We start from the raw sequence: 57671 nt of genomic DNA on the forward strand, positions 1-57671 counted from the left end.
GTTTATATCGCGTACACGCGCTTCGTCAACACGATGAAGCAGGAAGCCGTGATCGAGCAACTGCTGCCGCTGTCGTCGGAACACTTCGAAGCGGATGACGGCACGCCGTCGACGTCGTGGGATTACATCTACGAGCCGGACGCACAGGCTGTCGTCGACGAACTGCTCGTGCGTTACGTCGAGGCGCTGGTGTACCAGGCCGTCGCGGAAAACATGGCGTCCGAGCAATCGGCGCGGATGGTCGCGATGAAGGCTGCGTCCGACAACGCGAAGACGGTGATCAGCGAACTGCAGCTCGTGTACAACAAGAGCCGTCAGGCCGCGATTACGAAAGAACTGTCGGAGATCGTCGGCGGCGCAGCCGCTGTTTAAGCGCGCGCCCCGGACGACAACTGCGCCCTTGCGCGAGTAAAGAATCAGGTATTTAAAGGAAAAGCGATGAGTACTGCTGCTTTGGTAGAAGGCAAGATCGTACAGTGCATCGGCGCCGTTATCGACGTGGAATTCCCGCGCGAAAGCATGCCGAAGATCTACGACGCGCTCATTCTCGATGGCTCGGAACTGACGCTCGAAGTCCAGCAGCAGCTGGGCGACGGCGTGGTCCGTACCATCTGTCTGGGTGCATCCGACGGCCTGCGCCGCGGTCTGACCGTGAAGAACACGGCAAAGCCGATTTCGGTGCCGGTCGGCAAGCCGACCCTCGGCCGTATCATGGACGTGCTCGGCCGTCCGATCGACGAAGCCGGCCCGATCGAGAGCGACGTGACGCGCTCGATCCACCAGAAGGCTCCGGCGTTCGACGAACTGTCGCCGTCGACCGAACTGCTCGAAACGGGTATCAAGGTTATCGACCTGATCTGCCCGTTCGCAAAGGGCGGCAAGGTGGGTCTGTTCGGCGGTGCCGGCGTGGGCAAGACCGTCAACATGATGGAGCTCATCAACAACATCGCGAAGGAACACGGCGGTTACTCCGTGTTCGCGGGCGTGGGCGAGCGTACCCGTGAAGGGAACGACTTCTACCACGAAATGAAGGACTCGAACGTTCTCGACAAGGTCGCGCTGGTGTACGGCCAGATGAACGAGCCGCCGGGCAACCGTCTGCGCGTCGCGCTGACCGGCCTGACGATGGCCGAGCACTTCCGTGACGAAGGCCTCGACGTGCTGTTCTTCGTCGACAACATCTACCGTTTCACGCTGGCCGGTACCGAAGTGTCGGCACTGCTCGGCCGTATGCCGTCGGCAGTGGGCTATCAGCCGACGCTGGCTGAAGAAATGGGCAAGCTGCAGGAACGCATCACGTCGACCAAGAAGGGCTCGATTACGTCGGTTCAGGCCGTGTACGTCCCTGCGGATGACTTGACCGACCCGTCGCCGGCTACGACCTTCGGCCACTTGGACGCAACCGTCGTTCTGTCGCGTGACATCGCTTCGCTGGGTATCTACCCGGCAGTCGACCCGCTCGACTCGACGTCGCGCCAGATCGACCCGAACGTGATCGGTGAAGAGCACTACTCGATCACGCGTGGTGTTCAGCAGACGCTGCAGCGCTACAAGGAACTGCGCGACATCATCGCGATTCTGGGCATGGACGAACTGTCGCCGGAAGACAAGCTGTCGGTCGCACGTGCGCGTAAGATCCAGCGTTTCCTGTCGCAGCCGTTCCACGTTGCTGAAGTGTTCACGGGCTCGCCGGGCAAGTACGTACCGCTGAAGGAAACGATCCGTGGCTTCAAGATGATCGTCGACGGCGAGTGCGACCACCTGCCGGAACAGGCGTTCTACATGGTCGGCACGATCGACGAAGCCTTCGAAAAGGCCAAGAAGATCCAGTAAGGGTCGGGTGTAACGCCGCGGGCGCCGTTGGCCGTTGATTCTCCTATAGCACTGGCGATAGGAGTCACGGCGCCCACGTAATACGCTCAACCCGCCGTGCATGGGACGAGGGTACGCGCCGCAGGCGCGGGCACTCGTCGACAGGAGTCGATATGGCAACCATCAAAGTAGACGTCGTCAGCGCGGAAGAGCAGATCTTCTCGGGCCAGGCGAAATTCGTCGCGCTGCCGGGCGAAACGGGTGAGCTGGGTATTCTGCCGGGTCACACGCCGCTGATCACGCGGATTCGTCCGGGTGCGGTGCGCATCGAAGTCGAGGGCGGCAACGACGAATTCGTGTTCGTCGCAGGCGGCATTCTCGAAGTGCAGCCGGGCGCCGTGACGGTGCTCGCCGATACCGCGATCCGCGGCAAGGACCTCGACGCGGCGAAAGCCGAGGAAGCGCGCAAGCGTGCCGAGGAAACGCTGCAGAACGCGAAGTCGGACCTCGACCTCGCAAAGGCGCAATCGGAGCTCGCGACCGCGATGGCGCAGCTCGAAGCGATCCAGCGTCTGGCGAAAGTTCGCAGCCGGCACTAAGCCGCGCGCGCGTACCTCGCGAAAGAAAGCAGCCTTCGGGCTGCTTTTTTTTCGCCCGCGGCCGGTGTGCCGCGTCGTTTCGTCCGGTCGTGCTATTTCATCCATCCGCCGCGATTTGATGTCAGAGTGTCGTCAGCGGAGCGCGGCATCATGCGCGGTGAGGCTGTCCGCCCCAATGGCGGCGGAGCGGGCGCATGCGTCAGTCGCGCGCCCGGGCCGATCAGACAAAAACGGATGGAGACATTGATGGCAGCAGACCTTGGCAAGGCGGCGCTGATCGCGCCCGAAAACGGACTGTCGTACGTGCGCGGCGAGGCCGGTGTACCACTCTCCGAAGCGACGATCGGCCGGTTCCTGCTCGACACGGCCGGCCGCTTTCCCGATCGTCCGGCCGTCGTGTTCCGCGAACAGCAGGTGCGCTGGACGTGGCGCGAGTTCGCGCACGAGATCGACGTGCTCGCGGCGGGCCTCGCCGCGCTCGGCATCGCGAAGGGCGATTGCGTCGGCATCTGGTCGCCGAACCGCAGCGAATGGCTGCTCACGCAGTTCGCGACCGCGCGCATCGGTGCGATCCTCGTCAACATCAATCCGGCCTACCGGCTCGCGGAGCTCGAATACGCGCTGAACAAGGTCGGCTGCAAGGCCGTGATCGCGGCCGAGCGCTTCAAGAGCTCGGCGTACGTCGAAATGCTGCAGACCATCGCGCCCGAACTCGCGAGCGCGACGCCTGGCGACCTGCATGCGGCGCGCGTGCCGAGCCTGCGCACGGTTGTGTCGATGGGCGAGGTGGCGCCGGCCGGGATGTTCTGCTTCGCGGACCTGATGGCGCGCGGCCGCGACACGCTCGACGTCGCGGCGCTCGATGCGATCGGCGCGACGCTCTCGGCGACCGACCCGATCAACATCCAGTTCACGAGCGGCACGACCGGCAGCCCGAAGGGCGCGACGCTCACGCACCGCAACGTCGTCAACAACGCACGGTCGATCGCGATGGCGATGCGCTTCACCGAGCAGGACTCGCTGTGCATTCCGGTGCCGCTGTATCACTGTTTCGGGATGGTGCTGGCGGTGCTCGCGTGCGTGTCGAAGGGCGCGGCGATGGTGTTCCCCGGTGAAGCGTTCGACCCGGTCGCCACGCTCGCGGCCGTGGCCGACGAACGCTGCACCGCGCTGCACGGCGTGCCGACGATGTTCATCGCGGAGCTCGATCATCCGGCGTTCCCGAAATTCGACCTGTCGACGCTGCGCACCGGCATCATGGCCGGCTCGCCGTGCCCGATCGAGACGATGAAGCGCGTGGTGTCGCAGATGCACCTGTCGGAAATCACGATCGCGTACGGGATGACGGAGACGAGCCCGGTGTCGTTCCAGAGCTCGACCGACGATCCGCTGGAGAAGCGCACGACGACGGTCGGGCGCATCCAGCCGCACCTGGAAGTGAAGATCGTCGATCCGAACGGCGATATCGTGCCGGTCGGTGCGACGGGCGAGCTGTGCACGAAGGGCTATTCGGTGATGCTCGGCTACTGGGACGACGACGCGAAGACGCGCGAAGTGCTGGTCGACGGCTGGATGCATACGGGCGATCTCGCGACGCTCGATGCGGACGGCTACTGCAACATCGTCGGCCGGCTGAAGGACATGGTGATTCGCGGCGGCGAGAACGTGTATCCGCGCGAGATCGAGGAATTCCTGTTCAGGCATCCGAAGATTCAGAGCGCGCAGGTGTTCGGTGTGCCGGACGCGAAGTACGGCGAGGAGCTGTGCGCGTGGATCGTGCTGCGCGCGGACGAGCACATGACCGAGGACGACGTGCGCGCGTTCTGCAGCGGCCAGATCGCGCACTACAAGATTCCGCGTTATATCCGTTTCGTCGACGAATTGCCGATGACGGTGACGGGCAAGGTGCAGAAGTTCGTGATGCGCGAGCGGATGATCGACGAGCTGAAACTCGGCGTGCAGAAGACCGCGTAAGGCGGTCTGGCGGCGGGAAAAACGCGGCGGCCTGCGGGCCGTTGCGTTTTCTATGGACGAAAAAAAGCGGGCTTATTAGCCCGCTAAAAACCACACGCTACGGGGTTAGCGCGAGGAGACCAAAGATGAAACCGTGTCCGGCGGGGGGCCGGAAACGACTCCAACAGGGATGCCCCTCGGAAGGGCTTCGGTACGTGACCGACTGGCTCGCAGCGCTTCGCGTCCGCTCACACTTGGCACACGAGACCGCATCCGTGTTGAAACCGTTGAAGCCATTGTGGGCGAATTAATGACCCCTCGCGGTAACAAAGTGTTTCAGGTTGTAACGCCCGCCAGATAAGGCTTTGCGGGATTTTTTGCTGTTTTCGGGGTGCTGAAAAAGGCAATATTTACCCGTCTTTTCGGCGGAGTTTTCATCGCATGCGCGCGACGCGTTTTTCGTGCGTTTTCGCGTCGGTGAATTGCCGATTTGCACGGCGAAAATGGCATCGCACGACAGATACCACGCATGACGATTGAATCGTCAGAAAGATTTTGAAACGTGATCGGCGCGCGCAATAGTCGGCCATTTGGCTAATTTTGCGGTTTTATGCGATGCGTGCGGCCGGTCGATGTGTAACGGCGGTGCGCGTGGTGCCGCCGCACACCGCCGTTCGCGGCGGGTTTGCGGGGCGCGACCGCGGGGTCGCGCCCGTTATCGAGCGCGCCCGCCTAGGCCGGATCGGCTTACTTCAGCCACTTGTCGGAGATCGCCTGGTATTCGCCGGTCGACAGCGCGAGGTGCAGCCACTGGTCGACGTACTGCTGGAACACGACGTCGCCGCGCGGCACCATGTACGCCTTCTCGCCGAACTGGAACGGCTTGTCCGGGTGCACCGAGCACAGGCCCGGATTCAGCTTTTGCTGCAGCAGCGTTTCGGATGCATCGGTCACCATCACGTCCGCCTTGCCCGCGAGGATCTGCTTGAAGATCGTCACGTTGTCCGGATAGACGGTCAGGTTCGCATGCGGGAAAAACTGCTTCGCAAAGCGCTCGTTGGTGCCGCCGGGATTCACGATCACGCGTGTCTCGGGCCGGTCGATCTGCGCGACCGTCTGGTACTTGCCGGCGTCGGCGCAGCGCGCGATCGGCGTCTTGCCGTCGACCACGTACGGCTGCGTGAAGAACGCGCGCTTCTGGCGCTCGAGCGTCGTCGAGACGCCGCCCACGGCGATATCGCACTTCGCGATGAAATCGTTGGTGAGGTTCGACCAGCTCGTCTTCACGAAGTCGGCCTTTACGCCGAGCGATTTCGCGAGCGATTCGGCCATGTCGATGTCGATGCCCTCGAAGCGGCCGTCGGTTCGGTAGTACGAATACGGCTTGTAGTCGCCGGTCGTGCACACGCGCAGCGTGCCGCGCGCGATCACGTCGTCGAGTCGCGAGCCGGCGGCGGGCGCGGCAGCGGCGGCCGAGCCGGCCTGCGCATGCGCGGTGGCGCAGCAGAGCATGGCAGCCGTCGTGAGCGCCAGCGTGGCGAACGTCTTCATCGGTCTCCTCCTTCATTCGGTTTGATATCAGCGTCCGATCATAACGGAGCCATCGCGCGCGTCATATGGCCGCCATCGCATCGGCATACGCAGCCGTGCGGCCCCGCTCCGGTAAAATGCTGCTTTGCCTTCGCATCGTCGCTCCTACCGTGGCCCATAACCTGCTCAACGACACCTTCCTGCGTGCGCTTCTGCGCGAGCCGACCGACTACACGCCGATCTGGCTGATGCGCCAGGCGGGCCGCTATCTGCCCGAATACAACGCGACCCGCGCGCGCGCGGGCAGCTTCCTCGGCCTGGCGAAAAATCCCGACTACGCGACCGAAGTGACGCTGCAGCCGCTCGATCGCTTTCCGCTCGACGCCGCGATCCTGTTCTCGGACATTCTGACGATTCCCGACGCGATGGGCCTCGGCCTCGACTTCCAGGTCGGCGAAGGGCCGAAGTTCGCGCATCCGGTGCGCACCGAGGCCGACGTCGCGAAGCTCGCGGTGCCGGACATCGAGGAGACGCTCGGCTACGTGACCGGCGCGGTGCGCGAGATCCGCCGCGCGCTGACCGACGCCCAGGGCCGCCAGCGCGTGCCGCTGATCGGCTTCTCGGGCAGCCCGTGGACGCTCGCGTGCTACATGGTCGAAGGCGGCGGGTCGGACGACTTCCGCACGGTGAAGTCGATGGCGTATTCGCGCCCCGACCTGATGCACCGGATCCTCGACGTGAATGCGCAGGCCGTGGCCGCGTACCTGAACGCGCAGATCGAAGCCGGCGCGCAGGCCGTGATGATCTTCGATACGTGGGGCGGCGCGCTGGCGGACGGCGCGTACCAGCGCTTCTCGCTGGACTACATCCGCCGGGTGGTCGCGCAGCTCAAGCGCGAGCACGACGGCGAGCGCGTGCCGGTGATCACGTTCACGAAGGGCGGCGGCCTGTGGCTCGAGGAAATCGCGGCGACCGGCGTCGACGCGGTCGGGCTCGACTGGACGGTCAACCTCGGCGCCGCACGCGAGCGCGTGGGCGGCCGCGTCGCGCTGCAGGGCAACCTGGATCCGACGATCCTGTTCGCGCCGCCGGCTGCGGTGCGCGAACAGGCGCGCGCGGTGCTCGACAGCTACGGCAACCATCCGGGCCACGTATTCAACCTCGGCCACGGGATTTCGCAGTTCACGTCGCCGGATCACGTCGCCGAACTCGTCGACGAAGTGCATCGCCACAGCCGCGCAATCCGTAGCGGAGCGGCAGGCTGAATGCAAGGGCAGTTATGTTGCACTGCGGGGTAGCGGCGTTTCGCTGTCTGCGCTAAACAGGGCGCAACCCCGCCCCAGTTGCCGATTCCTTGCTTGTCAAGACTTGACTTATGCACATTTTCCACGTTGCAGCGCGGTAGAGCCCTGTATCGGTCGAATTGTCTCGCTATGGTTGGGTAATTTGAATAGCAGCCTTATGGAATAAGGCTCCGCGGGGCGCGGCAATGGGCGGCCGAAAACGGCGGAAAGCACGGCCCCGCGTGCTTCGCGGCTGTTGAACGGCGAGTTCTCAACAAAGTTATCCACAGGCTGGCCAGGGTATACGGCGATTCCTAATGCGAATCCAAAACTTAGCGCCGAATCTGAAGTTTTACTTTAAGTTCGCCACCTTGACGCGGACACGGGTGCAAGTCGTCCGCACCGCCCGAGTCGCTGCCGGAGTGCAGTGATGGACGGCACGTACCTGCGGGTCGCGCTCGACCATCCGCTCGCCACCCTGTTCGACTACCGCTGCGACGTGCAGCCGGCGCCTGAGCCCGGCACGCTCGTGCAGGTGCCGTTCGGCAAGCGGCAGGCCGTCGGGCTCGTCTGCGAAGTAACGACTCACACCGATGTGCCGCCGTCCCGGCTGCGCGCGATCGACGCCATCTGCACCGAACTGCCGCCGCTGTCGCCGGACTGGCTCGCGCTCGTCTCGTTCGCGGCCGACTACTACCAGCGCGGGCGCGGCGAAGTCGCGCTGCCGGCGCTGCCGCAGGCGCTGCGCGACGCGCAGCGCTGGGGGCGGCTGCTTGCTCCCGAGGTTCGCTACCGGCTGACCGACGCCGGCCGTGCTGCGCTTCCCGACGCGCTGCCCGCGCGCGGGGCTGCCCTGCGCCGGCTCGCGCAGGCGCTTGCCGACACCGATTCGCTGACGCTGCCCGATGCGCGCGTGCTGCATCCGAAGGCGGTCGCGACGCTCGACGACTGGGCGGCGCGCGGCTGGGTCGCCGCCGAGGAAATCGGCTGGGCCGATGCACCTGTGCCCAAAGCTGTGGATAACCTGTCGACAACCAGTGGACGAACTGTGCCGCCGGCGCTCACCGACCAGCAGGCCGAGGCGCTGGACGCGATTCGCGCGGGCCAGGGCTTCGCGCCGTTCCTGCTGCACGGCGTGACGGGCAGCGGCAAGACCGAGGTCTATCTGCACGCGCTGGCGGCGCTGCTCGACGCGCGGCCGGACGCGCAGGCGCTCGTGCTCGTTCCCGAAATCAACCTGACGCCGCAGTTCGAGGCCGCGTTTCGCGCGCGCTTCGCGGGCACGCTGGCCGACGACGCGATCGTCACGCTGCACAGCGGACTCGCCGAAGGCGAGCGTGCGCGCAACTGGCTCGCCGCGCATACGGGCCGCGCGCGGATCGTGCTCGGCACGCGCCTCGCGGTGCTCGCGTCGCTGCCGACGCTTGCGCTGATCGTCGTCGACGAGGAACACGAGCCCGCGTACAAGCAGCAGGAAGGGTTGCGCTATTCGGCGCGCGATCTCGCCGTCTGGCGCGCGAAACACCTCGGCATTCCGGTCGTGCTCGGCTCGGCGACGCCGTCGCTCGAAAGCTGGTGGCAGGCCGAGCAAGGCCGCTACACGCGGCTCACGCTGTCGCGCCGCGCGGTGGCCGACGCGACGCTGCCCACCGTGCGGCTGATCGATCTCGAAGAGGAGCGGCGGCGCGGACGCGCGTCGATGGGCGGGCTGTCCGGGCCGCTCGTCGCGGCGCTGAAGGCGCGGCTCGAGCGCGGCGAACAGAGCCTCGTATTCCTGAACCGGCGCGGCTACGCGCCGCAGCTTGCATGCGACGCATGCGGCTGGGTCGCCGGCTGCCCGCGCTGCAGCGCGTACGTCGTGCTGCACAAGCCCGAGCACGCGCTGCGCTGCCACCACTGCGGCTGGGAAGCGCGCATTCCGCGCTCGTGTCCGGAGTGCGGGAACGTCGACATCGCGCCGCTCGGGCGCGGCACGCAGCGCATCGAGGAGGCGCTCGCCGAGGCCGTGCCGGGCGCGCGCGTGTTGCGGATCGACGCGGACAGCACCCGCCGCAAGGGCAGTGCGCAGGCGCTTTTCTCGGACGTGCATGCGGGGGAAGTCGACATTCTCGTCGGCACGCAGATGATCGCGAAGGGGCACGACTTCCAGCGCGTGTCGCTCGTCGGCGTGCTCAATGCCGATACGGCGCTGTTCTCGCACGACTTCCGCGCGAGCGAGCGGCTGTTCGCGCAACTGATGCAGGTGAGCGGCCGCGCGGGGCGCGCGGGCCTGCCGGGCGAGGTGCTCGTGCAGACGCGCTATCCGCGTCACGCGCTGTATCACGCGCTCGGGCGGCAGGATTATGTCGGCTTCGCGAATTCGACGCTCGGCGAGCGTCGCGATGCGCATCTGCCGCCGTTCGTCTACCAGGCGCTGCTGCGCGCCGAAGGGCGCACGCTGGATGCGGCGCTCGCGTTCCTGCAGCAGGCCGCGGCCGCGTTGCCGGGGCTGCCGGGCGCCGATCGCGTGACCGTGTACGACGCGGTGCCGATGACGATCGTGAAGGTTGCGAACGTCCATCGAGCGCAACTGTTGCTCGAAAGCGCGTCGCGGGCCGCGCTGCAGCATGCGCTGCGCGCATGGCAGCCGGAGCTGCGTGCGCTGAAGGGCGTGCTGCGGTGGAGCGTCGAGGTCGATCCGCTGGATATCTGAGTATCCGGGCGGCGCCGGCGCGGCTGTCGCGCTGCCCGTCACCGTCTTGCCGTCCGGTGCCCGGGCCGACCGCCGGGCCGCGCCATCTCCCGTCTCTCGCTCCCGCTCCGCCCGTTGCGCGGACTCGCCCGCACACCAGTGCAACCTGTTTCCTCTCGCCGTCGTACGCACCAAAGGTTGCGCATATGGGCCGAATCGGCCCCGATCAGGGAAAACACCGATCCGCCGACCACGGGCAACCCCTAGGTTGCAACCATCTAAGTGGCTGATTATATTGACTAACTTTAGGGTGCAACCTGTCTCGCAATTTGGTTGCACCTTTTTATTGCGTGCCGTAGGATTTCGCGCATCCTCTCACACCATATTGCCGGGCTCGCACCGGCGCACGAACCCACCATGGCAAGCACGACTCTCGGCGTCAAAGTCGACGACCTTCTCCGCTCGCGCCTGAAAGACGCGGCAGCGCGTCTCGAGCGCACTCCCCACTGGCTGATCAAGCAGGCGATCTTCGCGTATCTCGAGCGGATCGAGCACGGCCAGTTGCCGCCCGAGCTGTCGGGCAGCAGCGGTGTCACGGAGCTGGCCGACGCGCAGTCGACGGACGGCGACGACGACAACTCGCCGCATCCGTTCCTGGAGTTCGCGCAGAACGTGCAGCCGCAATCGGTGCTGCGCGCGGCGATCACGGCCGCGTACCGTCGCCCCGAGCCGGAGTGCGTGCCGTTCCTGCTGGGCCAGGCGCGCCTGCCGGCGAACCTGCAGGCCGACGCGCAGGCGCTCGCGACGACGCTCGTCGAGGCGCTGCGCGAGAAGAGCTCGGGCGGCGGCGTCGAAGGGCTGATCCACGAGTTCTCGCTGTCGAGCCAGGAAGGCGTGGCGCTGATGTGCCTGGCCGAAGCGCTGCTGCGCATTCCCGATCGCGCGACGCGCGATGCGCTGATCCGCGACAAGATCAGCAAGGGCGACTGGCGCTCGCACGTCGGCCACGCGCCGTCGCTGTTCGTGAACGCGGCGACCTGGGGGCTGATGATCACCGGCAAGCTCGTGACGACCAACAGCGAAGCGGGCCTGTCGTCGGCGCTCACGCGCCTGATCGGCCGCGGCGGCGAGCCGCTGATCCGCAAGGGCGTCGACATGGCGATGCGCCTGATGGGCGAGCAGTTCGTCACCGGCGAGACGATTTCCGAAGCGCTCGCGAACAGCCGCAAGTACGAAGCGCGCGGCTTCCGCTACTCGTACGACATGCTCGGCGAAGCGGCGACGACCGAAGAGGATGCGCAGCGCTACTACGCCTCGTACGAGCAGGCGATCCACGCGATCGGCAAGGCGGCCGGCGGCCGCGGCATCTACGAAGGCCCGGGCATCTCGATCAAGCTGTCGGCGCTGCACGCGCGCTACTCGCGCTCGCAGCAGGACCGCACGATGAGCGAACTGCTGCCGCGCGTGCGCGCGCTGGCGCTGCTCGCGCGCCGCTACGACATCGGCCTGAACATCGACGCGGAAGAAGCGGACCGTCTCGAACTGTCGCTCGACCTGCTCGAGGCGCTGTGCTTCGATCCGGATCTCGCGGGCTGGAACGGCATCGGCTTCGTCGTGCAGGGCTACCAGAAGCGCTGCCCGTTCGTGATCGACTACCTGATCGATCTCGCGCGCCGCAGCCGTCACCGCCTGATGATCCGTCTGGTGAAGGGCGCGTACTGGGACACCGAAATCAAGCGAGCGCAGGTCGACGGCCTCGAAGGCTATCCGGTCTATACGCGCAAGATCTACACGGACGTGTCGTACCTCGCGTGCGCGAAGAAGCTGCTCGCGGCGCCCGACGCCGTCTACCCGCAGTTCGCGACGCACAACGCCTACACGCTGGCCGCGATTTATCACCTGGCGGGCCAGAACTACTACCCGGGCCAGTACGAATTCCAGTGCCTGCACGGAATGGGCGAGCCGCTGTACGAGGAAGTCACCGGCCGCGACAAGATGAACCGTCCGTGCCGCGTGTACGCACCGGTCGGCACGCACGAAACGCTGCTTGCGTACCTGGTGCGCCGTCTGCTGGAGAACGGCGCGAACACGTCGTTCGTGAACCGCATCGCGGATAAAGCCGTGTCGGTGAAGGAACTGGTTGCCGACCCGGTCGACGAGGCATCGAAGGTTGTGCCGCTCGGCGCGCCGCACGCGAAGATCCCGCTGCCGCGCAACCTGTACGGCGACGAACGCCCCAACTCGATGGGCCTCGACCTGTCGAACGAACACCGTCTCGCGTCGCTGTCGTCCGCGCTGCTCGCGAGCGCGCACCATCCGTGGCGCGCGGCACCGATGCTGGCCGACGATGCGCTCGCCGACGCACCGGCGCGCGACGTGCGCAACCCGGCCGACCAGCGCGACATCGTCGGCACGGTCAGCGAAGCGACGGCCGAACACGTGAGCGCGGCGCTCGCGCATGCGGTGGCTGCCGCGCCGATCTGGCAGGCGACGCCGGTCGATGCGCGCGCCGACTGCCTGGTGCGCGCGGCCGACCTGCTCGAAGCGCAGATGCACACGCTGATGGGCCTGATCGTGCGCGAAGCCGGCAAGTCGCTGCCGAACGCGATCGCCGAAATCCGCGAAGCCGTCGACTTCCTGCGCTACTACGCGGCGCAGATCCGCGACGAATTCTCGAACGACACGCACCGTCCGCTCGGCCCCGTGGTCTGCATCAGCCCGTGGAACTTCCCGCTCGCGATCTTCATGGGCCAGGTAGCCGCGGCGCTCGCGGCCGGCAACACGGTGCTCGCGAAGCCGGCCGAACAGACGCCGCTGATCGCCGCGCAGGCCGTGCGTTTGCTGCGCGAAGCCGGCGTGCCGGCCGGCGCGGTGCAACTGCTGCCGGGCACGGGCGAAACCGTCGGTGCTGCGCTGGTCGCCGATCCGCGCACGCGTGCGGTGATGTTCACGGGTTCGACCGAAGTCGCGCGCCTGATCAACAAGACGCTGTCCGCGCGCCTCGACCCGGACGGCAAGCCGATTCCGCTGATCGCCGAAACGGGCGGCCAGAACGCGATGATCGTCGACTCGTCGGCGCTCGCGGAGCAGGTCGTCGCGGACGTGATGCAGTCGTCGTTCGACTCGGCCGGTCAACGGTGTTCGGCACTGCGCGTTCTGTGTCTGCAGGACGATGTCGCGGACCGCACGTTGACGATGCTCAAGGGCGCGATGCACGAGCTGGCGCTCGGCAATCCGGACCGGCTGTCGACGGACGTCGGCCCGGTGATCGACGCCGAAGCGAAGCAGACGATCGACACGCACGTTGCGTCGATGAAGGACAAGGGGCATGCGGTCACGCAACTGCCGTCGCCGGAGGCGTGCGCGCACGGCACGTTCGTGCCGCCGACGCTGATCGAGATCGGCAGCGTCGACGAATTGAAGCGTGAGGTGTTCGGCCCCGTACTGCACGTCGTGCGTTACCGCCGCAGCCAGCTCGACAAGCTGCTCGACGCGATTCGCGCGACCGGCTACGGCCTCACGCTCGGTATCCACACGCGGATCGACGAGACGATCGCGCACGTGATCTCGAATGCGCACGTCGGCAACATCTACGTGAACCGCAACGTGATCGGCGCGGTGGTCGGCGTGCAGCCGTTCGGCGGCGAAGGGCTGTCGGGCACGGGCCCGAAGGCCGGCGGCGCGCTGTATCTGCAGCGGCTGCTGGCGACGCGTCCGTCGGGCCTGCCGCGTTCGCTCGCGCAGATGCTGATCGCGGACGGCGCGGTCGCAGGCGAGCAGCGCGACAATCCGGCGGCGGCGCTCACCGCGCTGCGCGACTGGCTGATCGAGCAGCGCGAGCCGGCGCTCGCCGCACGCTGCGACGGTTATCTCGCGCAAGTGCCGGCCGGCGCAACCGCGGTGCTGAGCGGGCCGACGGGCGAGCGAAACACGTATACACTCGGCCCGCGCGGCACGGTGCTGTGTGTCGCGGCGACGCCGGGCGGCGCCCGCGCGCAGTTCGCGGCGGTGCTGGCGACGGGCAACCGCGCGCTGTTCGCCGGCGCGGCGGGCGAGGCGCTGGCGGCCGCGCTGCCGGCTGCGCTGAAGGCGCATGCGGCCGTGCGCAAGCAGGCCGACGCACCGTTCGACGCGGTGCTGTTCGAAGGCGACAGCGACGAACTGCAGAAGCTCGTGAAGGACGTCGCGCAGCGGCCGGGCCCGATCGTGTCGGTGCAGGGCGTGTCGGTGGGGGCGTTCGAGAACGGCGATGCGGAAGACTACGCGCTCGAGCGGCTGCTGACCGAGCGCTCGGTCAGCGTGAACACGGCCGCGGCGGGCGGCAATGCGAATTTGATGACGATCGGCTGATCATCCTTGCCGTTCGGATCAATCAAAGGAAGCGGCAAGGCGATCCCGAAGCCGCTCCATTTACCCTGGTACCAAGGAGATGCTATGCAACACACGATGAAAAAGCTGGCAGGCGCGACGTTTGTCGCAGTCATGTCGCTTGCGGGGACGGCCCATGCGGATGATGTGAAGATCGGTTACGCAGGGCCGATGACGGGTGCCCAGGCACACTACGGCAAGGATATGCAGAATGGGATCGTGCTCGCGGTGGAAGACTTCAACGCGACGAACCCGAAGATCGGCGGCAAGCCGGTGAAGTTCGTGGTCGAGACGCAGGACGACCAGGCTGACCCGCGCACCGGCACGACGGTTGCGCAGAAGCTGGTCGACGACGGTATCAAGGGCATGCTCGGCCACTTCAACTCGGGCACGACGATCCCGGCTTCGCGCATCTACGCGAACGCCGGCATTCCGGAAATCGCGATGGCGACGGCACCGGAATACACGCAGCAAGGTTACAAGACGACCTTCCGCATGATGACGTCCGACACGCAGCAGGGCTCGGTGGCGGGCACGTTCGCGTCGAAGGATCTCGGCCTGAAGAAGATCGCGATCGTCGACGACCGCACGGCCTACGGCCAGGGTCTTGCCGACCAGTTCGAGAAGGCCGCGAAGGCCGGCGGCGCGACGATCGTCGACCGTGAATTCACGAACGACAAGGCAGTCGACTTCAAGGCGATCCTGACCAAGATCAAGGCGACGAAACCGGACCTCGTCTACTACGGCGGCGCGGATTCGCAGGCAGCGCCGATGGTCAAGCAGATGAAGACGCTCGGCATCACCGCACCGCTGATGAGCGGCGAAATGGTGAAGACGCCGACGTTCCTGAAGATCGCAGGCCCCGCGGCCGAAGGCACGATCGCATCGCTGGCAGGCCTCCCGCTCGACGAAATGCCGGGCGGCAAGTCGTACGCCGAGAAGTACAAGAAGCGCTTCGGCGAAGACGTGCAGACCTACTCGCCGTACGCATACGACGGCGCGATGGCGATGCTCAACGCGATGAAGAAGGCCGATTCGACCGATCCGGCGAAGTACCTGCCGGTGCTCGCGAAGACCGACATGGCCGGCGTCACGTCGACGCACGTCGCGTATGACGCGAAGGGCGACCTGAAGAACGGCGGCATCACGATGTACAAGGTCGAGAAGGGCGAGTGGAAGCCGCTGAAGAGCATCGGCGGCAAGTAAGCAGCATGGGAGTCACGGGCGGCGTCGAGAGGCGCCGTCGTGCGCAGCATGTGAAGAAGCCCACCGGGCCGTCGGGTCCGGTGGTTTTTTCTTTTTTGGATGCGGATGCGGCCCGCGTTTCGACGCTACTCGCGCCGCACGCGCAGCAGGAATTTCTGCAGCTTGCCCGTCGGCGTGCGCGGCAGCGTTTCCACGAACACGAATTCGCGCGGGATCTTGTAGGCGGCGAGCCGTTCGCCGCAGAACGCGCGCAGCGCGTCCGCATCGGGCGCGGCCCCGGCGCGCATCACGACGTGCGCGACGACCGTCTCGCCCCAGTCCGGATGCGCGACACCGACGACGGCCGCTTCCACGATCGCCGGATGCGCGCCGAGCACGTCCTCCACTTCCTTCGAATAGACGTTCTCGCCGCCCGTCACGATCATGTCCTTCAGCCGGTCGACGATGAATAGATAGCCATCCTGATCGATCCGTGCAATGTCGCCGGTGCGATACCAGCCGTCCGGCGCGAACGCGGCGCGCGTCGCGGCCGCGTCGTCGAGATAGCCGAGCATCATGCTGTCGGCCTTCAGCCAGATCTCGCCGGTTTCGCCGGGCTGCGCATCGCGCGCTTCGTCACCGTTCATGGACACGACGCGCAGGTCGACGCCGGGGCCGCCCTGGCGGCCGATCGAGCCGGCCTTCGCGATCTGCTCGTCCGGATACAGCGTGGTGCCGGCCGGGCCCGTCTCCGTCATTCCGTACACCTGGAAGAACGCGTGGCTGCGGTACGCGCGTGCGAGCCGTTCGGCCTGCGCGGCGCCGATCGGGCCGCCGCCATAGAGCCACGCGCGCACGCTCGACAGGTCGAACGTCGCGAAGTGCTCGATCGTGTCGAGCGGCAGCGTGTACGACACCGGCGCACCGAAATACAGCGTCACGCGTTCGCGCTCGATCGTCTGCAGGAAGCGCAGCGGATGGTATTCGCGCAGCAGCACGACGGTGCCGCCCGCATACAGCGTGCCGCCGAACCAGTTGTTCAGCGGCGACGAATGCCAGATCGGCATCGCCATCAGCGTGCGTTCGTTGCGGCCGATCCCGGTCGCGAGCGCGGCCGCCATCGCCGCGAACGTCACCGTGCGGTGGCTGTGCACGCAGCCTTTGGGGCGGCCGGTCGTACCGGACGTGTAGAGGATCTGCGCGACGTCGTTGTCGGCCGGCTCGATGCCCGCGATGCCGTCCGTCTTCGCGCACATCGCGTCGAAGTCCGGCACGCCGTCGGCACGGCCTTCGGTGACGAGCCGTTGCGCCGGATGGATCACGCGCGACAGCACCGGCGCGAGCGCCGCATCGAACAGGATCACCTTGCTGCGGCTGTGTTCGAGCACGTAGTCGACTTCCGGCGCCTGCAGCTTGTGGTTGACCGGCACGAACGCGGCGCCGAGTCGCCACGCGCCGAACATCAGGTCGACGAACGCGGGCGTGTTCACGCACATCGCGGCGACACGGTCGCCGGCCGCGACGCCGAGCGCGCTCAACACGGCCGCCGCGCGATGCGAGCGCTCGCGCGCGGCGGCGTACGTGATCGTCGTGTCGTCGTGGATCAGGAACGGCTTGTCGGGCGTCGCGCGGGCGGCGCGATCGAGGGCGGCGACGAGATTCATCGGGGCTCCGGGCGGGCGTGACGGATGAGCGGGCGGCCGGGCGTCAGGCCGGATACGCGCGCTGCAGCAGCGCGGCGACGTCGATCGCATGCGGATCGAAGCCGCCCGCGATGCGGCCCCAGTCGGGTGCGGCGAGCCGCGTCGCGACGAACGCGTCGGCGACGGCCGCGGGCGCATCGCGACGCAGCAGGCACGCCTGCGCGACGAGCGCGAGCCGCTGCGCGAACACGCGCGCCGATGCCTCGAGCGTGTCGGCCGGCGCCGCGAGCATCGCGCGCAGCGCGTCGAGCGCCGTGCGGATGCGCGGTTCGCCCGCGCCGAGATCGGTCAGCTCGGCGAGCAGCGCGGCAGCGGCATCGGGCTCGCGCGACACCGCGCGCAGCACGTCGAGGCACATCACGTTGCCGGAGCCTTCCCAGATCGAGTTGACGGGCGCTTCGCGAAACAGCCGCGCGATCGGCCCGTCGTCGACGTAGCCGTTGCCGCCGAACACTTCCATTATTTCGCCGCTCAGTTCGACCGCGCGCTTGCAGACCCAGAATTTCGCGGCAGGCGTGACGATCCGCTTCCACGCGCGTTCGCGCGGCGAGTCGTCGCGCTCGAACGCATCGGCCAAGCGCATCGCCAGGGCAAGCGCGGCTTCGCTTTCGAGCGCGAGATCGGCGAGCACGGTGCGCATCAGCGGCTGCTCGGCGAGCGCGCGGCCGAACGCGTGGCGCTGACGCGTATACGCGATCGCCTGCACGACGCCCTGGCGCAGCATCGCCGCGCTGCCGAGCACGCAGTTCAGCCGCGTGTAGGTGGCCATTTCGATGATGGTCGGAATCCCGCGGCCTTCGTCGCCGAGCATGATGCCCCACGCGTCGTTCAGCTCGATCTCGCTGCTCGAATTGCTGCGGTTGCCGACCTTGTTCTTCAGCCGCTGGATCTCGACCGCGTTCTTCGTGCCGTCCGGTCGCCAGCGCGGCACGTAGAAGCACGACGGGCTGCCCGCTTCGGTGCGGGCGACGACGAGGTGCGCGTCGCACATCGGCGCGGAGAAGAACCACTTGTGGCCGCGCAGCCGGTACTCGCCGCCGCGCCCGCCCGCGCCGACGGCGGTTGCGAGCGTCGTGTTCGCGCGCACGTCGGAGCCGCCCTGTTTCTCGGTCATTCCCATGCCGAACCAGATCGAACGCTTGTCGGCGACGGGCACGTCGCGCGGGTCGTAGTCGTCGCTGTAGAGCTTGTCGCGCAGCAGCGCCCACAGCGCGGGCTCCTTCTGCAGCACCGGCATCGCGGCCTGCGTCATCGTGGCCGGGCACAGCGTGCCGGCCTCGATCTGGCCGTGCAGGTAGAAGCCGGCCGCGGTCGCGGCCCAGCGGCCGGGGCGCGAATCGCGGAACGCGAGCGACACGAAGCCTTCGTTGCGGTACATCCCGAGCAGCGTGTGCCAGGCCGGATGAAAATCGACGCGGTCGATGCGCCGGCCGCGCCGGTCGAACGCGCTCAGCTCCGGCGTGTGGCGATTCGCTTCGTCGGCGAGCCGCGCGGTGTCGGCGCTGCCGAGCCGGGCGCCATAAGCGTCGAGCCGCGGCACGGCCCAGTCGGCGCCGGCGCGGACGAGCGCCTCGCGCAGCGCGGCGTCCGTCGCGAAGAGGTTATAGTCGACCAGTTCGTCGAACTGGTTCGTGACGGCATGGGTCGATTCGGTCATCGGGTTGTCTCCGGTCTCATGCTTCGCGGCTTCGCGCCCGGTCGGCCGGGTGCCGCGCTGCCGGCGCGTGCATGCCGGTGCCGGCTTCCGGTCAAACGTGTTTCCGCTGAATTTCAGAGTAGCAAATATGCCGCCGCGACATGTTCAGGTTCCGGCGCCGCCCGGCCAGCCGGCGGCGCAACCCGCGCCCGCATTGCGCCGCCGGCCGCGCCAGTCGCGCGCGCAGGCCACGTCCGATGCGCTTCAGCAGGCGTTCGTTCAGCTTTTGCTCGAACGCGGCTATGCGAAGGCGACGATCCGCGAGATCGCAGCCGTCGCAGGCGTGAGCGTCGGCACCTTCTACGAATACTTCGGCGACAAGCAGAGCCTCGCCGCGCTGTGCATTCACCGGCGCGTGCTCGCGCTGGCCGACCGGCTGCGCGACGCGGCGCACGGGTTGCGCGGCGCGCCGCGCGCCGAACTCGCGGCCGCGCTCGTCGACTTGCAGATCGATGCGATCGGCGCGGACGCCGCACTGTGGAGCGCGCTGTTCGCGCTGGAGCGGCAGGTGTCGCCGCTCGCTGCCTACCGCCGGCACTACGACGCCTACGTCGCGCTGTGGCGCGACGCGCTCGCTCAGGCCGCCGATCCGCCGCCGGCCGAGCGGCTCGATGGGCTCGCGCGGATGGCGCATGCGGTCTGTTACGGCGGCGTGTCGCAGGCGCTGCTGACGCTCGGGCCGGCGCTCGACTTCGGCGCGCTGCGCAGCGAGTTGCACACGCTGCTGCGCGCGTATCTGGCGGCCGGCGCCAGCCCGTCATCCATGTGAACGGGCTTTCAGGGCACGTTCCCCTGTTTTGGAAAATTCATGCGTGGGGCTGGCCAACGCAAGCCCGTTATTAGTGCGGACAGGCCCTAGCGGACAAGCCCTAGGGTAATGCCCGATTCGCATGCGGCGCGGGCGACGCCATCGTGGCGCTGAGCCTTTGGTGTCGCGAGCCATGAGGAAAATGCATGGCCGCCATGACGAACTTTCGATTGTCCGCCGATATTGGCTGGGGCTAAATCATGCGGCATGTGCAGGGCCGCGCGTCTCGTGCAGGCCTGCTCGAAGGACATCAGAAGGAGGAGTCATGCGAAGCGCCACCACGCCCCGTTCGAAACTGCCCGACGTCGGGACGACGATCTTCACGGTGATCGGCCAGCTTGCCGCGCAGCACGATGCGCTGAACCTGTCGCAGGGCGCGCCGAATTTCGCGCCCGATCCCGCGCTCGTCGAGGGCGTCGCACGCGCGATGCGCGACGGCCACAACCAGTACGCGCCGATGGCCGGCATCGTGTCGCTGCGCGAGCTGCTCGCGGAGAAGACCGAGGCGCTGTACGGCACGCGCTACGATCCGGGCACCGAGATCACGGTGATCGCGAGCGCGAGCGAAGGGCTCTATGCCGCGATCAGCGCGCTCGTACATCCGGGCGACGAAGTGATCTATTTCGAGCCGTCGTTCGACAGCTACGCGCCGATCGTGCGGATGCAGGGCGCAACGCCGGTCGCGATCAAGCTGTCGCCCGAGCATTTCCGCGTGAACTGGGACGAAGTCGCCGCAGCGATCACGCCGCGCACGCGAATGATTATCGTGAACACGCCGCACAACCCGACCGCGACGGTGTTTTCCGCCGACGATCTCGAACGGCTCGCGCAGCTCACGCGCAATACCGATATCGTCGTGCTGTCCGACGAGGTCTACGAGCACGTCGTGTTCGACGGCGCGCAGCATCAGAGCGTCGCACGTCACCGCGAGCTGGCCGAGCGCAGCGTGATCGTGTCGTCGTTCGGCAAGTCGTTTCACGTGACGGGCTGGCGCGTCGGCCACTGCATCGCGCCGGCCGCGCTGATGGACGAGATCCGCAAGGTGCACCAGTTCATGGTGTTCTCGGCCGATACGCCGATGCAGGTCGCGTTCGCGGAAATCCTCGCGCGGCCGGAAAGCTATCTCGGACTGTCGGCGTTCTACCAGGCCAAACGCGACCTGCTCGCGCGTGAACTGGCCGATTCGCGTTTCGAGCTGCTGCCGAGCGAAGGCTCGTTCTTCATGCTCGCGCGCTTCAGGCACTTCTCGGACGAAAGCGACAGCGATTTCGTGCTGCGCCTGATCCGCGATGCGCGCGTCGCGACGATTCCGCTGTCGGCGTTCTACACCGACGGCACCGACGCGGGCGTGATCCGGCTCAGTTTCTCGAAGGACGACGCGACGCTGATCGAGGGCGCGCGGCGGTTGCGCTCGCTGTAATCGCGGGCACGGCCCGCACCCACGCAGGCGACGTCTACGTCGCACGGAAAGCCACGGATGGGCCGCAGCACGTGCCGAAGCACGGCTGCGGTCGACCAGTCAGGAGATCACGATGAAACATGGACACACCCTGAAACTCGCGTTCGCATTCGCGTGTGCGCTCGGCTCCGGCGCGGCGCTCGCCGACGGGCAGACGCTGCGCTTCGGCCTCGAGGCGCAATACCCGCCGTTCGAGTCGAAAGCGCCGAACGGCGACCTGCAGGGTTTCGACATCGACGTCGGCAATGCCGTCTGCCAGACGGCGAAGCTGTCGTGCAAGTGGGTCGAGACGTCGTTCGACGGGCTGATTCCCGCACTGAAGGGCCGCAAGTTCGACGCGATCAATTCGGCGATGAACGCGACCGAGCAGCGGCGCCAGGCAATCGACTTCACGACGATCATCTACCGCGTGCCGACGCAGCTGATCGCGCGCACCGGCAGCGGCCTGCTGCCGACGCCCGAATCGCTGAAGGGCAAGCGCGTCGGCGTGCTGCAGGCGTCGATCCAGGAAACCTATGCGAAGGCGCACTGGGAGCAGGCTGGCGTGTCGATCGTCGCGTACCAGGATCAGAACCAGGCGTACGCGGATCTCGTGTCGGGCCGCCTCGACGCGACGCTGGTGCTCGCGCCGGCCGGCCAGCGCGGCTTCCTGTCGCGTCCGGACGGCAAGGGTTTCTCGTTCGTCGGTCAGCCGGTGCGCGACGACAGGATTCTCGGCAGCGGGATCGCGTTCGGACTGCGCAAGGGCGACGACGCGCTGAAGACGAAACTCGATGCGGCGATCGACAAGCTGAAGGCGGACGGCACGGTGAAGTCGCTGGGCCGGAAGTACTTCGGCAATATCGACATCTCGACGCAGTAAGCGGGGAAAGCGGCGGCCGCGATGGCCGCTGCGAGGCATGACGGGCCGTGGACGCGCGGCGCTCGCGCGTTCGCCGTCAAGTCGGCCGTCGGATCAGCCGTCGACCCAGCGCAGCGCGCCGATCTTCAGGTGTTCGACGATGCTGCGGGCCCAGTCGAGCTCCGCGTTGAGCAGCACGAGCGCGTGCTCGTTCTGCAGCAGGAACAGGCGCGGCACCTGTTCGTTCTGCGCGACGTTGCGCAGCGATTCGAGGCGTTCGCGCTCGGCTTCGAGCGCGGCGATGCGGCGCTCGAGCTGGTGGCGCGCATCTTCGGCGTCGAGCAGCGGCAGGAAGGCAAGGCCGGCGCCGAATGCCGGGAATTCGCGCGCGGGCTCGGCGAGCAGCGCATGCAGCCACGCCTGCCCGGCCGTGTGTCCGGTTTCGGTCAGCGTGTACAGCGTGCGCTCGGGAAACGCGCCGTCGCGCTCGGTATCGTGCACGGCGATCAGCCCGTCGCGCAGCAGCCGGTCGATCGTCTGGTAGAGGCTCGTGCGCTGCCGCACGTTGACGACTTCGTCGTAACCGCGGGCCTTCAACTGTTGCAGCATCCCGTACGGATGCATCGGCGTTTCGGTGAGCGTCGCGAGGACCGCGAGCGCAAGCGGAGACGGGCGGCTCGATGTCATGAATAGTTCGATTATGTCTAGTGAGAATATAACTAGTATTAACTAGACTATCATATTCCACAAGGGTTTCAGCCGAGGTGCGAGCGCTTCGCAGCCGGTGCGACGGTTTCCATCGTCGCCAGACCATGCACGATGCCGCAGTCTTCGACCGAATGTTCGCCGACGCATTGACGCCGCAATTCGGTGAGCTGATCGCGCAGATGCGTGAGTTCCGCGAGGCGTGCGTCGACGTGGCCGATGTGCTCGTCGAGCAGCGAGTTGATCGAATCGCACGGGTCGGCCGGCGTATCGGTGAGCTGAAGCAGCGCGCGGATTTCGTCGTGCGCCATGTCGAGCGCACGGCAGTTGCGAATGAAGCGCAGCCGCTCGACGTGCACGTCGGTGTAGTTCCGGTAGTTCGAATCGGTACGCTCCGCATCCGGCATCAGCCCCTCCTTCTCGTAGAAGCGGATCGTTTCGGGCGTGCAGCGGGCCGCTTTGGCCAGTTCGCCGATCTTCATGGCTTTCTCCGTTGCAAGGCTTGACCTTGTAGTGGCTTCAGGGTGTTAACTCTACACCGTCAAGCCATAGAGGAGGTTGTCATGACCGACGCCCAGCGTACCCACGACCCACGACACCGTCATGCCGGCGGCGCCGAGACCTGCTGCGCCGACGCGCGCGACTCGCAGGCGGCGACCGTCGACGACACGGCGCCGGCGGCCGGCGAGCACGCGCACGGCGACGGCGCATCGCGCGGCGCGCAGCCGCACGGATGCGGCCACGACCATGACCACGATCATGCATCCGCGCACGGCACGGGGCACGATCACGACCACGGCGACCATGTCGGCCACGCACACGGCGACGGGCACGGGCACGGCGCGGCGTGTTCGCACGACCACGCGGCACATGACCATGCCGGTCACGACCACGACCACGACCACGACCACGACCACGCGGCCGGCGACTGCTGCGCGCCCGCCGCGCTGACGCTCGCGCCGCTCCCGGTCGCGCAGGCCACCGCATCGGGCCACGTGCGTTCCGCGTTCCGGATCATGCAGATGGACTGCCCGACCGAGGAAACGCTGATCCGCAAGAAGCTCGGCGGCATGCAGCAGGTATCGGCGCTCGAATTCAACCTGATGCAGCGGATGCTGACCGTCGACCACGTGCCCGGCGCGCAGCCCGCGATCGAAAGCGCGATCCGCACGCTCGGGATGACGCCGGAGGCCGCGTCGGCCGATGCGCCGGCCGCCCGCGTCGCCGACGCGCCCGCGAAGCCGTGGTGGCCGCTCGCGCTGGCCGGCGTCGCGGCGATCGCGTCCGAAGCGGCGAACTGGGTCGGCCTGCCGGTGTGGCTGTCGGCCGTGCTCGCGCTCGCGGCGGTGCTCGCATGCGGGCTGACCACCTACAAGAAAGGCTGGATCGCGATCCGCAACGGCAATCTGAACATCAACGCGCTGATGAGCATCGCGGTAACCGGCGCGATGGCGATCGGCCAGTGGCCGGAAGCGGCGATGGTGATGGTGTTGTTCACGATCGCCGAACTGATCGAGGCGAAGTCGCTCGATCGCGCGCGCAATGCGATCCAGGGCCTGATGCGGCTCGCTCCCGACACCGCGACCGTGCAGGACGCCGATGGCGCGTGGCGCACCGTCGAAGCCGCGCAGGTGGCGCTCGGCGCGGTCGTGCGCGTGAAGCCGGGCGAGCGGATCGGGCTGGACGGCGAAGTCGTCGCGGGCCGCTCGACGGTGAACCAGGCGCCGATCACCGGCGAAAGCCTGCCGGTCGAGAAGGCGGCCGGCGACGCCGTGTACGCAGGCACGATCAACGAGTCGGGTTCGTTCGACTATCGCGTGACGGCGGTTGCGGCCAATTCGACGCTTGCGCGGATCATCCACGCGGTCGAGGAAGCGCAGGGCGCGAAGGCGCCGACGCAGCGTTTCGTCGACCAGTTCGCACGCGTCTATACGCCGATCGTGTTCGCGATCGCGCTGCTGGTCGCGGTGGTGCCGCCGCTCGTGCTGGGCGGCGCCTGGCACGACTGGATCTACCGCGCGCTGGTGCTGCTCGTGATCGCATGCCCGTGCGCGCTGGTGATCTCGACGCCGGTGACGATCGTGTCGGGTCTCGCGGCCGCGGCGCGGCGCGGGATTCTCGTGAAGGGCGGCGTCTATCTGGAAGAAGGCCGCAAGCTTGCGTGGCTCGCGCTCGACAAGACCGGCACGATCACGCACGGCAAGCCGGTGCAGACCGACTTCGACCTGCATGCCGCCGACGTCGACGCCGCGCAGGTGCGCCATCTCGGCGCGAGCCTCGCGGCGCGCTCCGATCACCCGGTGTCGCAGGCGATCGCCGCGGCGGCCCGCGACGCGCAGACGGCAGCGTTCGCCGATGTAGAGGACTTCGAAGCGATCGTCGGGCGCGGTGTGCGCGGCACGATCGACGGCGCGCGCTACTGGCTCGGCAACCACCGGCTCGTCGAGGAGCTCGAACGCTGCTCGCCGGCGCTGGAGGCGAAGCTCGATGCGCTCGAGCGGCAGGGCAAGAGCGTCGTGATGCTGGTCGACGACACGCGCGTGCTCGGCATTTTCGCGGTGGCCGACACGATCAAGGACACGAGCCGCGCGGCGATCGCCGATCTGCACGCGCTCGGCATCCGTACCGCGATGCTGACCGGCGACAACCCGCACACCGCGCAGGCGATCGCGCAGCAGGCCGGCATCGACGATGCGCGCGGCAACCAGTTGCCGGAGGACAAGCTCGCGGCGGTCGAGGAACTGGCGGCCGGCGGCGCGGGCGCGGTCGGGATGGTCGGCGACGGGATCAACGATGCGCCGGCGCTCGCGCGCGCCGACATCGGTTTCGCGATGGGCGCGATGGGCACCGACACGGCGATCGAGACGGCCGACGTCGCGCTGATGGACGACGACCTGCGCAAGATTCCCGCGTTCGTGCGGCTGTCGCGCGCGACGCATCGCGTGCTGGTGCAGAACATCGGTTTCGCGCTCGGCGTGAAGATCGTGTTCCTCGGCCTGACGGTCGCGGGGCTCGGCACGATGTGGATGGCGGTGTTCGCCGATGCGGGCGCGAGCCTGATCGTCGTCGGCAACGGCTTGCGGCTGTTGTCGAAGGCCGGCGTGTTCGACGGCGCGCAGACGCAGCGATGAGGAGCGGGCGATGCGCTTTCTGAAACGGATCCTGGGTGGCCACGGCGGCGGGCATGGCGGCGGCCATCACGGCAACCACGGCGGCGGGCAACACGGCGGCCACGGTGCGGAAGGCCATGGCGGCCACGATGCGCGCGGCCGCGACCGTCACGGTTGGGGCCGGCAGTCGCAGCCCGACGCGCAGGGCGGCAACGCGCCGCTGCGCCAGCTCGCCTGCGCGGGCTGCGGCGCGCTCAACGCGGCGGACGCGCGATTCTGCGCGCAGTGCGGCACCTCGCAGCGCGGCAACGCGTGCAGCCGCTGTCACGCCGCGCTGGCGGCCGATGCACGCTTTTGCCCGAGCTGCGGGACGCAAGCCGGCCGCGCCTGATCGCCGGCCCTTGGCCGGCCGCACGATCAGGCAGACGCATCATCCCGGTCTCGACGTACGCCGGCCGGCCCGTGCCCCTTCACTCACCGCAGCGGTAAATAAATTTCGGTTTGCAGGTCGGCCGGCGCCGCATCCATCGGCGTGTTCAGATACAGCTCGAACGACGGCGCATCGGCGGCTTCGCGGCCCGAGTGACGCAGCCAGTCGCCGTACAGCCACTGGTAGGCCGCTTTCAGGTCCGCATACGGTCCCGTGTGCAGCAGCACCGCATGATCGCCGCCCGCGATCGTTACACGCTCGACCGGCGGCGCCGGCGCGACGTCCGGCGCGCCGTCGGCCGGCACGAAACAGGCTTTCGCCCGCAATTGCGCTTCGGGCGTCGTATCCGGATCGTCGTAGAAGATTCCGATCATCTTCGCGCCGGGGCCGATCAGTCCGTGCTGCGCGACCCACGCGCCGATGTGCGCGAACGCGTCGCCGACCTTCAGGTACGCACCCGTGTGCGCAACCGCATACCCGCGCAGTTCCGGCAGCCGCCGGATCTCGACTTCATGCTTGAACATGCCTTCTTCTCCTCGCTTTAACGGCTAGACGGACGGATCGGCCGGTGCGGCACAGGCGGCACACCGCAAGCATCGCGAAATGCACACGCGCGACCCGCGCCGCATGGCGCAGCCACGCGGGCGTGCCGGGTTTGCGTGGCGACGGTCATCGGCATGCTCCGGCAGGAATCGACGCCACGGTAGCACGCGCACGATGGATAAATCGTGCGGAGAGGCGTAGGCATGCTGAATCCGCCCCTTTTTTATTTCATCGAAATGGGGTTCCGCCCCTGCGATCTATGACTAAAGTTAAAGACGGTGAAATCCGATGAATACGTCATTTTTCTCGGGTAAGTTGCTCGGGCGGCACAGCACGGTTTTCGAAGTACGCAGGTAGTTCGTCGATGTTCAATCGCAACGCCACGTTTTTCGGGAGAAGAAGAAATGGATGCTTCCAGCTTCATCACGTCGCTGCAGACCACGCTAGGCGGATACCTGCCCAAGATCGCGGGCGCGATCGGCATCCTGGTGATCGGCTGGCTGATCGCCGTGGTGGTGCGGGCCGGCGCGCTCCGGCTGCTCAACGCGCTGAAGGTCGACCAGCGCATCAACGAAAGCACCGGCCAGGGCGCCTGCGTCGAGCGCATCGTCGCCGGCGGGCTGTTCTGGCTCGTGCTGCTCGTCACCGCGGTGGGGATCTTCAACGTGCTGAATCTGTACGCGGTCTCCAATCCGTTCTCGCTGCTCGTCACGCACATCGTCAACTACCTGCCGAACCTGATCGGCGGCGCGGCGCTGACGCTGATCGCGTGGCTCATCGCGTCGCTGCTGCGCAGCCTCGCGAGCCGTGCGCTGAAGGCGAGCAAGGTCGACGACAAGCTGTCCGAAAGCGCGGGCATGCAGCCGATGAGCGGCTACCTCGGCGACGTGCTGTTCTGGCTCGTGATCCTGATGTTCCTGCCGGCGATTCTCGCGTCGTTCGCGCTGTCCGGCCTGCTGTCGCCGGTGCAGGGGATGATCGACAAGCTGCTCGCGATCGTGCCGAACCTGTTTGCGGCCGCGGTGATCGGCTTCGTCGGCTGGGTCGTCGCGCGCGTGCTGCGCGGCCTCGTGACGAACCTGCTGGTTGCCGCCGGCGCGGATCGTCTCACCGCGCGGCTCGACAGCCCGACGCCGGTGCGCGTGTCGAGCCTGATCGGCACGATCGTCTACGTGTTCGTGTTCGTACCGACGCTGATCTCCGCGCTCGACGCGCTGAAGATCGATGCGATCTCGATGCCCGCCACCAACATGCTGAACCAGTTCCTCGGCGCGGTGCCGGACATCGTCGCGGCGATCGTGATCGTGCTCGTCACGTTCTATTTCGCGCGCTTCGTCGCATCGCTCGCGCAGAAGCTGCTGGAAGCCGCCGGCGCCGACGGGCTGCCGGCCGTGCTCGGCGTCGAACGCGTGTTCTCGGGGATCCTGCAGCCGTCGGTGCTGGTCGCACGGCTGATCGTGTTCTTCGCGATGCTGTTCGCCGCGGTCGAAGCCGCGAACCGGCTCGGTTTCACGCAGGTGCGCGACGTCGTCACGCTGTTCATCGAATTCGGCGGCCACGTGCTGACGGGCGGCGTGATCCTCGTGATCGGCGTGTGGCTCGCGAGCCTTGCGCGTCGCGTGATCGAGCAGGCCGACCGCGAACACAGCGTGCTGTTCGCGCGGATCGCGCAATTCGCGATCCTCGGCCTGGTGTTCGCGATGGGGCTGCGCGCGATGGGCATCGCCAACGAGATCGTGCAGCTCGCGTTCGGCCTCGTGCTCGGTGCGATCGCGGTGGCGGTCGCGCTGTCGTTCGGCCTCGGCGGTCGCGAAGCGGCCGGCAAGCTGCTCGACCGCTGGTTCAACCAGCGCGGCGGCGGCCAGTAAGCCGGCCGCGCCACCCCGGCTGCCCGAGGAGGGTAGCCGGGGCGGTCAAGCCGCGCGCAGCGGCGTTGCCGTCGGCGAAACGTCAGCGGCCATCTTTGCCGAATTTCGATAACACGTCGTTTAATGACTCTCTAGCATCGATTCTCAGTCGAGCAGGCCGACAGGCCCGCGCCTTTCAGGAGAATCCGATGAAAGCAGAGTCGAATGGCCGGCCCGCCGCCGGCGCCAAGTCGTCCGGCCAGCCCGCGCTGCAGCAGACGCTCGGGACCTGGCAGTTGTGGGGCATCGCGGTCGGCCTCGTGATTTCCGGCGAGTACTTCGGCTGGAGCTACGGCTGGGCGAGTGCGGGCACGCTGGGTTTCGTGATTACCGCGATGTTCGTCGCGGCGATGTATACGACCTTCATCTTCAGCTTCACCGAACTCACGACGTCGATCCCGCACGCGGGCGGCCCGTTCGCGTATGCGCGGCGTGCATTCGGCCCCGCGGGCGGCTATCTGGCCGGCGTGGCAACCCTCGTCGAATTCGTGTTCGCGCCGCCCGCGATCGCGCTGGCGATCGGCGCGTACCTGCACGTGCAGTTTCCGGGGCTCGAACCGAAAAACGCGGCGATGGGCGCGTATCTCGTGTTCATGGCGCTGAACATCGTCGGCGTGCAGATCGCCGCGACGTTCGAGCTGGTCGTCACGCTGTTCGCGATCTTCGAATTGCTGGTGTTCATGGGCGTCGTGTCGCCGGGCTTCGCGTGGAGCAACTTCCTGAAGGGCGGCTGGTCGGGCGCCGATCATTTCAGCGTCGGCGCATTCCACGGGATGTTCGCGGCGATCCCGTTCGCGATCTGGTTCTTCCTCGCGATCGAGGGCGTCGCGATGGCCGCCGAGGAAGCGAAGAACCCGAAGCGTTCGATCCCGATCGCCTACGTGGCCGGCATCCTGACGCTCGTCACGCTGGCGGTCGGCGTGATGGTGTTCGCCGGCGGCGCGGGCGACTGGACCCGCCTCGCGAACATCAACGACCCGCTGCCGCAGGCGATGAAGTACATCGTCGGCGCGAACAGCGGCTGGATGCACATGCTCGTGTGGCTCGGGCTGTTCGGGCTCGTCGCATCGTTCCACGGGATCATCCTCGGCTATTCGCGCCAGATCTTCGCGCTGGCCCGCGAAGGCTATCTGCCCGAATGGCTCGCGAAGGTGCATCCGCGCTTCAAGACGCCTTACCGCGCGATCCTCGCGGGCGGCGTGGTCGGCATCGCGGCGATCTACAGCGACGAGCTGATTCAGTTCGGCGGCCAGACGCTCACCGCGAACATCGTGACGATGTCGGTGTTCGGCGCGATCGTGATGTATATCGTAAGCATGGCGGCGCTGTTCAAGCTGCGCCGTTCGCAGCCGAACATGGCGCGGCCGTTCCGCGCGCCGCTGTACCCGTTCTTCCCGGCGTTCGCGATCGTTGCCGCCCTGATTTGCCTCGGTACGATGGTGTATTTCAACGGGCTGGTGGCGATGGTGTTCGTCGCGATCCTCGCGCTCGGCTACGCGTACTTCCTCGCGACGCGCTCGCAGCGTGCGAGCGCGCCGGGCGACGCGCTGCTCGAGGAGTGAGCATGACGAACGCGAACGGCCGTTCCTGACGGCATCCGGCGCGCCCTGCCGAGCGGGGCGCGCCGTCGGCATTTGGCAAGGAGATTCGAACGATGTCCTATACGGAGACGATCGGCCCGCGCACGTACCATTTCGCGGACCTGAAGACGCTGCTCGCGAAGGCGAGCCCGCTGCGCTCGGGCGACCAGCTCGCCGGCGTCGCGGCGGCGAGCGAGGAGGAGCGGGTCGCCGCGAAGATCGCGCTCGCGGGCGTGCCGCTGAAAGCGTTCCTGAACGAAGCGGTGATTCCGTACGAACACGACGAAGTCACGCGGCTGATCCTCGACGATCACGACGCGGCCGCGTTCGCCGAAATCTCGCATCTGACGGTCGGCGATTTCCGCAACTGGCTGCTGTCGCCGGTTGCCGACGGCGCCGCGCTCGAACGGATCGCGCCGGGCCTCACGCCCGAGATGGTCGCGGCCGTGTCGAAGCTGATGCGCAACCAGGACCTGATCGCCGGCGCCCGCAAGCGCCGCGTGGTCACGCGCTTTCGCAACACGGTCGGGCTCGCGGGCCGGATGTCGGTGCGGCTGCAGCCGAACCACCCGACCGACGACGTGAAGGGCATCGCCGCGTCGATGCTCGACGGGCTGATGTACGGCTGCGGCGACGCGATGATCGGCATCAACCCGGCGACCGACAGCCTCGCGGCGATCGTGAAGCTGCTCGCGATGATCGACGCGTTTCGCGAGCGCTACGGCGTGCCGACGCAGTCGTGCGTGCTGACTCACGTGACGAACACGATCGCGGCGATCGAGAAGGGCGCGCCGGTCGATCTCGTCTTTCAGTCGATCGCGGGCACCGAAAAGGCGAATGCGAGTTTCGGGATCTCGCTCGCGCTGCTCGGCGAGGCGCACGAGGCCGCGTTGTCGCTCAAGCGCGGCACCGTCGGCAACAACCTGATGTATTTCGAGACCGGGCAGGGCAGCGCGTTGTCAGCGAATGCTCACTTCGGCGTCGACCAGCAGACCTGCGAAGTGCGCGCGTACGCGGTTGCGCGCAAGTTCGACCCGTTCCTCGTGAACACGGTGGTCGGCTTCATCGGGCCCGAATACCTGTACGACGGCAAGCAGATCATCCGCGCGGGGCTCGAGGACCACTTCTGCGGGAAGCTGCTCGGCGTGCCGATGGGGTGCGACATCTGCTACACGAACCACGCGGAGGCCGACCAGGACGACATGGACACGCTGCTGACGCTGCTCGGTGCGGCCGGCATCAACTTCATCATGGGGATTCCGGGCGCGGACGACGTGATGCTGAACTACCAGAGCACGTCGTTTCACGATCAGCTCTACGTGCGCGAGGTGCTCGGCCTGCGCCGCGCGCCCGAGTTCGAGGAATGGCTGGAGACGATGGAGATCGCCGACGCGCACGGTGCGCTGCGCGCCGCGAGCGCGCGCGTGCCGCTGCTCGCGGGCGCGAACGACTGGATGGGGATTTCCGCATGAGCGACGCCGTCGAGAAGAATCCGTGGGCGCAGTTGAAGTCGTTCACGAACGCACGGATCGCGCTCGGCCGCGCGGGCAACAGCCTGCCGACCGCGCCGCTGCTCGCGTTCAATCTGTCGCACGCGCAGGCGCGCGACGCGGTGCACCAGCCGCTCGATGCGGACGCGCTGCGGCGCGAGATCGACGCGGCCGGCTTCGCGACGCTCGGCGTGCAGAGCGCGGCGCCCGACCGTCAGCATTACCTGCGCCGGCCCGACCTCGGCCGCAAGCTGTCCGACGACGGGCGCGCGCTGCTGGCCGGTTACGGCGCGGCGCTCGACGACGCGCCGGACGTGGTGTTCGTGGTCGGCGACGGGCTGTCGGCGTTCGCGGCCACGAAGCAGGCGTTGCCGCTGCTGGAGGCCGTGCGTCCGCGGCTCGACGCGGACGGCTGGCGGATCGGGCCGGTGGTGGTCGCGACGCAGGCGCGCGTCGCGCTCGGCGACGAGATCGGCGAGCTGCTGCGCGCGCAGGTCGTCGCGATGCTGATCGGCGAACGGCCGGGGCTCAGCTCGCCGGACAGCCTCGGCGTGTACCTCACGTGGGGGCCGAAGGTCGGCTGCCACGACGCGCTGCGCAACTGCATCTCGAACGTGCGGCCCGAAGGGCTGCCGCATGCCGCCGCGGCGCACAAGCTGCATTACCTGATGACGCATGCGCGCCGGCTGGGCCTCACGGGCGTCGGGTTGAAGGACGACAGCGATGCGCTGCTGCCGCAGGCGGAAGCGGAGCGGATCGAGGCGGAGTGACGGCGCGCCGGGCGGCTACCTGAACAGTCGCTCGCACACGAAGTCGACGAACACGCGCAGCTTCGGCGACAACTGCCGGCTCGACGGCCAGACGATCGAGAACTGCCCCGGCGCGATCCGGTAGGCGTCGAGCACGGTGACGAGCGCGCCGCTGTCCAGCGCGTCGCGCGCGAGGAAGTCGGGCATGTAGCCGATGCCGAGCCCCGACATGACCGCGCCGCGCAGCGCTTCCATGTTGTTGCAGGTCATCGCGGTGCGCAGTTTCAGCGGCGTGCCGTCGTCGGTGGCGAGCGCCCAGTCCTGCAGCTTGCCGGTGGTCGGGAAGCAGTAGCGCACGCAATCGTGCGTGTCGAGATCGCGCGGTGCATGCGGCGTGCCGGCCTGTGCGAGATACGCGGGCGTCGCGCACAGCACGAACGCGAACGGGCCGAGCCGCCGCGACATCAGGCTCGAATCCGACAGCGGACCGCTGCGGATCACCGCGTCGAAGCCGCCTTCGACGACATCCACCATCCGGTCGTTGAAATCCAGGTCGAGCTCGACGTCCGGATAGCGCTGCCTGAATTCGGGCAGCACCGGCAGCAGGAACCGGTAGCCGATCACCGGCAGGCTCACGCGCAGCTTGCCGCGCGGGCGCTGCGCGGACGCCGTCACGGTCGCTTCGGCATCGCGGAAATCCTCGAGGATGCGCTGGCAGCGTTCGTAGAAGTGGCGCCCTTCGTCGGTCAGCGTGACGCGCCGCGTCGTGCGGTTGAACAGGCGCACGCCGAGCGACTGCTCCAGCCGCGCGATCGTCTTGCCGACCGCCGATGCCGAGATGCCGAGCGCGCGGCCGGCCGCGACGAAGCTGAGCGCTTCGGCGGTGCGAACGAAGGCGGCGATGCCGTTCAGGTTTTCCATCGACGTAAGCGGACTGGTTCGGTGCTGGGCAATTACGGAATTTTAGTCCGTTATATCCGGAGCTTCGCGTGGTTTTTCGCGGATTGAATCGGATTTATCTTCTGTCGCTCTGACGGCGCGTCCGCGCCGGCTTTTCGAGGAGCGATGATGGATCAGCCTTTTTCAGCCGCTTCGACGCAGTCGGCACGCCGGCGTGCGTGGGTGCTGGCCGCCGTCTGCATGGCCGCCGTTGCGCTGCCGCTGTCGTTTTCGGGCGGGGCGGTCGCGACGCCCGCGATCGGCCGCGACCTGCATGGCGGCCCGGTCGCGATGAACTGGATCACCAACGCATTCATGCTCGCGTTCGGCAGCTTCCTGATGGCGGCAGGCGCGCTCGCCGACCAGTTCGGCCGCAAGCGCGTGTTCGCGATCGGCGTCGGCGGCTTCACGCTGATGTCGGTCGCGCTCGCGTTCGCGCCGTCGATGCGCGCGGTCGATTGGCTGCGTGCCGCGCAAGGGCTTGCGGCGGCCGCGGCGCTCGCGGGCGGCACGGCGGCGCTTGCGCAGGAGTTCGACGGCGCGGCGCGCACGCGTGCGTTCAGTCTGCTCGGTACGACGTTCGGGATCGGGCTCGCGTTCGGGCCCGTGCTCGCCGGCTGCCTGATCGCGCACTACGGCTGGCGCGCGATCTTCGTCACGAGCGCGGTGGCCGGCGTGCTGTCGCTCGGCGTCGGGCTGCCGCGCATGCACGAGTCGCGCGATCCGCATGCGACGGGGCTCGACTGGCCCGGCACGGCCGCGTTCACCGCCGCGCTGACGTCGTTCACGTTCGGCGTGATCGAGGCGCCCGCGCGCGGCTGGGCGGATCCGCTCGTCGTCGCGCTGCTGGCGGGCGCGGCGCTCGGTGCGGCGGCGTTCGTCGCGATCGAGACGCGCGTGGCGCGGCCGATGCTCGACCTGTCGCTGTTTCGCATTGCCCGCTTCGTCGGCGTGCAGGTGCTGCCGGTGTCGACCTGCTGCTGCTACATCGTGCTGCTGGTCGTGCTGCCGCTGCGCTTCATCGGCATCGACGGCTTCAGCGAAATCGACGCGGGCTGGCTGATGCTCGCGATTTCCGCGCCGATGCTGATCGTCCCGCTCGTCGCGGCGACGCTCACGCGCTGGCTGTCGCCCGGCGTGATCTCCGGGATCGGGCTGCTGATCGCGGCCGCGGGGCTCGTGTGGCTGGGCATCGCGCTGCGCGGCGGCGCGGGGCCGGCGGCGATCGCGCCGATGCTCGCGATCGGCGTCGGGGCCGGCATGCCGTGGGGGCTGATGGACGGGTTGTCGGTCAGCGTCGTGCCGAAGGCGCGTGCGGGGATGGCGACCGGGATTTTCAGCACGACGCGCGTGGCCGGCGAAGGGATCGCGCTCGCGATCGTCGGGGCGGTGCTGGCGGCGCTCGCGCATGCCGATTTATCGCCGGCGACAGGCGGTACGTCAGACGCGTCCGGCGCGACGCTGCGGGCGGCCGCGCGGCTCGCGACCGGCGATCTCGCCGGCGCGGCGGCCGTGTTGCCGGGTGTCGGCCGTGCGGCGCTGCTCGCGAGCTATACGCATGCGTTCGATCGGCTGCTGCTCGGGCTGGCGGTCGTGACGGTGCTGTGTGCGGGCGTGGTGTTCGCGTTTCTCGGCGCGCGGCCGGCGGAAGCCGATGCTGACGCGCAGGAGGATGCAGATGAGCCTCCGCATGCCGAAACGCTGGCGCATCGCCGGACCGAACCGGATTGCGTGGAGACGAGCGGGCGGTGAGAGGTGTGCTGTCGGGCGTTGGCGTGACGGTAATGGCGTGCGGGGCGTTCGTGCATTTCGTCTTCACCGCAACCGCGCACCGACGATCCGCTTCCGGTGCGAATCATCCTCGAGCCCTCGAGCGCTGCGTTGCGCCGCCGTCCCGATGATCGAACCGACGCATCACGTCGGTACGCGCCGCGGCAACGCAGTGTCAGCGGCCTTGCTTCGACAGCGGCGAAGCGCGGGAACGCCGTGCGTCACGCCAGCACGAGCGGCGGCAGTGCTTCATCAGCCCGCGCGTGCGCCCGCTCGACGTCAACGACCACATAACGCAGCGCATCGGGCCACAGATGCGCACGGCTTCCCGCATCCTCGTCGATCGTCGCGCGTCCCTGCACGAGCCACGTCGTCTGCCCGACGAAATCCACGAACAGCAGCGCGATTGCCGGATTCACGAGCAGGTTGCCGATCGTGTTGAACAGGTTGTTGCCCGCGAAATCGGGCAGCACCAGCGTGCGGCGATCGGGCAGGTCGACGAGCGGGCAGAGCGAACCGTCCGCGCGCAGCTGCCGGCCGCGGTACGAACAGTCGCTGTCGCCCGCCGTATTGGCGGTCGCGACGATCAGGAATGCCTGCTCGCGGATGAACGCGACGGCGTCGTCGCTCAGGGGGTCGGGGTCGCTCATGGTGTCGGTCGGCGGGTGGCCGATGCGTGCGAATACGGTGTCGGCACGCAAGCGACATGCCACGCATCGGGCGTCACACGCGGTGCGCCGCTGTGCATCGACACTGTGGAAAATCCGAACACCTGCCGCGCCGGTGTGCCGGCGCGGTGTTCAGAATCGGTACACCCGTTCATCGCGCGCGCGCCACGCCAGCCGCGAGCGGCCGGGCGCACCGTTCCCGTTTCATCTCGACTCCGTTTGGCACGCATGTTGCGTAAAAGGTGCAGCGCAATCCAACCGGCGCTGTATTCACACAAGCCAAGCACGATGAACAGGAGACATGTATGAACCCGTTTGACCTGAAGCAACTGGGCCTCGACGTCGAATATCCGTATCGTCAGCAGTACGACAACTACATCGGCGGCAAGTGGGTTCCGCCGGTGAAGGGCGAGTATTTCGAGAACGTGTCGCCGATCAACGGCAAGCCGTTCTGCCGCGTGCCGCGCTCGAGCGCCGAGGACATCGACGTCGCGCTCGACGCCGCGCATGCCGCCCGCCGCAAGTGGGGCAAGACGTCGGTGGCCGAGCGCGCGAACCTGCTGCTCGCCGCCGCCGACCGGATGGAAAAGAACCTGAAGCTGCTCGCGGTGGCCGAGACGATCGACAACGGCAAGCCGCTGCGCGAGACGATGGCAGCCGACCTGCCGCTCGCGGTCGACCACTTCCGCTATTTCGCGGGCTGCATCCGCGCGCAGGAAGGCGGCATTTCGGAAATCGACGACAACACCGTCGCGTATCACTTCCACGAGCCGCTCGGCGTCGTCGGCCAGATCATTCCGTGGAACTTCCCGCTGCTGATGGCCGCGTGGAAGCTCGCGCCGGCGCTCGCGGCCGGCTGCTGCGTGGTGATGAAGCCGGCCGAGCAGACGCCCGCGTCGGTGCTGGTGCTGATGGAGCTGATCGGCGACCTGTTCCCGGCCGGCACGATCAACATCGTCAACGGCTTCGGCAAGGAAGCGGGCGAAGCGCTCGCGACCAGCAAGCGCATCGCGAAGATCGCGTTCACCGGCTCGACGCCGGTCGGCAAGCACATCCTGCGTGCGGCGGCCGAAAGCCTGATTCCGTCGACGGTCGAACTGGGCGGCAAGAGCCCGAACATCTTCTTCGCCGACGTGCTCGACCAGGACGACGCGTTCCTCGACAAGGCGCTCGAAGGCCTCGCGATGTTCGCGCTGAACCAGGGCGAAGTGTGCACGTGTCCGTCGCGGATCCTGATCCAGGAATCGATCTACGAGCGCTTCATCGAGAAGGCCGTCGCGCGCGTCGAGCGCATCAAGGCCGGCCACCCGCTCGACCTGCAGACGATGATCGGCGCGCAGGCGTCGCAGCAGCAGCTCGACAAGATCCTGTCGTACATCGACATCGGCCGCGGCGAAGGCGCGCAATGCCTGACGGGCGGCGAACGCACGGCGCCGGGGGCCGACCTCGGCACGGGCTACTACGTGAAGCCGACGATGCTGCTCGGCAACAACAAGATGCGCGTGTTCCAGGAAGAGATCTTCGGGCCGGTGGCGTCGGTGATGACGTTCAAGGACGAGCAGGAAGCGATCGAACTCGCGAACGACACGTTCTACGGGCTCGGCGCGGGCGTGTGGACGCGCAACGGCACGCGTGCGTACCGGATGGGCCGCGAGGTCGAGGCCGGCCGCGTGTGGACCAACTGCTACCACCTGTACCCGGCGCATGCGGCGTTCGGCGGCTACAAGCAGTCGGGCATCGGCCGCGAGACGCACAAGATGGCACTGTCGAACTATCAGCAGACGAAGTGCCTGCTGGTCAGCTACCAGGCCGAGGCGCTCGGATTCTTCTGATCGCCGAAGCAGGCGGCGAAGTGCCGGAGCCGGCCAGCAGCGCAACGCTGGCCGGTACGGTTGCCGGTTGCGGCCGGCGGCGGATTTCGCGGAAGGTTCGACGGCCGGACGATGCCTGTCCGGCCGTCGGGCGATGCCCGCGCCGACACGATGCGCCGGCGACCGTTCGTCCGGCACTTCGCTGTTTTTGTCCCTCGACATTCGATACGCGGTCGCGGCTGCGCGTTGCCGGCGGCCTGTGCCGGTAACGGCATCGGCAGTCGCATCGCGCACCGACGGGCCCGACGGAAACCCGCATGGCAGAACCGCCCCGATCCTATCCGCGCCACCCGGTGTTCCACGCGGGTGAGCTCGACGCGCATCGCCGGTTCGGCGTCGCCGACGAAGCCGAGCGGATGAGCGACGTCGTGACGACGCGGCTGAGCATCGGCGTGCGGCAGTTCGTCGAGTCGCAGCCGTTCATGTTCGTCGGCGCGACGAGCGGCGGACCGGCGCACGTGACCTGCGACATCGTGCAGAGCAGGCGCGACGCGAACGGCGATCTGTGGCCGGTCGTGCGCGTGATCGACACGAAGACGCTGCGCTTCGCGCTGCCGATGCGCGGCGCAGGCGAGCGGCTCGATGCGCGTGCTTGCGATGGCGGCGTCGGGTTGCTGTTCATCGATTTCGTGCGCGGCATCCGCTACCGGATCAACGGCCGCGCGACGTTGCGTACCGATCTGCCGGAAGCGGACGCGGCGCCCTGGCCGGCCGGCAGCCCGATCGTCGAACTGGCGGTCGTGCAGGCATACGGCAACTGCGGCACGCGGGTCGTGCGGTTGCGGCCCGGCGCGTAGCCCGCGGCCCGCGCGGCCTTTCGCGGCGGCCAGCCGCCGGCCGTGCAGATGCCGCACCCGCATGGTGCGCGGCACGCCGTCTCCGGGTGCGCCCGCATGGCGTGCATCGGCCGGGCGGCGTGGAATGACGGGCTTGTCGCCGGACCGTGCGGTTCGGCACGGGACTTGCGTGATGGACGCGGTTCCGGGCAGGTGAGGAGAACACGATGGATCAACGAGTGGAGTGCATCGACGAGCCGACGGCCGCGGATACGCGGTGCAGCGCGCAGGGTGACGACGCGCTGGCCGGCCAGGCCGTGGTCAGCGTCGCGCACGACGCCGACGAGCAGGCGCGCAACCTGATCGGCTGGCGACAGACCTACGACCAGCTCGCGGCCGGCCGCTTCATCGGCACGCTGACCGAGCTGCCGCTCGACACGATGAAACTGTTTCGCGAATCGACCAGCCATCTGCTGCGCCAGGCGTGCGAGGTGCGCGGCGATGCGTACTGGTTCGGCGTCCCGCTGGTGAGCGACGGCACGGCGCGCGTCGATGCGTGCCGCATCGGGCCCGGCGCGCTCGCGTTCCGGCCCGGCAACGTCGAATTCGAATTGCTGACGCCTGCGCAGTTCTCGATCTATGGCGTCGTCGTGCGCGGCGACGTGCTGCGCCGTTATGCGGAGGAGGTCGAACACCGCGCGCTCGACGAGCGGCTGTTCACGCAGCACGTGATCCAGGTCGGCGACACGCGGCTCGCGCGGCTGTGTGCGCTGCTCGGCCGCCGGCTCGACGGCGCGGCGGCCGTGGGCGGCCCGCTGCCGGACGCGCAGCGCGACGACCTGCAGGCCGAGGTGCTGGCCGCATTGTTCGACGCGTGCGCGCAACCGGCGGACGACGGGGCCGGCGGCGCACCGTCGACGCGGCGCTGGATCGTCGAGCAGGCACGCGAATACGTGCTCGCCCATCGCACGCGGCCGGTCGGCGTACCCGAGCTGTGCGAGCAGCTTCACGTGAGCCGGCGCACGCTGCAGTACTGTTTCCAGGACGTGCTCGGCATGGCGCCCGCGACCTATCTGCGCACGCTGCGGCTGAACGGCGCGCGGCGCGACCTGTGCGGGCGGGCGGCCGGTTCGGTGCAGGACGTCGCGGAAGCGTGGGGTTTCTGGCATCTGAGCCAGTTCGCGACCGACTACCGGCGGCTGTTCGGCAAGCGGCCGTCGGAAACGCTGCGCGACCGCGCGGCGATGGTGGCTGCCGGGTGAGCAGCGCGGCGGCGCGTGGATGCCGCTACCGCGGCCGGTTTCGCTGTCAGGCGCCGGCTGCCGCTTCGCGCGGCGCCGGCCACGGCAGCGCATCCCAGTCGATCGCCCGGTAAGCGGCCTCGACTGCCGCGAGATCGTCCGGCCGCTCGCTGCGATGCAGTCCGTGCAATGCGTCCGGCACGTCGAGTGCAACCGGCGCGCAATGCGGATAGTCGCGCACGCGCAGCACCGGCGCGATCGTCGTGAAACAGCCGAGCGTCGGCACGTCGAAGCCGTCGGCGAGATGCAGCGCGGCCGTGTCGGGCGCAAACAGCACGCTCGCCCCCTTGACCCATGCAATGAAGCCCGCGGTGTCGGCCGCGTCGCGGCTCACGTCGACGTAGGCCGGATGCGCGACGGGGCCGAACCCGACCACCGGCAGCCCGTAGCGGTGTGCCAGCCGTTCGACGAACGCCGCGTGCAGCGCCGGCGGCACGCTGCGCACCGCGGTGCTCGCGTTCGGGCAGAACAGCACGTACGGTCGCCGCCACTCGGCCGGCAGCGCGGGCAGGCGCAACTGCGCGAGCCAGCGATTGCGCTTCGCGGCGGCCGGCACGGCGGCCGGATCCGCGCCGAGCGCGTCGAGAAAGAAGTCGACCATCGGCAGCCGTGCGAATGCGGGCCAGTACAGATGATTGCCGAGATCGATGCACGGCGCGTGTGCGGGCAGCGTTTCGACGGCGCATGGCAGCTGGCGCGACGGCGCGACGACGTCGGCGGCGAGCGCATACAGCGCGTCGACGTAGCGCGGCGCGCGGGCCGGCCGGTACAGCGTGAAGCGCAGGCCCGGATGCATGGCGCGCAGGGCGGCGAGCGCGGTCAGCCCGATCACCGAGTCGCCGAGTGCGACGCCCATTCCGTTGATCACGTGCACATCCGTCGCACGGCCGTAGTCGAGCCGGAACGGGCGATGCGCGGCGTGCAGCAGGCCGAGCGCCGACGCGGCCGGCACGTGGCCTTCCGCGCGACCGGTGCCGTGCTCGAGGTCGTACGGCGCGACGAGCGTGCCGTCGGGCGCAAGCAGCGTGCCGGGGTGGGCCAGCGCGTCGTCGTGCGACAACGCGGGGCCAGCCGGCGCGGCACGCATCTCCACGATCATTCGCCGCGCGCGCGGCGGCCCTGTTCGCGGATCTGCTCGAGAGTCGCGGCCGGCGTGCTGGCGTCCTGCGGGATGCGGATCTCGATCAGCGCCGGCAGCCCGCAGGTCAGCGCGCGTTCCAGCGCGGGGGCGAAGTCCGCGGTGCGCTCGACCGTCTCGCCATGCGCGCCGAATGCGCGCGCATAGGCGGCGAAATCGGGGTTCGTGAGCCCGGTGCCGTGCACGCGGCCCGGATAGTTGCGCTCCTGATGCATGCGGATCGTGCCGAAATGCCCGTTGTTGACGACGATGGCGACGATGTTCAGCCCGTACTGCATCGCGGTCGCGAGCTCGTTGCCGGCCATCATGAAACAGCCGTCGCCGGCGAGCGCGACGACGGCGCGCGACGGGTACAGCGACTTCGCGGCCAGCGCGGCGGGCAGCCCGTAGCCCATCGCGCCGCTGGTCGGCGCGAGCTGCGAGCGGAAGTGCCGGTACGCGAAGTGGCGGTGCAGCCAGATCGCGTAGTTGCCGGCGCCGTTGGTCAGGATCGCGTCGTGCGGCAGGCGTTCGCGCAGCTGCACCATCACGTCGCCGAGCTGGACGTCGCCCGGCATCGGCAGCGGCGCATGCCATTCGCGGTACGCGCGATGCGCGTCGGCGGCCGTGCCGGCCCACGCGGGCTGTGCCGGCGGCTCGAGCGCGGCGAGCGGCGCCGCGATCTCGGGCATCCCGGACACGATCGGCAGGTCCGCCGCATATACGCGGCCGAGTTCATCCGCGCCCTGATGCACGTGGATCAGCGTCTGGCGCGTTTTCGGGATGTCGAGCAGCGTGTAGCCGCCCGTCGTCGCTTCGCCGAGGCGCGGCCCGATCACGAGCAGCAGGTCGGCGTTGCGGATGCGCTTGCCGAGCGCCGGATTGATCCCGAGGCCGACGTCGCCCGCGTAGTTCGGGTGCGCGTTGTCGAACGTGTCCTGGAAGCGGAATGCGCATGCGACCGGCAACTGCCAGCGCTCGACGAAGGTGCGCAGGTTCGCGCACGCATCGGGCGTCCAGCCGCTGCCGCCGACGATCGCGAGCGGCCGCTCGGCGCGCGCGAGCCGTTCGCGCAGCTCGTCGAGCTGTGCGGCCGACGGCGATGCCGCGATGCGTTTCGCGGCCGGTGCGACCGGCTGCGGCGCGCACGCTTCGGACAGCACGTCTTCCGGCAGCGCGATCACGACCGGGCCGGGACGGCCGGAGGTCGCGACGTGGAACGCATGGCTCAGGTATTCGGGAATGCGGCGCGGGTCGTCGATCTGCGCGACCCATTTCGCCATCTGGCCGAACATCCGGCGGTAGTCGATTTCCTGGAAGGCTTCGCGGTCGAGGTGCTCGCGTGCGCACTGACCGACGAACAGGATCATCGGCGTCGAATCCTGGAACGCGGTGTGCACGCCGATCGACGCATGGGTCGCGCCGGGGCCGCGCGTGACGAATGCGATGCCGGGGCGGCCGGTCAGCTTGCCGACCGCCTCCGCCATGTTCGCCGCCGCCGCTTCGTGGCGGCAGACGACCGTCTGGATGCGCGCGGTGTCGTCAGCCAGCGCATCGAGTACGGCGAGGAAGCTCTCGCCCGGCACGCAGAACGCGCGTTCGACGTGATTGGCGAGCAACGCATCGACGAGCAGTCGTGCGCCGGTGGTGGCGCGCGGCTCGAGATCCTTGGAATGCGACATGGGTTGCCGTCTCCCTGGGTAGCGGGACGTACAGCTTACGCCCGTTGGCCGGCCGCCGGTACGCCGGCCGCTGAAAAGTGTCGGAACGCGGAGCGAGTCGGGCGGCACGTGTTCCATGCGCCGGCTTCGGTTGGCCGAACGGCCAGCTTGTGCGCACGGAGGCGATGGTGAAAAGTGGGCGTTCAGCGGCGAATCGGTGCTTCACGGCCAATCGACGCACGGAGCGCCATTGGAAGGCTTATGTACACACATGGATTTACATCGCAGACCGCATCGGATAATGTACATCCTATGTACATCCGAGCGGAGATCGACATGCATACCACGAAGGTATTCCGGAACGGCAACTCGCAGGCCGTGCGGATTCCCGCCGACCTCGCCTATGAGCGCAGCGATATCGAGCTGGAAATCGAGCGCGTGGGTGACGAAATCCGTATTCGGCCGATGCGGCGGCCTTTGACCCAGGCACTCCGGAAATTCGCGAAGTTCGGGCCGGACTTCATGGCCGAAGGGCGCGGGGATCAGGAGCAGGCCGAACGCGAGGGTGTGTGATGCCGCGCTACATGCTCGACACCAACATGTGCATCTATTTGATGAGGCATCAGCCGGAGCCGGTCGCGAGACGATTTGCGCAGTGTTACACGGGGGACGTCGTGATGTCGGCGATCACGTACGCCGAGCTGGAGTACGGTGTCGCCGTGTGCGCGAGTCCTGCGCGGGAGCGGCACAATCTTGCCGCGCTGATCGACGATATTCCTGTCGCGCCGTTCGACGTCGCGGCTGCGCAAGCATACGGCCCGGTTCGCGAGGCCGCCCGCGAGCGGAAGAAGGATCACCTCGATAAATTGATCGCGGCTCATGCGGTGTCGCTCGACGTCGTCCTCGTGACCAACAACGAGCGGGATTTCGTCAGCTATCCGGGATTGCGGCTGGAGAATTGGCTGAACGACTAGCGTCGGGTGTCATGTCCGGCGGTAATGCGGGGTAGCGATCCGCCCCGCGTTACCGCCGGCTCCCGCATCAGCACTCGACGATATTCACCGCCAGCCCGCCGCGCGACGTTTCCTTGTACTTCGTCTTCATGTCGGCGCCCGTCTCGCGCATCGTCTTGATCACCGAGTCGAGCGACACGTAGTGCGAGCCGTCGCCGCGCAGCGCCATGCGCGCCGCGTTGACGGCCTTCACCGACGCCATCGCATTACGCTCGATGCACGGGATCTGCACCATCCCGCCGACCGGGTCGCAGGTGAGGCCGAGGTTGTGCTCCATCCCGATCTCGGCCGCGTTCTCGACCTGGCGCGGCGTGCCGCCGAGCACGGCCGCGAGCGCGCCGGCCGCCATCGAGCACGCGACGCCCACTTCGCCCTGGCAGCCCACTTCCGCACCCGAAATCGACGCGTTGAGCTTGTAAAGAACGCCGATCGCGGCAGCCGTCAGCAGGAAGTCGATCACGCCTTGCTCGTTCGCGCCCGGCGTGAAGCGCGTGTAGTAATGCAGCACCGCCGGGATGATGCCGGCCGCGCCGTTGGTCGGCGCGGTGACCACACGGCCGCCGGCCGCGTTTTCCTCGTTGACGGCGATCGCGTACAGGTTGATCCAGTCGACCATCGACAGCGGGTCCTGCAGCGCGCGCTCCGGGTTGCCGGTCAGTGCGCGATACAGCTGCGGCGCGCGGCGCTTGACCTGGAACGGGCCGGGCAGGTTGCCGTCGGCCTCCGGGTTGCCGATCCCGCAGCCGCGCGACACGCACGACTGCATCACGGCCCAGATCTTCAGCAGCCCGTCGCGCGTTTCTTCCTCGGTGTGCCACGCACGCTCGTTTTCCCACATCAGTTGCGCGATCGACTTGCCGGTCGATTCGGTCAGCGCGAGCAGCTCGGCGCCGGTGCGAAACGGATGCGTCATCTGCTCGGCCGCGCTCAGCACCTTCGTGTTCGGCGCGCCGGCCGTCACGACGAAGCCGCCGCCGACCGACAGGTAGGTCCGTTCGACCAGCACCGTGTCGTTCGCGTCGGACGCGCGCAGTTTCATCCCGTTCGGATGCTCGGGCAGCGCCTGCCGGTAGAACGCGATGTTCTCCTTCAGCACGAACGGCACCGGGTGCGTGCCGAGCAGCGCGAGCTGCTTCGTCTTGCGGATGTCTTCGAGCCGCGCGTCGATCGTCTCGGGATCGACGGTGTCGGGCGCGTCGCCGAGCAGGCCGAGCATCACGCCGCGGTCGGTGCCATGGCCTTTGCCGGTCGCCCCCAGCGAGCCGTACAGCTCGACCTTCACGTTGGCCGTCGCGTCGAGCAGCCCGTCGCGCTCGAGGCCCTGGACGAACATCAGCGCCGCGCGCATCGGTCCGACCGTATGCGAACTGGACGGACCGATGCCGATCTTGAAGAGGTCAAACACGCTGACTGCCATTTCGATTCCTGCCTTGCTTTAAGAATAGTGCTAGCGCGCCTGCAATGGCAGGCACGCGGCCAGCCATGCGGGCGGCATGGGGGATAGCTGCCGCGCGACGCGGGCATAGCGCCCGTCGAGCCGCGCGGCCAGATGAAAGAGTTCGGTGGCGTTTTTCGGGTCCCACTGCCCCGTGTAGCCGGGCAAGCCGGCTTCGCGGCGTTTCGCGTCGAACGGCACCGGCGAATTCACGAATTCCTCGTGGGTCTTCTCGCCGAGCGCATACGGCACGAGCCAGTCGAGCGCCGCCGCGAGCGTCGCGCCGTTCGCGCCGCGCTCGCGCAGCCAGTTGCGGTTGAAGCGGCGCGCGGCCAGCGCGGCCGTCACCAGCGGCTGCAGGTCGTACACCGCGTAATGCAGCGCATCGCGTTCGTCGAAATCCCAGGTCTTGCCGTCCGGGCCGATGTTGTCCGCGAGATGCTCGACGAACAGCCGCTGCGCGGCGTTCATCATCTTGCGGTCGCCGAGCGTGAACGCGGACAGCGCGATCAGCTTGATCCGGTGGCTCTGCCAGTTGTTGCGCCAGATGCCGGTGAGCGGCCGCTTCTGCGCATCCACCTGCGCGACGTAGCCGGCGCCCAGCTTCGCGATGAAGGCCGCCGTTGCGTTGCGCGTCTTGACCGGCAGCGCGCTCGCCGTCATGTCGTACGCGATGATCAGGCTGTCGAAGCGCGTCTCGTCGATCGGGTTGAAGCTCGGCTGGTAAGTCGAAACCCACGCGGACAGGAAGCGGTCGACGAGCTGCAGATAACGCGGCGCATTCGTCACGCGCCATGCGAGCGCGGCGTCGCGCATCAGCTCCATGTCCTTCAGCGCTTCGGCACTCTGGTCGTAGATGCCTTCGTGCGGCAGCGTGCCCTCGGTGTGCACGCGCGCCATCGCCTTCGGCTGGTCGCCGATGTGCGCGTCGACGCTGCGGATCAGCGCCTGCACGCCCGGCTCGGCCTGCGTCGTCTCGCTCGCCTGCAATGCGGGCGCCGCGCAGAAATTCATCGCGGCATGCGCATTGCCGGCCGCGCCGAGGCCGGCAGCGGCAAACGACAGCGACGCGACGAGCAGCGGCGCGAAACGGCGCGTGCGCGCCCGCTTCGGCACTGCACCATGGCCCGGAAACATCGGACGCACCATGCGGAACTCCTTGATTGGCTGGATCGCGTTTGATGTTAGCCGGATTGGCGGGCGAGCGTGAACCGGATGGTCGGGAGATGAACGCAAAAACCGCACGCAACCGGCGGTTGCGTGCGGTTCGGTCATGGCGGACTCCGGTGTGCAGCGGGCGTTATGCGTATTCCGACATCGGCACGCACGAGCAGAACAGGTTGCGGTCGCCGTAGGCGTTGTCCGCACGGCCGACCGGCGGCCAGTACTTGTTCGTGCCCAGCGACGCGACCGGGTACGCAGCCTGCTCGCGCGAGTACGCGTGCGGCCATTCGTTCGCGGTGACGACGGCTGCCGTGTGCGGTGCGTGACGCAGCGGGTTGTCCTCGCGATCGGCGCGGCCTTCCTCGACTGCGCGGATTTCGTCGCGGATCGCGATCATCGCGGCGATGAAGCGGTCGAGTTCTTCCTGCGATTCCGATTCGGTCGGCTCGACCATCAGCGTGCCCGGCACCGGGAAGCTCATCGTCGGTGCGTGGAAGCCGTAGTCCATCAGGCGCTTCGCGACGTCGTCGACGCTGATGCCGCTCGTTTCCTTGAGCGGACGCAGGTCGAGAATGCACTCGTGCGCGACCAGCCCGCCCGGGCCCGAATACAGCACCGGGTAGTGCGGCGCGAGGCGCTTTGCGATGTAGTTCGCGTTGAGGATCGCGGTTTCGGTGGCGGCGGTCAGGTTCTTCGCGCCCATCATCGCGATGTACATCCACGAGATCGGCAGGATCGACGCCGAGCCGTAAGGTGCCGCCGACACCGCGCCGATGCCGTCTTCCGCGCGTGCGTAGCCGGTCGAACGCTGGTTCGGCAGGAACTTCGCGAGGTGCGCGCCGACCGCGACCGGGCCGACGCCCGGGCCGCCGCCGCCGTGCGGGATGCAGAAGGTCTTGTGCAGGTTCAGGTGCGACACGTCGCCGCCGAACTGGCCCGGCGCGGTCAGGCCGACCATCGCGTTCATGTTCGCGCCGTCGACGTACACCTGGCCGCCGTGCGCATGGACGATCTCGCAGATCTCGCGGACGTTCTGTTCGAACACGCCGTGCGTCGACGGATACGTGATCATGATCGCCGCGAGGTCGTTCGAATGCTGTTCGGCCTTTGCCTTCAGGTCGGCGATGTCGACGTTGCCCTGCGCGTCGCACGCGACGACCACGACCTTCATGCCGGCCATGTGTGCGGAGGCCGGGTTCGTGCCGTGCGCGGACGCCGGGATCAGGCACACGTCGCGATGCGCTTCGCCGCGCGAGGCGTGGTAAGCGTGGATGACCAGCAGGCCCGCGTACTCGCCCTGCGAGCCGGCGTTCGGCTGCAGCGACACGGCCGCGTAGCCGGTGGCCGCGACGAGCATCTGCTCGAGCTGGTCGATCATCTCGCGGTAGCCGACGGTCTGCTCGGCCGGTGCGAACGGGTGGATCTGGCCGAATTCGGGCCACGTGACGGGCAGCATTTCCGACGTCGCGTTCAGCTTCATCGTGCACGAGCCGAGCGGGATCATCGAGCGGTCGAGCGCGAGATCCTTGTCCGACAGGCTGCGCAGGTAGCGCAGCATTTCGGTTTCGGAATGGTGGCGGTTGAACACGTGGTGCGTCAGGTACGCGCTCGTGCGCTCGAGGCCGGCCGGCAGCGCGGCGACGCCGGCGAGGCCTGCGTCCAGCGCGTCGACGGTCGGCGCGGTGCCGCCGGCTGCCTGGGCGAACACGGCGAGGAGATCGGCGAGGTCGTCGCGGGTCGTCGTTTCGTCGACCGACACGCCGACTTGCGTGTCGCTCACGCGGCGCAGGTTGATGCGCTTGGCCTTCGCGAGTTCATGGATCTGCGCGGTGCGCGCGCCGGTGTCGATCGTCAGCGTGTCGAAGAACGTGTCGTTGACGGTCGCGAAGCCGAGGTGCTTCACGCCGGCGGCGAGCAGCGCCGCGATGCGGTTCACGCGCAGCGCGATCGTCTTCAGGCCGTGCGGGCCGTGGTAGACCGCGTACATGCTCGCCATGATCGCGAGCAGCGCCTGCGCGGTACACACGTTCGACGTCGCCTTCTCGCGGCGGATGTGCTGTTCGCGCGTTTGCAGCGCGAGGCGCAGCGCGGGCTTGCCCTGCGCGTCGACGGTCACGCCGACGAGGCGGCCCGGCATCTGGCGCTTGAATTCGTCGCGCACGGCCATGTAGGCAGCGTGCGGGCCGCCGAAGCCCATCGGCACGCCGAAGCGCTGCGTGTTGCCGACCGCGACGTCCGCACCCCAGTCGCCGGGCGGCGTGAGCACGGTGAGCGCGAGCAGGTCGGCCGCGACGACGACATGGCCGCCGGCCGCGTGGATGGCTTCGGTGAGCGCGCGGTAGTCGCGCACGTCGCCGTTGACGCCCGGGTATTGCAGCAGCACGCCGAACGCGTTCGCTTGCGCGGCATCGGCGGCCGGGCCGGTCTTCACTTCGATGCCGACCGGCAGCGCGCGCGTGCGGATCACTTCAAGCGTTTGCGGCAGCACGTCGTCGGCGACGTAGAACACGTTCGACTTCGGCTTGCCGGTGCGCTGCAGCAGCGTCATCGCTTCGGCCGCGGCGGTGGCTTCGTCGAGCAGCGACGCGTTCGAGATCGCGAGACCGGTCAGGTCGGCGACCATCTGCTGGAAGTTCAGGAGCGCTTCGAGGCGACCCTGGGAAATTTCGGGCTGGTACGGCGTGTAAGCCGTGTACCACGCCGGGTTTTCGAGCACGTTGCGCAGGATCACGGCCGGCGTGTGCGAGTCGTAATAGCCCTGGCCGATATACGAGCGGAACACCTGGTTCTTGTCCGCGAGCGCGCGCAGCGCGGCGAGGGCTTCGGCCTCGCTCTTCGGTTGCGCGAACGGGCCGAGCGGCAGCGTTTCGGCGCGGCGGATCGAGGCCGGGATCACGGCGTCCATCAGGGCGGCGCGCGACGCGAAGCCGAGCGTGTCGAGCATGGCCTGCTGGCTGGCGGCATCGGGGCCGATGTGGCGTTCTGCGAACGCGTCGTGCGTTTCGAGCGCGGCGAGCGAGAGGGGCGTGCGGTTCATCAGGCGGTCCGGGTGTTCGAGCTTCATGGCGTGACTCTGGTCCCGCGCGAGGCCGGCTGGCCGGCTCCGCGCGGTTCGGGTAAGGAAAATTAGTCGATCAGCTTGCTGTAGGCGTCAGCGTCGATCAGCTTGTCGGTCGATGCGCCGGCCGCGAGCTTGATCTTGAAGAGCCATACGCCGTACGCGTCGCTGTTGACTTCTTCCGGCGAGTCGACGGCTTCTTCGTTGATGGCGATGATCTCGCCGGACACCGGCGAGTAGATGTCGGATGCCGCCTTCACCGATTCGACGACGCCGACGGCGTCGCCCGCGTTCACCGACTTGCCGACTTGCGGCAGCTCGAGGAAGACGATGTCGCCGAGCGTGCTCTGTGCGTGATCGGTGATGCCGACCGTCAGCGTGCCGTCTGCTTCGGTGCGGATCCACTCGTGTTCGTCGGTGTATTTCAGATCGGCCGGGACGTTGCTCATCGGATGCTCCTGGATAAAAGGTGTGTTCGTTATGCTGGCGCGCCGCCGGGGCGCGCCGGGTGTGGTTGCGCCGGGCGCCATTTCCCGGCTTTCCGGGAGGCGGCCTCCCGGTCGCTTCTCGGTCGTTACGCAGCGAGGACCTTGCCGTTGCGCACGAACGGCAGTTTTACCACGCGCGCGGGAAGTTGCTTGTCTCGAATCTGCACATGAATGGTGTCGCCGACCTGGACGGCCGCCGGCACGCGCGCGAACGCGATCGATTCCTGCATCGACGGCGAGAACGTGCCGCTCGTGATTTCGCCTTCGCCGTGCGGCGTGACGACTTTCTGGTGTGCGCGCAGCACGCCGCCCGCCTTGCCGTTTTCCTTTTGCAGGATCAGGCCGACGAAGGCGGCACGCGAGCCGTCGCGCTCGAGCGCGGCACGGCCGACGAATTCGCGCGGTGCCGACAGGTCGACCGTCCATGCGAGGCCCGCGTCGAGCGGCGACACGTTGTCGTCCATGTCCTGGCCGTACAGGTTCATGCCGGCCTCGAGGCGCAGCGTGTCGCGCGCGCCGAGCCCGCACGGGCGCACGCCGTTCTGCTGCAGCGCGTTCCACAGGGCTTCCACGTGCACGGCCGGGACGATCACTTCGAAGCCGTCTTCACCGGTGTAGCCGGTGCGTGCGATGGTGAGATCGCCGAACGGCGTGCCGGCGACCTGCGCGGCGTTGAACGGCTTCAGTTCGCTGGTGGCGGCGCGTGCGGCGGGCACCGTCGCCCAGGCTTTTTCGCGTGCGTTCGGGCCCTGAACGGCGACGATCGCGAAATCGCGGCGCGGCGCGATGGTCAGGCCGTAGCCGCCTTGTTCGTTGAGCTGGTTGAACCACGCGATGTCTTTCTCGGCCGTGCCGGCGTTGACGACGACGCGGAAGAAGTCTTCGGTGAAGTAATAGACGATCAGGTCGTCGACGACGCCGCCCTGCGGATTGAGCAGGCACGAGTAGAGCGCCTTGCCGGGAATCTTGAGCTTGCCGACGTTGTTCGCGATCGCGTGCTCGAAGAATGCGCGCACGCGGCTGCCGGTGAAATCGACGACGCACATGTGCGACACGTCGAACATGCCGGCATCGGTGCGCACGGCTTCGTGTTCTTCGATCTGCGAGCCGTAGTTGACGGGCATGTCCCAGCCGCCGAAGTCGACCATGCGGGCATTGAGCGCGCGGTGCGCGGCGTTGAGCGGGGTGTGATTCAGTGCAGTCATCGAGGCCTCAGGCAAGGCGCTTGCGCGCGGGTCAGAACGGCCATGTGCCGACCACTGCGGCCGTGTGGCCTGCGAGCGATCCGGTACATGCCCCTCTGTCCTCGATACCTGAGAGATTGCGCTGCGGCAAAGCCGGCGAACGCGCGCCCCTTCGGTGGGCAGCTTGCCTGCGCCGCATAGGCGCAACGGGCTACTGCCGCTCTCCAGAGTGCGGGGAGTGCGGCCCGCGCGATGCGCGGACGGGATTCCCCGACGCGGTCGGTCCTTTTGCCTGAGAGTTTGCGGGTGTGCCCCTTCGGCGGCGCGACCGGCGTTCCAGCTACGCGGTCACACGCTCTCCCGACGCGTGCGGGCGACTGTACGCGAGCGGGTGGGCATTGTCAATTTGAGCAAAAAAATGTCGCTTCGCGACAAGCGGCGGCATGGCGCGCCGCCGCTTTTTCGCCGCCGGCGGGCGCCGGCGTTACTCGCCGATCGCGCGTGCGGCCGTGTCGAGTTCCTGGTTCAGCACGCGCTGCTCGTCGCCGGACAGGCCGCCGCCGTGCTGGGTCGACATGTCGTTCGACTCCTGGCGGATCACGTCGAGGCGATGGTGCAGTTGCGCGCCGTACGGCGGCGGGTAGTAGCCGCCGTTCACGCGTGCGTCGATCCGGCGATGCAGGTTGTCGATCCTGCCCTGGATCTCCAGCAAGCGATCGTTCGCGACGACTTGCGGGTTCGGCCGCGGCGGGGGCGGCGGCGCCTGTCGCGCCGGCCGCTGCGGCTGCACGACACAGGCCGCGAGCGTGGAAACCAGGACGCAGCATGCCGCTGCGCGAATCAACCGTTGCATCACATTCTCCTGACGGTTTGGTGTCGAATCGACTTTTTGAGAAACGCGTCAGACCGGCTCACCGCTGACTTTCGTTCCCGCACCATTTGTAACGGAATGTTCGGAGCGGCGCCGCCGCGGTGGCGCCGCACGGGGGCTGCCCGCGCGCTGCGCGGCAACGCACGGGGCGGGGGCAGCGTGCGACCGGGTCGGCACTGACCCGGCCGGCGGCGGTCAGACTATCCGGCGCACGAAGGGTATCCGGCGGCCGTCGTGCTCGCTCTGTGCGGCGAGTTCGATGATCGTCATCACGTCGACGGCATCCTGCGGCGTGACCGGGAACGGCGCGCCGTCGTGGACCGACGCGGCGAGCGCGCGATAGAACTCCGCGTACTGGCCGTCGAGCGTCGGCACCGGCCGTTCGATCTCGACTTCGCCGTCGAGCACGCGCAGCACGCCGGGCGGATTGCCGCCGCCGAATTCGACGTCGTCCGGCGTGAGGCCGGCCTTCAACTGGTCTTCCTGCGTGTCGAGCCCGAACTTCTGATAGCTGCCGCGCGTGCCGTGCAGCGTGAAGCGGGCGGGTTCGATCGCCGACAGCGCACTCGCGTGCAGCGCGACGTCCTTGTCCGGATAGCCGAGCAGCAGGTGCACGAAGTCGGGCGCCGTGCCGTTGTCGCGGCGCGTCTTGACCGTCGCGCTCACCGTCTCCGGCAGCCCGAACAGCGCGAGCGCCTGGTCGATCAGGTGCGGGCCGAGGTCCAGCAGCAGGCCGCCGCCGCGCGCGGGCTCCTCGCGCCAGCGCGTGCGCGGGGTCGGCCGGAAGCGGTCGAAGTGCGACGTGAAATAAGTGAGCCGGCCGAGTTCGCCCGATTCGACGATGCGGCGCACGGTGAGGAAGTCGCCGTCCCAGCGGCGATTGTGGAACGGTGCGAACAGGCGGCTGCGTGCATTCGCGAGCCGCGCGAGCGCGAGCGCTTCGTCGGCGGTGAGCGTGACGGGCTTGTCGACCACGACGTGGCGGCCGGCTTCGAGCACTTGACGCGCGAGCGCGAAGTGCGTGTCGTTGGGCGTGGCGATCACCACGCAGTCGATGTCATCGAGGCCGAGCAGCGTATCGAGATCGGGGACGATGCGCGCGCCCGGATACGCGGCGCGCGCGCGATCGGCCTGGCCGGTCGCGATCGCGGCGACCTCGGTGTGGCCGCTCGTGGCGATCACGGGCGCGTGGAACGTCGCGCCGGCGAAACCGAAACCCATCAAACCAATCCTGAGCAATGACGACATGGCAATCCCTGGCTGCGAACGAAACGAAAGGATGGATGGCGTGCCGCGAAGGCGCGGGCACGACCGGCTATTTTGGCACGGCGCGACGGCGCGTATCGGCGCGTTCGGCAAAACGCGCGGCTCGGCCCGGCGCATGCGCGGATGAGGCCGGCGTTTGGCGCGGCGCCGGATGGCGCCGGGCGCTTCCGACCGGTGGGGCGGCGCCGGCCCGCGTCATGCGCCGGCCCGCTGCCGCAGTATGGCGCTCGCGACCTGTGCGGCCCAGGCCGAGCAGGCCGCTGCGCCGGGATGGAAGCCGTCGGCGGCCATCAGATGGCGTTCGAGCGGCAGCGCGACGCGCAGGAACGTGCAGTGCGGCTGCGTCGCGGCCCAGTCGGCGAGCGCCGCGTTGAGCCGTTTCGCGCGCAGTCCGAGATACCACGCGAGCGGCTGCGGCAGTGCCGGAAAGCGCTCCATCGGCGGCACCGCCGACAGGATCACGTGCCCCACCCGAAAGCGCGCCGTGAGCAGCCGCACGAGCTCGGCCTGCCGGGCTTGCCAGCGCGCCGGCGGCACGCCGCCCGTCACGTCGTTGACGCCGAGCGACGTCACCGCCACGTCGAACGGCTCGGCCGGCTCGGTCGCGAGCCAGTCGACGAGTTCCCGCGTGGTGAGGCCCGTGCGCGCGAGCAGCTTCCAGCCGACCCGGTGCGTGGCCGCCAGCGTGCGCGCCAGCTGGCCGGACAGCGCGTCGTGCTGCGTCGCCACGCCGACGCCCGCGGCGGCCGAATCGCCGACCACCAGCACGCGCAGCGGCGGGCCGTCGCCGGCGACGCCGTCGCGCGGGCCGGCCGCTTCGGGCAGGCGCGGCGTGACGCGGCGCACGTGGCGCCCCTGGAGGAAGAGCAGCGGGCCGAGGGCGGCGGTGGCGAGCGGGTATCCCATGAAGTCGATCCGGTGGCGTGCATGCGGGCGCGGCGCGGGGGGGGGGGGGCGCCGACGTCCGTTCATTGTGGCCGATCGCGCCGCGCATGGGGCCGGATTGGCCGTTCGGACAGGGGACGGAACGGCACTCCGCCTGCGCGGCCCCGTCCGGCGGCGCTCCCGAAATCCGAGCCGCCGACGTGTTAACATGCGCGTCCTGCCCGCGTGTCCGCCTGCATTCCAGGCCCGCCGCGCGCGGCATCCTCCCGGCGTCCCGCCGTCAACCGCAACATCATCCGCCATCATGTCCGCAGGCCTCAACCCCGCTCAGAACGAAGCGGTGCGCTACCTCGACGGTCCCTGCCTCGTGCTCGCCGGCGCGGGCAGCGGCAAGACCCGCGTGATCACGCAGAAGATCGCGCACCTGATCGAAGCCAAAGGCTTCGAGCCGCGCCACATCGCGGCCGTCACGTTCACGAACAAGGCGGCTGCCGAAATGCGCGAGCGCGTGTCGAAGCTGCTGGAGGGCAAGACGCTCACCACGCCCGGCAAGGAAGGCCGCAAGGTGCCCGTCAACCAGCTCACCGTGTGTACGTTCCACTCGCTCGGCGTGCAGATCCTGCGTCAGGAGGCCGAGCACGTCGGCCTGAAGCCGCAGTTCTCGATCATGGATTCGGACGACTGCTTCGGGATGATCCAGGAACAGCTCGGCACCACCGACAAGGGGCTGATCCGCAAGATCCAGAGCATCATCTCGCTGTGGAAGAACGGCTTGATCATGCCTGACGAGGCGATGGCGATCGCGGCGAACGAGGATGAGCACCAGGCCGCGATCGTCTACCGCAACTACGTCGCAACGCTGCATGCGTACCAGGCGGTCGACTTCGACGACCTGATCCGCCTGCCGGCCGAGCTGTTCGAAAAGAACGAGCAGGTGCGCGACCGCTGGCAGAACAAGCTGCGCTACTTGCTGATCGACGAATACCAGGACACCAACGCGTGCCAGTACGAACTGGTGAAGCTGCTCGCAGGCAAGCGCGCCGCGTTCACGGCGGTGGGCGACGACGACCAGGCGATTTACGGCTGGCGCGGCGCGACGCTCGAGAACCTCGCGCAGCTCGGCAAGGATTTCCCGAACCTGCACTTGATCAAGCTCGAGCAGAACTACCGGTCGACGGTGCGGATCCTGACCGCCGCGAACAACGTGATCGCGAACAACCCGAAGCTGTTCGAGAAGAAGCTGTGGTCCGAGCACGGGATGGGCGATTCGATCACCGTCACGCCGTGCAACGACGAGGAGCATGAAGCCGAGTCGGTCGTGTTCCGGCTGTCCGCGCACAAGTTCGAGCGGCGCGCGCAGTTTCGCGACTACGCGATCCTGTATCGCGGCAACTTTCAGGCGCGGATCTTCGAGCAGGTGCTGCGGCGCGAGCGGATCCCGTACGTGCTGTCGGGCGGCCAGTCGTTCTTCGACAAGGCCGAGATCAAGGATCTGTGCGCATACCTGCGCCTGATCGCGAACGCCGACGACGATCCCGCGTTCATCCGCGCGGTCACGACGCCGCGCCGCGGGATCGGCAACACCACGCTCGAAGCGCTCGGCTCGTTCGCGGGCCAGGCCAAAGTGTCGCTGTTCGAGGCTGTGTACATGGGCGGGATCGAGGCGCGGTTGTCCGCGCGCCAGGTCGAGCCGCTGCGGATGTTCTGCGACTTCATCCAGCGGCTCACCGATCGCGCGGACAAGGAGCCCGCGACCATCGTGCTCGACGACATGATGGAAGCCATCCACTACGAGGCCTACCTGTACGACGCGTTCGACGAACGGCAGGCGCAATCGAAGTGGCAGAACGTGCTCGAATTCCTCGAGTGGCTCAAGCGCAAGGGCACCAAGCCCGAGACGGAAGCCGTCGACGGCGAGGCCGAGGGTTTCCACAACGCGGACGGGCTGGCGGACACCGGCAAGAACCTGCTCGGCCTGATCCAGACCGTCGCGCTGATGTCGATGCTCGAGGGCAAGGAAGAGGATCCGGACGCCGTGCGGCTGTCGACCGTCCATGCGTCGAAGGGGCTCGAGTATCCGCACGTGTTCCTGGTCGGCGTCGAGGAAGGCATCATGCCGCACCGCGGCGGCAGCGAGGACGACGGCCCGATCGACAGCGAGCGGATCGAGGAAGAGCGCCGGCTGATGTACGTCGCGATCACGCGCGCGCAGCGCAGCCTGCACCTCAACTGGTGCAAGAAGCGCAAGCGGGCGCGCGAGACGGTCGTGTGCGAGCCGTCGCGCTTCATCCCGGAGATGGGGCTCGACGAAGCGCCGCCGCCCACGCCGGAAGAGGCGCCGATGACGCCGAAGGATCGGCTCGCGAGCCTGAAGGCGCTGCTGCAGAAGTGACGCGGCGTGCGGCGGCGGCCTGACGTCCGGTCGATCCGCGACCAAAACAAAACCCCCGCGATGCGCGTGCGCCGCGGGGGTTTTTTCTGGCCGGTGGATCGGCGGGCGTTACTTCGCCGCGTTGACCATGTAGTCGACGGCCGCCTTCACGTCGGCGTCGGACGCGTTCGACCCGCCCTTCGGCGGCATCGCGCCCTTGCCGTGCAGCGCGTAGTTGTAGATGGTGTCCATCGGATCCTTCAGGCGCGGCGCCCAGTCATCCTTGCTGCCGAACTTCGGCGCGCCGAGCACGCCGGCGGCGTGACACGCCTGGCATACCTGCGTGTACAGCGCCTTGCCGGCCGATGCGGCGTCGGCGCTGGTCGGCGCGGCCGCGGGCGCTTCGCCGGCTTTCGGAATCGCGGCGATCGCAGCCATCGCGGCGGCGGCTTGCGCGTTCGACGCATCGGCGCCCGATGCGCCTGCCGCGCCCGCGGCCCCGCTTGCTGCCGGCGCTGCATTCGCGGCCGGTGCGGCCGGTTCGGGGAAGTTCGCACCGTCGTTGTTCGCCATGTAGACGATCGCGCGGGCGATTTCATAGTCGCTGACGTCGTCGGGGCTCGTGCCGCCGCGCGGCGGCATCGCGCCCTTGCCGGACAGCGCCGTCTTCAGCAGCGTGTCGAAGCCCTGCGCGATGCGCGGCGCCCAGTCATCCTTGTTCCCGAACTTCGGCGCACCCGCGGCGCCCGTGCCGTGACAGGTCACGCAGACGGCCTTGTAGACTTCCTCGCCGGTCTTGTACGTGCGTGGCGCATTGGCGTCCTTCACGGTGACCTGCGCGATCGGCGCGATACGCGCGGCGACCTGGTCGTCGGATAGCGCATCCGTGCCGGCGCCCGAACGGAACGCGTGGTTGGCATAAGTGGCAAAGAGGACGATCAGGGCGATCGGAATCGCGAACGACGCGATGATGACGGCAATCAACTGCCCGGGAGTTTTGACGGGAGATTCGTGGGGTGCTTCGCTCATGCTTGCCTCGTCTCCGTGAATAGGAATTGTGAGCGCGGTGCAACGGCAAATGGCAATCCAATGAAGCACGGTCGATTATAGACGGAACGTTTACATGACGGCGAGCGGCGCGATGGCGCGTGTTTACCCGCACGAATGGCGCGCTGGCGGGGATTCGGCGGGAAGGTGGACGCGTCATGGGAAACCGGGTATCCTTGCCGTCTTGCCCATGGTGGGCGGCCGGTTTATTGGGGTCGTTTCACTGTCGCGCACTGTCACACGCGCCCGTAGCTCAATGGATAGAGTACTGCCCTCCGAAGGCAGGGGTTGCTGGTTCGATCCCAGCCGGGCGCGCCAAATTGCCTGATTCCAGGCGTTGAATTTCCCGAATCGTTTCCTGAAG

Annotated in this window: 42 protein-coding genes, 1 tRNA gene, 1 pseudogene and 2 riboswitches (1 of these 46 running past the window's edge); of the genes and pseudogenes, 25 read left to right on the forward strand and 19 right to left on the reverse strand. The window is 68.1% G+C overall.

Annotated elements, in window-relative coordinates; translation table 11 throughout:
- The 4 genes from atpG to DCN14_RS14970 form a co-directional block, all read left to right on the forward strand.
- On the forward strand, positions 1-372 hold the end of the coding sequence (gene atpG, locus DCN14_RS14955) for a F0F1 ATP synthase subunit gamma (RefSeq protein ID WP_096506710.1). It extends 504 nt beyond the left edge of the window; 372 of the gene's 876 nt are visible here — the last part of the coding sequence; the start codon falls outside the window, past its left edge; its stop codon occupies positions 370-372.
- A 66-nt stretch (positions 373-438) separates the two neighbouring features.
- On the forward strand, positions 439-1833 hold the full coding sequence (atpD, locus tag DCN14_RS14960; RefSeq protein WP_096506709.1) for a F0F1 ATP synthase subunit beta: 1395 nt from the start codon (positions 439-441) through the stop codon (positions 1831-1833).
- 152 nt (positions 1834-1985) lie between these two features.
- The gene (locus tag DCN14_RS14965) at positions 1986-2411 is read left to right on the forward strand and encodes a F0F1 ATP synthase subunit epsilon (protein WP_096506708.1); all 426 of its coding nucleotides are present in this window, start codon (positions 1986-1988) and stop codon (positions 2409-2411) included.
- 246 nt (positions 2412-2657) lie between these two features.
- Entirely contained in the window at positions 2658-4385 is a 1728-nt protein-coding gene (locus DCN14_RS14970; protein ID WP_096506707.1) for an AMP-binding protein, read from the forward strand.
- 726 nt (positions 4386-5111) lie between these two features.
- Here DCN14_RS14970 and DCN14_RS14985 read toward each other — a convergent pair.
- Positions 5112-5915, reverse strand: coding sequence for a transporter substrate-binding domain-containing protein (locus tag DCN14_RS14985; protein WP_096506705.1), 804 nt, complete (start codon positions 5913-5915; stop codon positions 5112-5114).
- A 149-nt stretch (positions 5916-6064) separates the two neighbouring features.
- Between DCN14_RS14985 and hemE the strand changes: the two genes are divergently transcribed.
- From hemE to DCN14_RS15005, 4 genes are all read left to right on the forward strand, one after another.
- On the forward strand, positions 6065-7159 hold the full coding sequence (hemE, locus tag DCN14_RS14990) for a uroporphyrinogen decarboxylase (RefSeq protein WP_096506704.1): 1095 nt from the start codon (positions 6065-6067) through the stop codon (positions 7157-7159).
- Positions 7160-7607: 448 nt separating this feature from the next.
- Entirely contained in the window at positions 7608-9869 is a 2262-nt protein-coding gene (locus tag DCN14_RS14995) for a primosomal protein N' (protein WP_096506703.1), read from the forward strand.
- Between the two features lie 396 nt (positions 9870-10265).
- On the forward strand, positions 10266-14198 hold the full coding sequence (gene putA / locus DCN14_RS15000; RefSeq protein ID WP_096506702.1) for a trifunctional transcriptional regulator/proline dehydrogenase/L-glutamate gamma-semialdehyde dehydrogenase: 3933 nt from the start codon (positions 10266-10268) through the stop codon (positions 14196-14198).
- An 84-nt stretch (positions 14199-14282) separates the two neighbouring features.
- Complete coding sequence (locus DCN14_RS15005; RefSeq protein ID WP_096506701.1) at positions 14283-15422, forward strand: branched-chain amino acid ABC transporter substrate-binding protein; 1140 nt, start codon at positions 14283-14285, stop codon at positions 15420-15422.
- 125 nt (positions 15423-15547) lie between these two features.
- On the opposite strand, the gene DCN14_RS15010 is transcribed toward DCN14_RS15005, so the two are convergent.
- On the reverse strand, positions 15548-17065 hold the full coding sequence (locus tag DCN14_RS15010) for an AMP-binding protein (RefSeq protein ID WP_096506700.1): 1518 nt from the start codon (positions 17063-17065) through the stop codon (positions 15548-15550).
- Between the two features lie 43 nt (positions 17066-17108).
- Positions 17109-18761 carry an acyl-CoA dehydrogenase family protein gene (locus DCN14_RS15015; RefSeq protein WP_096506699.1) on the reverse strand — a complete coding sequence of 551 codons (1653 nt, stop codon included), beginning with the start codon at positions 18759-18761 and terminating at the stop codon, positions 17109-17111.
- A gap of 127 nt (positions 18762-18888) precedes the next feature.
- Here DCN14_RS15015 and DCN14_RS15020 point away from each other — a divergent pair, with 127 nt between their 5' ends.
- The 3 genes from DCN14_RS15020 (at position 18889) to DCN14_RS15030 (ending at position 21929) form a co-directional block, all read left to right on the forward strand.
- A complete protein-coding gene (locus tag DCN14_RS15020; protein ID WP_096506698.1) occupies positions 18889-19569 on the forward strand; it encodes a TetR/AcrR family transcriptional regulator in 681 nt (226 codons plus the stop codon).
- Between the two features lie 304 nt (positions 19570-19873).
- Positions 19874-21028 carry a pyridoxal phosphate-dependent aminotransferase gene (locus DCN14_RS15025; RefSeq protein ID WP_096506697.1) on the forward strand — a complete coding sequence of 385 codons (1155 nt, stop codon included), beginning with the start codon at positions 19874-19876 and terminating at the stop codon, positions 21026-21028.
- A gap of 112 nt (positions 21029-21140) precedes the next feature.
- The gene (locus DCN14_RS15030) at positions 21141-21929 is read left to right on the forward strand and encodes an ABC transporter substrate-binding protein (RefSeq protein WP_096506696.1); all 789 of its coding nucleotides are present in this window, start codon (positions 21141-21143) and stop codon (positions 21927-21929) included.
- 93 nt (positions 21930-22022) lie between these two features.
- On the opposite strand, the gene DCN14_RS15035 is transcribed toward DCN14_RS15030, so the two are convergent.
- Together DCN14_RS15035 and cadR are read right to left on the reverse strand one after the other, a co-directional pair.
- A complete protein-coding gene (locus DCN14_RS15035; protein ID WP_096506695.1) occupies positions 22023-22595 on the reverse strand; it encodes a PadR family transcriptional regulator in 573 nt (190 codons plus the stop codon).
- Positions 22596-22663: 68 nt separating this feature from the next.
- Positions 22664-23095 (reverse strand): Cd(II)/Pb(II)-responsive transcriptional regulator, encoded by a 432-nt coding sequence (cadR, locus tag DCN14_RS15040; RefSeq protein WP_011350541.1) that lies wholly within the window; start codon positions 23093-23095, stop codon positions 22664-22666.
- 81 nt (positions 23096-23176) lie between these two features.
- On the opposite strand from cadR, the gene DCN14_RS15045 reads away from it, so the two are divergent.
- Positions 23177-25744 carry a heavy metal translocating P-type ATPase gene (locus tag DCN14_RS15045; RefSeq protein ID WP_096506694.1) on the forward strand — a complete coding sequence of 856 codons (2568 nt, stop codon included), beginning with the start codon at positions 23177-23179 and terminating at the stop codon, positions 25742-25744.
- Between the two features lie 10 nt (positions 25745-25754).
- On the forward strand, positions 25755-26114 hold the full coding sequence (locus DCN14_RS15050) for a zinc ribbon domain-containing protein (RefSeq protein ID WP_096506693.1): 360 nt from the start codon (positions 25755-25757) through the stop codon (positions 26112-26114).
- A gap of 83 nt (positions 26115-26197) precedes the next feature.
- On the opposite strand, the pseudogene DCN14_RS15055 reads toward DCN14_RS15050, so the two are convergent.
- Positions 26198-26766, reverse strand: a pseudogene (locus tag DCN14_RS15055) (GyrI-like domain-containing protein); the annotation flags it as partial.
- 334 nt (positions 26767-27100) lie between these two features.
- Here DCN14_RS15055 and DCN14_RS15060 point away from each other — a divergent pair.
- The 4 genes from DCN14_RS15060 (at position 27101) to eutC (ending at position 32443) form a co-directional block, all read left to right on the forward strand.
- Complete coding sequence (locus tag DCN14_RS15060) at positions 27101-28564, forward strand: mechanosensitive ion channel (RefSeq protein ID WP_096506691.1); 1464 nt, start codon at positions 27101-27103, stop codon at positions 28562-28564.
- Between the two features lie 188 nt (positions 28565-28752).
- Positions 28753-30165, forward strand: a complete 1413-nt coding sequence (gene eat / locus DCN14_RS15065) for an ethanolamine permease (RefSeq protein ID WP_096506690.1) — start codon at positions 28753-28755, stop codon at positions 30163-30165.
- Positions 30166-30257: 92 nt separating this feature from the next.
- Positions 30258-31655 (forward strand): ethanolamine ammonia-lyase subunit EutB, encoded by a 1398-nt coding sequence (locus DCN14_RS15070; RefSeq protein WP_096506689.1) that lies wholly within the window; start codon positions 30258-30260, stop codon positions 31653-31655.
- Positions 31652-32443 (forward strand): ethanolamine ammonia-lyase subunit EutC, encoded by a 792-nt coding sequence (eutC, locus tag DCN14_RS15075; RefSeq protein WP_096506688.1) that lies wholly within the window; start codon positions 31652-31654, stop codon positions 32441-32443. The genes DCN14_RS15070 and eutC overlap by 4 nt, the downstream gene beginning before the upstream one ends.
- Before the next feature lie 15 nt (positions 32444-32458).
- On the opposite strand, the gene DCN14_RS15080 is transcribed toward eutC, so the two are convergent.
- Positions 32459-33343, reverse strand: coding sequence for a LysR family transcriptional regulator (locus DCN14_RS15080; RefSeq protein WP_096506687.1), 885 nt, complete (start codon positions 33341-33343; stop codon positions 32459-32461).
- Positions 33344-33490: 147 nt separating this feature from the next.
- On the opposite strand from DCN14_RS15080, the gene DCN14_RS15085 reads away from it, so the two are divergent.
- Positions 33491-35113, forward strand: coding sequence for an MFS transporter (locus DCN14_RS15085; RefSeq protein WP_096506686.1), 1623 nt, complete (start codon positions 33491-33493; stop codon positions 35111-35113).
- A gap of 239 nt (positions 35114-35352) precedes the next feature.
- Here DCN14_RS15085 and DCN14_RS15090 read toward each other — a convergent pair whose 3' ends face one another.
- Positions 35353-35781, reverse strand: coding sequence for a pyridoxamine 5'-phosphate oxidase family protein (locus DCN14_RS15090; protein ID WP_096506787.1), 429 nt, complete (start codon positions 35779-35781; stop codon positions 35353-35355).
- Positions 35782-36104: 323 nt separating this feature from the next.
- On the opposite strand from DCN14_RS15090, the gene DCN14_RS15100 reads away from it, so the two are divergent.
- The 3 genes from DCN14_RS15100 (at position 36105) to DCN14_RS15110 (ending at position 39708) form a co-directional block, all read left to right on the forward strand.
- Positions 36105-37631: an aldehyde dehydrogenase family protein gene (locus DCN14_RS15100; protein ID WP_096506685.1), complete on the forward strand. Its 1527-nt coding sequence runs from the start codon at positions 36105-36107 to the stop codon at positions 37629-37631.
- Between the two features lie 296 nt (positions 37632-37927).
- Positions 37928-38467, forward strand: a complete 540-nt coding sequence (locus DCN14_RS15105) for a hypothetical protein (RefSeq protein WP_096506684.1) — start codon at positions 37928-37930, stop codon at positions 38465-38467.
- Positions 38468-38673: 206 nt separating this feature from the next.
- Positions 38674-39708 carry a helix-turn-helix domain-containing protein gene (locus DCN14_RS15110; RefSeq protein ID WP_096506683.1) on the forward strand — a complete coding sequence of 345 codons (1035 nt, stop codon included), beginning with the start codon at positions 38674-38676 and terminating at the stop codon, positions 39706-39708.
- A gap of 46 nt (positions 39709-39754) precedes the next feature.
- Here DCN14_RS15110 and DCN14_RS15115 read toward each other — a convergent pair whose 3' ends face one another.
- Together DCN14_RS15115 and DCN14_RS15120 are read right to left on the reverse strand one after the other, a co-directional pair.
- The gene (locus DCN14_RS15115) at positions 39755-40846 is read right to left on the reverse strand and encodes an ADP-heptose--LPS heptosyltransferase (RefSeq protein ID WP_096506682.1); all 1092 of its coding nucleotides are present in this window, start codon (positions 40844-40846) and stop codon (positions 39755-39757) included.
- Positions 40843-42546 carry a thiamine pyrophosphate-binding protein gene (locus tag DCN14_RS15120; protein ID WP_096506681.1) on the reverse strand — a complete coding sequence of 568 codons (1704 nt, stop codon included), beginning with the start codon at positions 42544-42546 and terminating at the stop codon, positions 40843-40845. Before DCN14_RS15120 ends, DCN14_RS15115 begins: the two co-directional genes overlap by 4 nt.
- Positions 42547-42861: 315 nt before the next feature.
- On the opposite strand from DCN14_RS15120, the gene vapB reads away from it, so the two are divergent.
- Both vapB and DCN14_RS15130 read left to right on the forward strand, forming a co-directional pair.
- Positions 42862-43098, forward strand: coding sequence for a type II toxin-antitoxin system VapB family antitoxin (vapB, locus tag DCN14_RS15125; RefSeq protein WP_096506786.1), 237 nt, complete (start codon positions 42862-42864; stop codon positions 43096-43098).
- Positions 43098-43499 carry a type II toxin-antitoxin system VapC family toxin gene (locus DCN14_RS15130; protein WP_096506680.1) on the forward strand — a complete coding sequence of 134 codons (402 nt, stop codon included), beginning with the start codon at positions 43098-43100 and terminating at the stop codon, positions 43497-43499. Before vapB ends, DCN14_RS15130 begins: the two co-directional genes overlap by 1 nt.
- A 67-nt stretch (positions 43500-43566) precedes the next feature.
- Here the strand turns inward: DCN14_RS15130 and DCN14_RS15135 are convergent, their stop codons facing one another.
- The 8 genes from DCN14_RS15135 to DCN14_RS15170 all read right to left on the reverse strand — a co-directional run bounded on the left by DCN14_RS15135 (position 43567) and on the right by DCN14_RS15170 (position 53910).
- Complete coding sequence (locus DCN14_RS15135) at positions 43567-44955, reverse strand: L-serine ammonia-lyase (RefSeq protein WP_096506679.1); 1389 nt, start codon at positions 44953-44955, stop codon at positions 43567-43569.
- Between the two features lie 30 nt (positions 44956-44985).
- Positions 44986-46122, reverse strand: a complete 1137-nt coding sequence (locus DCN14_RS15140; protein WP_096506678.1) for an alginate lyase family protein — start codon at positions 46120-46122, stop codon at positions 44986-44988.
- Positions 46123-46273: 151 nt separating this feature from the next.
- Positions 46274-49201 carry an aminomethyl-transferring glycine dehydrogenase gene (gene gcvP, locus DCN14_RS15145; RefSeq protein WP_096506677.1) on the reverse strand — a complete coding sequence of 976 codons (2928 nt, stop codon included), beginning with the start codon at positions 49199-49201 and terminating at the stop codon, positions 46274-46276.
- 62 nt (positions 49202-49263) lie between these two features.
- Entirely contained in the window at positions 49264-49644 is a 381-nt protein-coding gene (gcvH, locus tag DCN14_RS15150) for a glycine cleavage system protein GcvH (protein ID WP_096506676.1), read from the reverse strand.
- A 125-nt stretch (positions 49645-49769) separates the two neighbouring features.
- Complete coding sequence (gene gcvT / locus DCN14_RS15155; protein ID WP_096506675.1) at positions 49770-50888, reverse strand: glycine cleavage system aminomethyltransferase GcvT; 1119 nt, start codon at positions 50886-50888, stop codon at positions 49770-49772.
- An 85-nt stretch (positions 50889-50973) separates the two neighbouring features.
- A riboswitch (glycine riboswitch) is annotated at positions 50974-51105 on the reverse strand.
- Positions 51106-51136: 31 nt separating this feature from the next.
- A riboswitch (glycine riboswitch) is annotated at positions 51137-51240 on the reverse strand.
- Between the two features lie 111 nt (positions 51241-51351).
- Complete coding sequence (locus DCN14_RS15160; protein ID WP_096506674.1) at positions 51352-51720, reverse strand: hypothetical protein; 369 nt, start codon at positions 51718-51720, stop codon at positions 51352-51354.
- Between the two features lie 213 nt (positions 51721-51933).
- Complete coding sequence (locus DCN14_RS15165) at positions 51934-52986, reverse strand: oxidoreductase (RefSeq protein WP_096506673.1); 1053 nt, start codon at positions 52984-52986, stop codon at positions 51934-51936.
- Positions 52987-53199: 213 nt separating this feature from the next.
- Positions 53200-53910: an SGNH/GDSL hydrolase family protein gene (locus DCN14_RS15170; RefSeq protein WP_096506672.1), complete on the reverse strand. Its 711-nt coding sequence runs from the start codon at positions 53908-53910 to the stop codon at positions 53200-53202.
- A 283-nt stretch (positions 53911-54193) separates the two neighbouring features.
- Between DCN14_RS15170 and DCN14_RS15175 the strand changes: the two genes are divergently transcribed.
- Positions 54194-56281 (forward strand): UvrD-helicase domain-containing protein, encoded by a 2088-nt coding sequence (locus DCN14_RS15175; RefSeq protein WP_096506671.1) that lies wholly within the window; start codon positions 54194-54196, stop codon positions 56279-56281.
- Positions 56282-56389: 108 nt separating this feature from the next.
- Here DCN14_RS15175 and DCN14_RS15180 read toward each other — a convergent pair whose 3' ends face one another.
- Positions 56390-57289 carry a c-type cytochrome gene (locus DCN14_RS15180; protein ID WP_096506670.1) on the reverse strand — a complete coding sequence of 300 codons (900 nt, stop codon included), beginning with the start codon at positions 57287-57289 and terminating at the stop codon, positions 56390-56392.
- A gap of 260 nt (positions 57290-57549) precedes the next feature.
- On the opposite strand from DCN14_RS15180, the gene DCN14_RS15185 reads away from it, so the two are divergent.
- Positions 57550-57625, forward strand: a tRNA-Arg gene (locus DCN14_RS15185).
- Positions 57626-57671 lie beyond the last annotated feature (46 nt).

The sequence above is a fragment of the Burkholderia sp. IDO3 genome (genome assembly GCF_003366075.1).
Lineage (GTDB): Bacteria > Pseudomonadota > Gammaproteobacteria > Burkholderiales > Burkholderiaceae > Burkholderia > Burkholderia anthina.

Bases quoted from the DNA above. Each gene is read 5' to 3' on its own strand.
- vapB (WP_096506786.1), top strand. From the start codon at position 42,862: ATGCATACCACGAAGGTATTCCGGAACGGCAACTCGCAGGCCGTGCGG.
- DCN14_RS14985 (WP_096506705.1), bottom strand. From the start codon at position 5,915: ATGAAGACGTTCGCCACGCTGGCGCTCACGACGGCTGCCATGCTCTGC.
- DCN14_RS15100 (WP_096506685.1), top strand. From the start codon at position 36,105: ATGAACCCGTTTGACCTGAAGCAACTGGGCCTCGACGTCGAATATCCG.
- DCN14_RS15115 (WP_096506682.1), bottom strand. From the start codon at position 40,846: ATGATCGTGGAGATGCGTGCCGCGCCGGCTGGCCCCGCGTTGTCGCAC.
- gcvH (WP_096506676.1), bottom strand. From the start codon at position 49,644: ATGAGCAACGTCCCGGCCGATCTGAAATACACCGACGAACACGAGTGG.
- DCN14_RS15010 (WP_096506700.1), bottom strand. From the start codon at position 17,065: ATGAATCTCGTCGCCGCCCTCGATCGCGCCGCCCGCGCGACGCCCGAC.
- DCN14_RS14995 (WP_096506703.1), top strand. From the start codon at position 7,608: ATGGACGGCACGTACCTGCGGGTCGCGCTCGACCATCCGCTCGCCACC.
- DCN14_RS15080 (WP_096506687.1), bottom strand. From the start codon at position 33,343: ATGGAAAACCTGAACGGCATCGCCGCCTTCGTTCGCACCGCCGAAGCG.
- DCN14_RS15110 (WP_096506683.1), top strand. From the start codon at position 38,674: ATGGATCAACGAGTGGAGTGCATCGACGAGCCGACGGCCGCGGATACG.
- DCN14_RS15170 (WP_096506672.1), bottom strand. From the start codon at position 53,910: ATGGGATACCCGCTCGCCACCGCCGCCCTCGGCCCGCTGCTCTTCCTC.
- DCN14_RS15120 (WP_096506681.1), bottom strand. From the start codon at position 42,546: ATGTCGCATTCCAAGGATCTCGAGCCGCGCGCCACCACCGGCGCACGA.
- DCN14_RS15165 (WP_096506673.1), bottom strand. From the start codon at position 52,986: ATGTCGTCATTGCTCAGGATTGGTTTGATGGGTTTCGGTTTCGCCGGC.
- DCN14_RS15130 (WP_096506680.1), top strand. From the start codon at position 43,098: ATGCCGCGCTACATGCTCGACACCAACATGTGCATCTATTTGATGAGG.
- DCN14_RS14965 (WP_096506708.1), top strand. From the start codon at position 1,986: ATGGCAACCATCAAAGTAGACGTCGTCAGCGCGGAAGAGCAGATCTTC.
- DCN14_RS15035 (WP_096506695.1), bottom strand. From the start codon at position 22,595: ATGACATCGAGCCGCCCGTCTCCGCTTGCGCTCGCGGTCCTCGCGACG.
- DCN14_RS14970 (WP_096506707.1), top strand. From the start codon at position 2,658: ATGGCAGCAGACCTTGGCAAGGCGGCGCTGATCGCGCCCGAAAACGGA.
- putA (WP_096506702.1), top strand. From the start codon at position 10,266: ATGGCAAGCACGACTCTCGGCGTCAAAGTCGACGACCTTCTCCGCTCG.
- DCN14_RS15160 (WP_096506674.1), bottom strand. From the start codon at position 51,720: ATGCAACGGTTGATTCGCGCAGCGGCATGCTGCGTCCTGGTTTCCACG.
- DCN14_RS15090 (WP_096506787.1), bottom strand. From the start codon at position 35,781: ATGAGCGACCCCGACCCCCTGAGCGACGACGCCGTCGCGTTCATCCGC.
- DCN14_RS15025 (WP_096506697.1), top strand. From the start codon at position 19,874: ATGCGAAGCGCCACCACGCCCCGTTCGAAACTGCCCGACGTCGGGACG.
- DCN14_RS15140 (WP_096506678.1), bottom strand. From the start codon at position 46,122: ATGGTGCGTCCGATGTTTCCGGGCCATGGTGCAGTGCCGAAGCGGGCG.
- DCN14_RS15015 (WP_096506699.1), bottom strand. From the start codon at position 18,761: ATGACCGAATCGACCCATGCCGTCACGAACCAGTTCGACGAACTGGTC.
- DCN14_RS15085 (WP_096506686.1), top strand. From the start codon at position 33,491: ATGGATCAGCCTTTTTCAGCCGCTTCGACGCAGTCGGCACGCCGGCGT.
- DCN14_RS15060 (WP_096506691.1), top strand. From the start codon at position 27,101: ATGGATGCTTCCAGCTTCATCACGTCGCTGCAGACCACGCTAGGCGGA.
- DCN14_RS15175 (WP_096506671.1), top strand. From the start codon at position 54,194: ATGTCCGCAGGCCTCAACCCCGCTCAGAACGAAGCGGTGCGCTACCTC.
- DCN14_RS15020 (WP_096506698.1), top strand. From the start codon at position 18,889: ATGCCGCCGCGACATGTTCAGGTTCCGGCGCCGCCCGGCCAGCCGGCG.
- DCN14_RS15030 (WP_096506696.1), top strand. From the start codon at position 21,141: ATGAAACATGGACACACCCTGAAACTCGCGTTCGCATTCGCGTGTGCG.
- DCN14_RS15005 (WP_096506701.1), top strand. From the start codon at position 14,283: ATGCAACACACGATGAAAAAGCTGGCAGGCGCGACGTTTGTCGCAGTC.
- gcvP (WP_096506677.1), bottom strand. From the start codon at position 49,201: ATGAAGCTCGAACACCCGGACCGCCTGATGAACCGCACGCCCCTCTCG.
- atpD (WP_096506709.1), top strand. From the start codon at position 439: ATGAGTACTGCTGCTTTGGTAGAAGGCAAGATCGTACAGTGCATCGGC.
- DCN14_RS15105 (WP_096506684.1), top strand. From the start codon at position 37,928: ATGGCAGAACCGCCCCGATCCTATCCGCGCCACCCGGTGTTCCACGCG.
- DCN14_RS15135 (WP_096506679.1), bottom strand. From the start codon at position 44,955: ATGGCAGTCAGCGTGTTTGACCTCTTCAAGATCGGCATCGGTCCGTCC.
- eutC (WP_096506688.1), top strand. From the start codon at position 31,652: ATGAGCGACGCCGTCGAGAAGAATCCGTGGGCGCAGTTGAAGTCGTTC.
- DCN14_RS15070 (WP_096506689.1), top strand. From the start codon at position 30,258: ATGTCCTATACGGAGACGATCGGCCCGCGCACGTACCATTTCGCGGAC.
- eat (WP_096506690.1), top strand. From the start codon at position 28,753: ATGAAAGCAGAGTCGAATGGCCGGCCCGCCGCCGGCGCCAAGTCGTCC.
- DCN14_RS15050 (WP_096506693.1), top strand. From the start codon at position 25,755: ATGCGCTTTCTGAAACGGATCCTGGGTGGCCACGGCGGCGGGCATGGC.
- DCN14_RS15180 (WP_096506670.1), bottom strand. From the start codon at position 57,289: ATGAGCGAAGCACCCCACGAATCTCCCGTCAAAACTCCCGGGCAGTTG.
- cadR (WP_011350541.1), bottom strand. From the start codon at position 23,095: ATGAAGATCGGCGAACTGGCCAAAGCGGCCCGCTGCACGCCCGAAACG.
- gcvT (WP_096506675.1), bottom strand. From the start codon at position 50,888: ATGACTGCACTGAATCACACCCCGCTCAACGCCGCGCACCGCGCGCTC.
- DCN14_RS15045 (WP_096506694.1), top strand. From the start codon at position 23,177: ATGACCGACGCCCAGCGTACCCACGACCCACGACACCGTCATGCCGGC.